Origin of the sequence: Pantoea sp. EKM103V (genome assembly GCF_011800365.1) — a bacterium.
Taxonomy (GTDB): domain Bacteria; phylum Pseudomonadota; class Gammaproteobacteria; order Enterobacterales; family Enterobacteriaceae; genus Pantoea; species Pantoea anthophila.
The window spans coordinates 956,420-1,011,910 of the sequence record NZ_JAALFQ010000001.1 but is presented as its reverse complement, the minus strand read 5'-3'; the positions used below and the strand labels follow the sequence as shown (position 1 = coordinate 1,011,910).

General features: G+C 57.7%; 58 protein-coding genes (2 of these 58 only partly in view). 36 read left to right on the top strand and 22 right to left on the bottom strand.

From position 1 onward, the window contains the following. From rsxC to HFD97_RS04920, 6 genes are all read left to right on the top strand, one after another. Positions 1-1,895, top strand: the 3' portion of a protein-coding gene (gene rsxC, locus HFD97_RS04945; protein ID WP_167434906.1) for an electron transport complex subunit RsxC. 469 nt of this gene lie to the left of the window's left edge; only the last 1,895 of its 2,364 coding nucleotides appear in the window; its start codon lies beyond the left edge, outside the window; its stop codon occupies positions 1,893-1,895. Continuing rightward, positions 1,896-2,954, top strand: a complete 1,059-nt coding sequence (gene rsxD / locus HFD97_RS04940) for an electron transport complex subunit RsxD (RefSeq protein ID WP_058956537.1) — start codon at positions 1,896-1,898, stop codon at positions 2,952-2,954. A 3-nt stretch (positions 2,955-2,957) separates the two neighbouring features. Further along, positions 2,958-3,590, top strand: a complete 633-nt coding sequence (gene rsxG, locus HFD97_RS04935) for an electron transport complex subunit RsxG (RefSeq protein WP_058956538.1) — start codon at positions 2,958-2,960, stop codon at positions 3,588-3,590. Beyond that, on the top strand, positions 3,583-4,287 hold the full coding sequence (locus HFD97_RS04930) for an electron transport complex subunit E (RefSeq protein WP_009090356.1): 705 nt from the start codon (positions 3,583-3,585) through the stop codon (positions 4,285-4,287). Before rsxG ends, HFD97_RS04930 begins: the two co-directional genes overlap by 8 nt. Next, positions 4,284-4,916 (top strand): endonuclease III, encoded by a 633-nt coding sequence (gene nth, locus HFD97_RS04925; RefSeq protein ID WP_009090357.1) that lies wholly within the window; start codon positions 4,284-4,286, stop codon positions 4,914-4,916. Before HFD97_RS04930 ends, nth begins: the two co-directional genes overlap by 4 nt. A gap of 161 nt (positions 4,917-5,077) precedes the next feature. Continuing rightward, a complete protein-coding gene (locus tag HFD97_RS04920; RefSeq protein WP_167430877.1) occupies positions 5,078-5,809 on the top strand; it encodes an HPP family protein in 732 nt (243 codons plus the stop codon). A gap of 55 nt (positions 5,810-5,864) precedes the next feature. Here the strand turns inward: HFD97_RS04920 and HFD97_RS04915 are convergent, their stop codons facing one another. Continuing rightward, a complete protein-coding gene (locus HFD97_RS04915; protein ID WP_167430878.1) occupies positions 5,865-6,560 on the bottom strand; it encodes a CTP synthase in 696 nt (231 codons plus the stop codon). A 578-nt stretch (positions 6,561-7,138) separates the two neighbouring features. On the opposite strand from HFD97_RS04915, the gene dtpA reads away from it, so the two are divergent. Together dtpA and gstA are read left to right on the top strand one after the other, a co-directional pair. Beyond that, entirely contained in the window at positions 7,139-8,635 is a 1,497-nt protein-coding gene (dtpA, locus tag HFD97_RS04910) for a dipeptide/tripeptide permease DtpA (protein WP_167430879.1), read from the top strand. 147 nt (positions 8,636-8,782) lie between these two features. After that, complete coding sequence (gstA, locus tag HFD97_RS04905) at positions 8,783-9,388, top strand: glutathione transferase GstA (RefSeq protein WP_009090361.1); 606 nt, start codon at positions 8,783-8,785, stop codon at positions 9,386-9,388. A gap of 32 nt (positions 9,389-9,420) precedes the next feature. On the opposite strand, the gene pdxY is transcribed toward gstA, so the two are convergent. From pdxY to HFD97_RS04885, 4 genes are all read right to left on the bottom strand, one after another. Then, positions 9,421-10,281, bottom strand: coding sequence for a pyridoxal kinase PdxY (gene pdxY, locus HFD97_RS04900; RefSeq protein WP_009090363.1), 861 nt, complete (start codon positions 10,279-10,281; stop codon positions 9,421-9,423). A gap of 56 nt (positions 10,282-10,337) precedes the next feature. Further along, positions 10,338-11,612, bottom strand: a complete 1,275-nt coding sequence (gene tyrS, locus HFD97_RS04895) for a tyrosine--tRNA ligase (protein ID WP_167430880.1) — start codon at positions 11,610-11,612, stop codon at positions 10,338-10,340. Positions 11,613-11,752: 140 nt separating this feature from the next. After that, positions 11,753-12,409: a pyridoxamine 5'-phosphate oxidase gene (pdxH, locus tag HFD97_RS04890; RefSeq protein WP_009090367.1), complete on the bottom strand. Its 657-nt coding sequence runs from the start codon at positions 12,407-12,409 to the stop codon at positions 11,753-11,755. A 25-nt stretch (positions 12,410-12,434) separates the two neighbouring features. Further along, a complete protein-coding gene (locus tag HFD97_RS04885; protein ID WP_009090369.1) occupies positions 12,435-12,749 on the bottom strand; it encodes an MliC family protein in 315 nt (104 codons plus the stop codon). A gap of 189 nt (positions 12,750-12,938) precedes the next feature. Between HFD97_RS04885 and HFD97_RS04880 the strand changes: the two genes are divergently transcribed. The 5 genes from HFD97_RS04880 to ycgZ all read left to right on the top strand — a co-directional run bounded on the left by HFD97_RS04880 (position 12,939) and on the right by ycgZ (position 15,122). Further along, positions 12,939-13,142, top strand: coding sequence for a hypothetical protein (locus HFD97_RS04880; RefSeq protein WP_009090370.1), 204 nt, complete (start codon positions 12,939-12,941; stop codon positions 13,140-13,142). Positions 13,143-13,526: 384 nt separating this feature from the next. Further along, positions 13,527-13,760 carry a YgdI/YgdR family lipoprotein gene (locus tag HFD97_RS04875; protein WP_009090372.1) on the top strand — a complete coding sequence of 78 codons (234 nt, stop codon included), beginning with the start codon at positions 13,527-13,529 and terminating at the stop codon, positions 13,758-13,760. Between the two features lie 15 nt (positions 13,761-13,775). After that, complete coding sequence (locus tag HFD97_RS04870; protein WP_009090374.1) at positions 13,776-14,006, top strand: YgdI/YgdR family lipoprotein; 231 nt, start codon at positions 13,776-13,778, stop codon at positions 14,004-14,006. Between the two features lie 378 nt (positions 14,007-14,384). Beyond that, positions 14,385-14,657 carry a hypothetical protein gene (locus HFD97_RS04865; protein ID WP_009090376.1) on the top strand — a complete coding sequence of 91 codons (273 nt, stop codon included), beginning with the start codon at positions 14,385-14,387 and terminating at the stop codon, positions 14,655-14,657. A gap of 225 nt (positions 14,658-14,882) precedes the next feature. Then, positions 14,883-15,122, top strand: coding sequence for a regulatory protein YcgZ (gene ycgZ, locus HFD97_RS04860; protein ID WP_009090377.1), 240 nt, complete (start codon positions 14,883-14,885; stop codon positions 15,120-15,122). Between the two features lie 74 nt (positions 15,123-15,196). Here ycgZ and HFD97_RS04855 read toward each other — a convergent pair whose 3' ends face one another. Beyond that, positions 15,197-15,811 (bottom strand): TetR/AcrR family transcriptional regulator, encoded by a 615-nt coding sequence (locus HFD97_RS04855; RefSeq protein ID WP_140925478.1) that lies wholly within the window; start codon positions 15,809-15,811, stop codon positions 15,197-15,199. A 197-nt stretch (positions 15,812-16,008) separates the two neighbouring features. Beyond that, positions 16,009-17,250, bottom strand: coding sequence for an MFS transporter (locus tag HFD97_RS04850; protein WP_167430881.1), 1,242 nt, complete (start codon positions 17,248-17,250; stop codon positions 16,009-16,011). Between the two features lie 347 nt (positions 17,251-17,597). Between HFD97_RS04850 and HFD97_RS04845 the strand changes: the two genes are divergently transcribed. Further along, positions 17,598-18,479 carry a LysR family transcriptional regulator gene (locus tag HFD97_RS04845; RefSeq protein ID WP_167430882.1) on the top strand — a complete coding sequence of 294 codons (882 nt, stop codon included), beginning with the start codon at positions 17,598-17,600 and terminating at the stop codon, positions 18,477-18,479. A 120-nt stretch (positions 18,480-18,599) separates the two neighbouring features. On the opposite strand, the gene umuC is transcribed toward HFD97_RS04845, so the two are convergent. From umuC to HFD97_RS04830, 3 genes are all read right to left on the bottom strand, one after another. Continuing rightward, positions 18,600-19,868, bottom strand: coding sequence for a translesion error-prone DNA polymerase V subunit UmuC (gene umuC / locus HFD97_RS04840; RefSeq protein ID WP_046101759.1), 1,269 nt, complete (start codon positions 19,866-19,868; stop codon positions 18,600-18,602). A gap of 2 nt (positions 19,869-19,870) precedes the next feature. Next, positions 19,871-20,290, bottom strand: coding sequence for a translesion error-prone DNA polymerase V autoproteolytic subunit (gene umuD / locus HFD97_RS04835; RefSeq protein ID WP_167430883.1), 420 nt, complete (start codon positions 20,288-20,290; stop codon positions 19,871-19,873). Positions 20,291-20,940: 650 nt separating this feature from the next. After that, positions 20,941-21,165: a hypothetical protein gene (locus tag HFD97_RS04830; RefSeq protein WP_009090413.1), complete on the bottom strand. Its 225-nt coding sequence runs from the start codon at positions 21,163-21,165 to the stop codon at positions 20,941-20,943. 562 nt (positions 21,166-21,727) lie between these two features. On the opposite strand from HFD97_RS04830, the gene HFD97_RS04825 reads away from it, so the two are divergent. The 3 genes from HFD97_RS04825 to HFD97_RS04815 all read left to right on the top strand — a co-directional run bounded on the left by HFD97_RS04825 (position 21,728) and on the right by HFD97_RS04815 (position 24,035). Next, a complete protein-coding gene (locus HFD97_RS04825; protein WP_244319719.1) occupies positions 21,728-21,973 on the top strand; it encodes a biofilm development regulator YmgB/AriR family protein in 246 nt (81 codons plus the stop codon). A 278-nt stretch (positions 21,974-22,251) separates the two neighbouring features. Then, positions 22,252-23,100: a manganese catalase family protein gene (locus HFD97_RS04820; RefSeq protein WP_009090415.1), complete on the top strand. Its 849-nt coding sequence runs from the start codon at positions 22,252-22,254 to the stop codon at positions 23,098-23,100. Between the two features lie 71 nt (positions 23,101-23,171). Further along, a complete protein-coding gene (locus tag HFD97_RS04815; protein WP_167430885.1) occupies positions 23,172-24,035 on the top strand; it encodes an SDR family oxidoreductase in 864 nt (287 codons plus the stop codon). Here HFD97_RS04815 and HFD97_RS04810 read toward each other — a convergent pair. Further along, a complete protein-coding gene (locus HFD97_RS04810; protein ID WP_167430886.1) occupies positions 24,032-25,036 on the bottom strand; it encodes a UV damage endonuclease UvsE in 1,005 nt (334 codons plus the stop codon). The genes HFD97_RS04815 and HFD97_RS04810 overlap by 4 nt on opposite strands. 102 nt (positions 25,037-25,138) lie before the next feature. Here HFD97_RS04810 and HFD97_RS04805 point away from each other — a divergent pair, with 102 nt between their 5' ends. Continuing rightward, a complete protein-coding gene (locus HFD97_RS04805) occupies positions 25,139-25,504 on the top strand; it encodes an MmcQ/YjbR family DNA-binding protein (protein WP_046101754.1) in 366 nt (121 codons plus the stop codon). Between the two features lie 79 nt (positions 25,505-25,583). Here the strand turns inward: HFD97_RS04805 and zinT are convergent, their stop codons facing one another. Continuing rightward, positions 25,584-26,234, bottom strand: coding sequence for a metal-binding protein ZinT (zinT, locus tag HFD97_RS04800; RefSeq protein ID WP_369974594.1), 651 nt, complete (start codon positions 26,232-26,234; stop codon positions 25,584-25,586). A 386-nt stretch (positions 26,235-26,620) separates the two neighbouring features. Between zinT and katE the strand changes: the two genes are divergently transcribed. Beyond that, positions 26,621-28,885, top strand: coding sequence for a catalase HPII (gene katE / locus HFD97_RS04795; protein ID WP_140028490.1), 2,265 nt, complete (start codon positions 26,621-26,623; stop codon positions 28,883-28,885). Positions 28,886-28,970: 85 nt separating this feature from the next. Here the strand turns inward: katE and HFD97_RS04790 are convergent, their stop codons facing one another. Beyond that, the gene (locus tag HFD97_RS04790) at positions 28,971-30,629 is read right to left on the bottom strand and encodes a methyl-accepting chemotaxis protein (protein WP_009090421.1); all 1,659 of its coding nucleotides are present in this window, start codon (positions 30,627-30,629) and stop codon (positions 28,971-28,973) included. A 214-nt stretch (positions 30,630-30,843) separates the two neighbouring features. On the opposite strand from HFD97_RS04790, the gene HFD97_RS04785 reads away from it, so the two are divergent. Beyond that, positions 30,844-32,100 carry a mechanosensitive ion channel family protein gene (locus HFD97_RS04785; RefSeq protein WP_009090423.1) on the top strand — a complete coding sequence of 419 codons (1,257 nt, stop codon included), beginning with the start codon at positions 30,844-30,846 and terminating at the stop codon, positions 32,098-32,100. Positions 32,101-32,136: 36 nt separating this feature from the next. Here HFD97_RS04785 and HFD97_RS04780 read toward each other — a convergent pair whose 3' ends face one another. Continuing rightward, entirely contained in the window at positions 32,137-32,430 is a 294-nt protein-coding gene (locus tag HFD97_RS04780; RefSeq protein ID WP_046101752.1) for a hypothetical protein, read from the bottom strand. Between the two features lie 413 nt (positions 32,431-32,843). Between HFD97_RS04780 and treZ the strand changes: the two genes are divergently transcribed. The 4 genes from treZ (at position 32,844) to HFD97_RS04760 (ending at position 40,164) form a co-directional block, all read left to right on the top strand. Further along, positions 32,844-34,628, top strand: a complete 1,785-nt coding sequence (gene treZ, locus HFD97_RS04775; protein WP_167430887.1) for a malto-oligosyltrehalose trehalohydrolase — start codon at positions 32,844-32,846, stop codon at positions 34,626-34,628. Beyond that, positions 34,625-37,153 carry a malto-oligosyltrehalose synthase gene (gene treY / locus HFD97_RS04770; protein ID WP_167430888.1) on the top strand — a complete coding sequence of 843 codons (2,529 nt, stop codon included), beginning with the start codon at positions 34,625-34,627 and terminating at the stop codon, positions 37,151-37,153. The genes treZ and treY overlap by 4 nt, the downstream gene beginning before the upstream one ends. Positions 37,154-37,203: 50 nt before the next feature. Next, entirely contained in the window at positions 37,204-39,279 is a 2,076-nt protein-coding gene (glgX, locus tag HFD97_RS04765) for a glycogen debranching protein GlgX (protein WP_058956644.1), read from the top strand. A gap of 120 nt (positions 39,280-39,399) precedes the next feature. Further along, on the top strand, positions 39,400-40,164 hold the full coding sequence (locus HFD97_RS04760) for an SDR family NAD(P)-dependent oxidoreductase (protein WP_009090434.1): 765 nt from the start codon (positions 39,400-39,402) through the stop codon (positions 40,162-40,164). 97 nt (positions 40,165-40,261) lie between these two features. On the opposite strand, the gene HFD97_RS04755 is transcribed toward HFD97_RS04760, so the two are convergent. After that, positions 40,262-40,534, bottom strand: a complete 273-nt coding sequence (locus HFD97_RS04755; RefSeq protein WP_167430889.1) for a hypothetical protein — start codon at positions 40,532-40,534, stop codon at positions 40,262-40,264. A 381-nt stretch (positions 40,535-40,915) separates the two neighbouring features. Between HFD97_RS04755 and HFD97_RS04750 the strand changes: the two genes are divergently transcribed. The 3 genes from HFD97_RS04750 to HFD97_RS04740 are packed head-to-tail and all read left to right on the top strand — an operon-like array spanning position 40,916 to position 42,777. Then, the gene (locus tag HFD97_RS04750; protein WP_167428252.1) at positions 40,916-41,074 is read left to right on the top strand and encodes a hypothetical protein; all 159 of its coding nucleotides are present in this window, start codon (positions 40,916-40,918) and stop codon (positions 41,072-41,074) included. 3 nt (positions 41,075-41,077) lie between these two features. After that, positions 41,078-41,617, top strand: a complete 540-nt coding sequence (locus HFD97_RS04745) for a TetR/AcrR family transcriptional regulator (RefSeq protein ID WP_140925215.1) — start codon at positions 41,078-41,080, stop codon at positions 41,615-41,617. Beyond that, on the top strand, positions 41,617-42,777 hold the full coding sequence (locus tag HFD97_RS04740; protein WP_111207406.1) for an MFS transporter: 1,161 nt from the start codon (positions 41,617-41,619) through the stop codon (positions 42,775-42,777). The genes HFD97_RS04745 and HFD97_RS04740 overlap by 1 nt, the downstream gene beginning before the upstream one ends. Positions 42,778-42,873: 96 nt before the next feature. Here the strand turns inward: HFD97_RS04740 and HFD97_RS04735 are convergent, their stop codons facing one another. Continuing rightward, on the bottom strand, positions 42,874-43,110 hold the full coding sequence (locus HFD97_RS04735; RefSeq protein WP_009090441.1) for a hypothetical protein: 237 nt from the start codon (positions 43,108-43,110) through the stop codon (positions 42,874-42,876). A 296-nt stretch (positions 43,111-43,406) separates the two neighbouring features. Here HFD97_RS04735 and HFD97_RS04730 point away from each other — a divergent pair, with 296 nt between their 5' ends. The 3 genes from HFD97_RS04730 to HFD97_RS04720 all read left to right on the top strand — a co-directional run bounded on the left by HFD97_RS04730 (position 43,407) and on the right by HFD97_RS04720 (position 45,701). Next, positions 43,407-43,928: a GNAT family N-acetyltransferase gene (locus tag HFD97_RS04730; RefSeq protein WP_009090443.1), complete on the top strand. Its 522-nt coding sequence runs from the start codon at positions 43,407-43,409 to the stop codon at positions 43,926-43,928. Positions 43,929-44,028: 100 nt separating this feature from the next. Next, positions 44,029-45,240 (top strand): diguanylate phosphodiesterase, encoded by a 1,212-nt coding sequence (locus HFD97_RS04725; RefSeq protein ID WP_167430890.1) that lies wholly within the window; start codon positions 44,029-44,031, stop codon positions 45,238-45,240. A 227-nt stretch (positions 45,241-45,467) separates the two neighbouring features. Beyond that, a complete protein-coding gene (locus tag HFD97_RS04720; protein ID WP_009090450.1) occupies positions 45,468-45,701 on the top strand; it encodes a DUF4060 family protein in 234 nt (77 codons plus the stop codon). A gap of 46 nt (positions 45,702-45,747) precedes the next feature. Here HFD97_RS04720 and anmK read toward each other — a convergent pair whose 3' ends face one another. After that, positions 45,748-46,869 (bottom strand): anhydro-N-acetylmuramic acid kinase, encoded by a 1,122-nt coding sequence (gene anmK, locus HFD97_RS04715; protein ID WP_046101745.1) that lies wholly within the window; start codon positions 46,867-46,869, stop codon positions 45,748-45,750. Positions 46,870-47,151: 282 nt separating this feature from the next. Between anmK and slyB the strand changes: the two genes are divergently transcribed. After that, positions 47,152-47,619 carry an outer membrane lipoprotein SlyB gene (gene slyB / locus HFD97_RS04710; RefSeq protein WP_009090452.1) on the top strand — a complete coding sequence of 156 codons (468 nt, stop codon included), beginning with the start codon at positions 47,152-47,154 and terminating at the stop codon, positions 47,617-47,619. A gap of 36 nt (positions 47,620-47,655) precedes the next feature. Here slyB and slyA read toward each other — a convergent pair whose 3' ends face one another. Next, positions 47,656-48,093 (bottom strand): transcriptional regulator SlyA, encoded by a 438-nt coding sequence (gene slyA / locus HFD97_RS04705; protein ID WP_009090453.1) that lies wholly within the window; start codon positions 48,091-48,093, stop codon positions 47,656-47,658. 150 nt (positions 48,094-48,243) lie between these two features. Between slyA and HFD97_RS04700 the strand changes: the two genes are divergently transcribed. From HFD97_RS04700 to HFD97_RS04690, 3 genes are read left to right on the top strand one after another with little or no spacing between them, the layout of a single operon-like run. Continuing rightward, a complete protein-coding gene (locus HFD97_RS04700; protein WP_009090455.1) occupies positions 48,244-48,480 on the top strand; it encodes a DUF1656 domain-containing protein in 237 nt (78 codons plus the stop codon). Positions 48,481-48,485: 5 nt separating this feature from the next. Continuing rightward, complete coding sequence (locus tag HFD97_RS04695) at positions 48,486-49,343, top strand: HlyD family secretion protein (RefSeq protein WP_167430891.1); 858 nt, start codon at positions 48,486-48,488, stop codon at positions 49,341-49,343. Beyond that, entirely contained in the window at positions 49,340-51,340 is a 2,001-nt protein-coding gene (locus HFD97_RS04690) for an FUSC family protein (RefSeq protein ID WP_167430892.1), read from the top strand. Before HFD97_RS04695 ends, HFD97_RS04690 begins: the two co-directional genes overlap by 4 nt. Here HFD97_RS04690 and HFD97_RS04685 read toward each other — a convergent pair whose 3' ends face one another. The 4 genes from HFD97_RS04685 to HFD97_RS04670 all read right to left on the bottom strand — a co-directional run bounded on the left by HFD97_RS04685 (position 51,341) and on the right by HFD97_RS04670 (position 53,746). Continuing rightward, entirely contained in the window at positions 51,341-51,808 is a 468-nt protein-coding gene (locus HFD97_RS04685) for a hypothetical protein (protein WP_009090461.1), read from the bottom strand. A 130-nt stretch (positions 51,809-51,938) separates the two neighbouring features. Then, the gene (gene sodC, locus HFD97_RS04680; protein WP_167430893.1) at positions 51,939-52,457 is read right to left on the bottom strand and encodes a superoxide dismutase family protein; all 519 of its coding nucleotides are present in this window, start codon (positions 52,455-52,457) and stop codon (positions 51,939-51,941) included. An 84-nt stretch (positions 52,458-52,541) separates the two neighbouring features. Then, positions 52,542-53,438, bottom strand: a complete 897-nt coding sequence (locus HFD97_RS04675; protein ID WP_167430894.1) for an aldo/keto reductase family oxidoreductase — start codon at positions 53,436-53,438, stop codon at positions 52,542-52,544. A gap of 68 nt (positions 53,439-53,506) precedes the next feature. Next, positions 53,507-53,746 (bottom strand): DUF1289 domain-containing protein, encoded by a 240-nt coding sequence (locus HFD97_RS04670; RefSeq protein ID WP_009090473.1) that lies wholly within the window; start codon positions 53,744-53,746, stop codon positions 53,507-53,509. A 174-nt stretch (positions 53,747-53,920) separates the two neighbouring features. Between HFD97_RS04670 and HFD97_RS04665 the strand changes: the two genes are divergently transcribed. Both HFD97_RS04665 and HFD97_RS04660 read left to right on the top strand, forming a co-directional pair. After that, a complete protein-coding gene (locus tag HFD97_RS04665) occupies positions 53,921-54,517 on the top strand; it encodes a TetR/AcrR family transcriptional regulator (protein ID WP_033736271.1) in 597 nt (198 codons plus the stop codon). Positions 54,518-54,567: 50 nt separating this feature from the next. After that, a protein-coding gene (locus HFD97_RS04660) for an alkene reductase (RefSeq protein WP_009090476.1) crosses the window boundary here: on the top strand, positions 54,568-55,491 show its 5' portion. It continues 174 nt past the right edge of the window; only the first 924 of its 1,098 coding nucleotides appear in the window; the start codon lies at positions 54,568-54,570; its stop codon lies beyond the right edge, outside the window.

Below are 55,491 nucleotides of genomic sequence, written 5' to 3'. Positions count from 1 at the left end.
AACTGAAAGGTGGCCTGCGCGGGGTAAAAACCCTGATTATCAATGCGGCAGAGTGCGAGCCTTACATCACCGCGGACGATCGCCTGATGCAGGATTATGCCGCCGAGGTGCTGGAAGGCAGCCGCATTCTCGGCTGGGTGCTGCAGGCTGAGCGGGTGCTGATCGGCATCGAAGATAACAAACCCGAAGCGATTGCCGCCCTGAAGCAGGCGCTGGGCAGTGAGCGTGATCTGCAAATCCGGGTGATCCCGACCAAATACCCCTCGGGCGGTGCCAAGCAGCTGACCCGCATCCTGACCGGCAAGGAAGTGCCACACGGCGGGCGCTCAACCGATATCGGCGTGCTGATGCAGAACGTTGGCACCGCGTGGGCGGTGAAGCGCGCCATTATCAACGGCGAACCGATTACCGAACGCGTGGTCACCCTGACCGGTGAGGCGATTGCTCAGCCGCGTAACGTCTGGAGCCGTCTGGGTACGCCTATCAGTCATCTGCTGCATCAGGTGGGATTCACCCCTGCGCCGCGCCAGATGGTGATCATGGGCGGTCCGCTGATGGGCTTTACCCTGCCGTCGCTGGATGTGCCGGTAGTGAAGATTACTAACTGTATTCTGGCGCCTTCTGCCAGTGAGATGGGCAACAACGACGAAGAGCAGTCCTGCATTCGCTGTTCAGCCTGTGCCGATGCCTGTCCGGCGAAGCTGCTGCCACAGCAGCTCTACTGGTTCAGCCAGGGCGGCGATCACGATAAAGCGCGCGCTCACCATATCGATGACTGCATTGAGTGCGGTGCCTGCGCCTATGTCTGCCCGAGTAACATCCCGCTGGTGCAATATTACCGGCAGGAAAAAGCGGAACTGCGCGCCATCGATCTGGAAGCCAAACGCACGCTGGAAGCGAAAGCACGCTTTGAAGCGCGTCAGGCGCGACTGGAGCGTGAAAAGCAGGCCCGCGAAGCACGCCACGAAGAGGCCAAGCAGCGTGTGGCTCGTACGGATAACGGCGAACTGGCCGCCGCAAAAGCGCGCGTGAACGCGCGTCCGGCTGCCCAGCCGGATGAAGCGACGCTTGAGGCGCAGCGTGAAGCCCGCCATGCGCAGGCGCGTCTGCGTCAGGCCGAGGCGCAGGCTGAAACCCAGCCGGTCACGCGTCAGACCACCGATCCACGTAAAGCGGCGGTAGAAGCGGCGATTGCCCGCGCTAAAGCGAAGAAAGCGGCACAGCCGGAGGCTGAAACAGTGCAACCGGCTGCTGAAGTCACGCCAGACGTACCGGCCGAAACCGATCCGCGCAAGGCCGCCGTGCAGGCTGCCATCGCCCGCGCCAAAGCGAAGAAAGCCGCGCAGGCGGACAATGCGGAAGCGTCCACGCAGGCTGTCACCGACAGCGCCGCAGACGCACCGGCTGAAACCGACCCGCGCAAGGCCGCCGTGCAGGCCGCCATTGCCCGCGCCAAAGCGAAGAAAGCCGCGCAGGCGGACAATGCTGAAGCGTCCACGCAGGCTGTCACTGACGGCACCGCAGACGCACCGGCTGAAACCGATCCGCGTAAAGCCGCCGTGCAGGCCGCCATTGCCCGGGCCAAAGCGAAGAAAGCCGCGCAGGCGCAGCACGCTGAACCCGCTACGCCCGCCACCGACAGCGCCCCTGAGCCCTCACAGGCGGAACAGGAGGCGGACGCCGCGTCACGCGACGCCGCAGCGCTGGCGACCGCCGCGCATTTTGCGGTGGAGAAAGCGGAGCAGGCTCAGGAGCAGGCAAACAATGCGAATGCCGAACCTGAACAGGCACCTGAACTGAATCAACCCGATGATGCGCGCAAAGCCGCTATTGCTGCCGCCATCGCCCGTGCCAAAGCGCGTAAAGCGCAGTCGTCTACGACGCTTGAGGATTAAATGGCTTTTCGTATCGCAAGTTCTCCTTACACCCACAATCGCCGCAGCACCGGCAATATCATGCTGCTGGTGGTGCTGGCTGCGCTGCCCGGTTTTGCCGCACAGTGTTATTTCTTTGGCTACGGCACCCTGTTACAGGTTTTACTGGCGACGCTCACCGCCTGGCTGACCGAAGCGGCGATTCTGCGGCTGCGCAAAGCGCCGGTTGCCAGCACGCTGGCAGATAACTCAGCGCTGCTGACCGCCGTGCTGATCGGCATCAGCCTGCCGCCGCTGGCACCCTGGTGGCTGGTGGTCGTCGGTACGCTTTTTGCCGTGGTCATTGCGAAACAGCTGTATGGCGGGCTGGGTCAGAACCCCTTTAATCCGGCAATGGTTGGCTATGTGGTGCTGCTGATCTCCTTCCCGGTGCAGATGACCAGCTGGCTGCCGCCCGATACCCTTCAGGCGATCAAACCCAGCCTGCTCGACAGCCTGAGCATGGTTTTCCGCGGGCATACTCTGGCGGGCGATACCATGCAGCAGCTGCAGATGGGTGTGGATGGCATCAGCCAGGCGACCCCGCTGGATACCTTTAAAACCGGCTTACGCGCGGGTCACAGCGCTGAACATCTGCTGGCCCAGCCGATTTACAGCGGCGTGCTGGCGGGTCTCGGCTGGCAGTGGGTCAACGTCGGCTATCTGGCGGGCGGCCTGTTCCTGCTGTGGAAAAATGCTATCCGCTGGCATATTCCTGCGGCGATGCTGCTGTCACTGGCCGTCTGCGCCACGCTGGGCTGGTTCTTTTCACCGGACTCGCTCAACAGCCCGCTGATCCACCTGTTCTCCGGTGCCACCATGCTGGGCGCGTTCTTTATTGCGACCGATCCGGTAACAGCCTCAACCACTAACCGGGGCCGCCTGATTTATGGTGCGCTGATTGGCCTGCTGGTCTGGCTGATCCGCAGCTTCGGCGGCTATCCCGATGGCGTCGCCTTTGCCGTGCTGCTGGCGAATATCTGCGTGCCGCTTATCGACTACTACACCCAGCCGCGCGTTTACGGCCATCAGAAGGATTAAGCGATGCTGGAGACGATTCGTAAAAATGGGGTAACGCTGGCGATGTTTGCCGCCATCACCACCGCGGCGACCGCCGTGGTGAACACCGTGACCAAACCCACGGTCGAACATCAGACGCAGTTACAGCAGAAAAACCTGCTGGATCAGGTGGTTCCGACCACGCTTTATGACAATAACATTCAGCAGGATTGTTACGTTGTCACCGATCCGGCACTGGGTAACAGCGCGCCCCATCACCTCTATCTGGCGCGCAAAGGCGATCGGCCGGTGGCTGCCGCACTGGAGACCACCGCGCCTGACGGCTATTCTGGTGCCATACAGATGCTGGTCGGTGCCGATTTCCAGGGTAAAGTACTGGGCGTGCGGGTGATTGAACATCATGAAACGCCCGGCCTGGGCGACAAGATCGAACTGCGGATTTCTGACTGGATCAACAGCTTTAACGGCAAAGTGGTTCAGGGACCCGGCGATAAGGCCTTTGCTGTGAAAAAAGATGGCGGCGAGTTCGATCAGTTTACCGGCGCCACCATTACCCCACGCGCGGTGGTCAATGCCACAAAACGCACCGCGCTGTTAATGAAAACGCTGCCGGAGAAACTTTCTTCGTTACCGCAATGTGGAGACGCAAATGAGTGAAGCTAAAAGTCTGCTGGTTGGCGGATTGTGGAAGAACAACTCGGCGCTGGTGCAGCTGCTGGGCCTCTGTCCGCTGCTGGCGGTCACCGCAACGGCCACCAATGCGCTCGGTCTGGGGCTGGCGACCACGCTGGTGCTGACCCTGACCAACAGTTTTATTTCCGCCTCGCGCCGCTGGGTCCCCTCGGAAATCCGTATCCCGATCTACGTAATGATCATCGCTTCGGTGGTGAGCTGCGTGCAGATGCTGATTAACGCCTATGCCTATGGACTCTATCAGTCGCTGGGGATCTTTATCCCGCTGATCGTGACCAACTGCATCGTGGTGGGCCGTGCCGAAGCCGTGGCCTCTAAAAGCAGCATTCCGCTGGCGGCGCTCGATGGTTTCGCCATCGGCATGGGCGCGACCTGCGCCATGGTGGTGCTGGGCTCGCTGCGCGAAATTATCGGCAGCGGCACCCTGTTTAACGGCGCCGATCAGCTGCTGGGGCCGTGGGCAAAATCGCTGCGCATTGAAGTGGTCCATTTTGATTCACCGATGCTGCTGGCCATGCTGCCGCCTGGCGCGTTTATTGGCCTCGGCATGATGCTGGCTGGCAAATACCTGATCGATCAGAAGATGAAGCAGCGCGCGGCACTGCGTGCTGAAGCCGCGGCCAGCGCCGCACCGCAGGGCGCAGCCGGGAAAGCCGTGTGAATCAGACGAAACGCACCGAGATCCTGCGGCGTCTGCAGGAACATAATCCGCATCCGACCACCGAGCTTCACTTCAGCTCGCCGTTTGAACTGCTGATTGCGGTCCTGCTTTCCGCGCAGGCGACCGATGTCAGCGTCAATAAAGCCACCGCGAAACTCTATCCGGTGGCCAACACCCCTGCCGCCATGCTGGCGCTGGGAGTGGATGGCGTGAAGTCCTATATCAAAACCATCGGCCTGTTTAACAGCAAAGCGGAAAACGTCATCAAGACCTGCCGCATTCTGCTGGAACAGCACAACGGCGAGGTGCCGGAAGATCGCGCGGCGCTGGAAGCCCTGCCAGGCGTCGGCCGCAAAACCGCCAATGTGGTGCTCAACACCGCCTTCGGCTGGCCAACCATCGCTGTCGACACGCATATCTTTCGCGTCAGCAACCGCACCCGGTTTGCTCCCGGTAAAAACGTGGAGGAGGTCGAACAGAAGCTGCTGAAAGTGGTTCCGGCGGCGTATAAGGTCGATTGTCATCACTGGCTGATTCTGCACGGCCGTTACACCTGCGTGGCGCGCAAACCGCGCTGTGGCTCCTGCCTGATTGAGGATCTCTGCGAGTATCCTGAAAAAACGGACTGACCCGCTGCGGCGGGTTTTTTTATGGCCTGATTGCCCTCAGCTTCTCTCTCTGCCACCGCCCTCCCTGCCGTTCTGAATAACGTCACAGTTTGTCGGGTTGTTACCTCGCTGTTGATGATGGAAAATCGCCGCTCCTGACGATAAGAAAATGTTATGACCCGGTGAGTAAAGCAACGAATGAACGGCCTCCTGCTGCGAGGCATCCTCTGCGCCAGTTCCTGGCGCGACTCTGGCCGCACCCGCTGGCGGTCACGCAAAAGCATATCCTGTTCGCCGCGCTGGGCGCCGGCTGCGGATTGATGCTGACCAGCCTGCTGAGCCACTGGATGCTGGGTGAGCTGAACCTCTGGTTTGTCGCGCCGGTCGGCGCCTCGGCCGTGTTACTGTTTGGCGTGCCCGCCAGTCCGCTGGCGCAGCCGTGGGCCATCGTCGGCGGCAACAGCCTGTCAGCGCTGGCGGGCGTGACCGTCAGCCTGCTGATCCCCGATCCGGCAATCGCCTGCGGCGTGGCAGCCTGTGTGGCGATCCTGCTGATGTTTCAGCTGCGCTGCCTGCATCCGCCCGGCGGCGCGGTGGCGCTGACCGCCATTCTGGGCGGACCTGCGGTGCAGCAGCTGGGCTATCAGTTTGTTCTGACGCCGGTTCTGCTCAACTCCCTGACGCTGGCGCTGCTGGCACTGCTGTTTAATAATCTGGCCGGTCGCCGCTATCCGCATCCGCTGGCTCCCGCAGAGAGTAAACCTGAGCCGGTGGCGATGCCGGTGCCGCTGACCCGCGCCGATCTGCATCAGGCGATGCAGGGCGGTGAACTGCTGGATATCGATGAAGATGATTTGCAGGCCCTGCTACTGCGCGCTGAACAGATCGCGCAGCGCCGCCAGCTGAATCGCTGACGGTTATCATCGCACCCGCCCGGTTATCCGTTACAGTGTCACCTGGTGAGGCCTGTCAGCGCTGCGCCAGCGCGGCCTGCATCCACGCGACCACCAGTGGAGCGTCCTTCTCCTGCAGGGCGGCGCGCTCTGACTGAAACAGCGTTGCGACAAAGAAGGGATGGTCGGGCAGCTCAACGCCGCGCACCTCACCCGCCTCATCCCAGGCGGTAATGCGCAGCGTGTTCTCGCCCAGTGCGGTACTGAATGCCGGGTTGACGCCAAAGTTGCAGCGGTAGCCTTCATCGCTACTGAGCGCCCCATAGGCCTGGGCGATACGGGAGTTCGCTTCAAATCTTACTGTGCCGCGCTTCTCCACCAGCGAACAACTCAGTGGCGTAATCACCTGTCGCCCGCCCGTCTCCGTTTCGGCGTGACGCGCATCCTGCCACTCCAGCACATTGCGCGCGTATTCGATGACCGCATACTGAAATCCGCCGCAGGAACCGAGGAAAGGTTTGCCGCTTTCCCGCGCCCAGCGAATGGTGTCGAAGACACCCACGTCATTATGATAAGGACTGCCCGGCACGACCCAGATAGCATCACTCTGCGCCAGATGCGCCTCGCTAAGCTGTTCAGTGGGGATCCATTCTGCTTCCGCAGTGATGTTCAGCCGACGGGCGGCACGTTCAATCGCAAGGGGAATAGCCTGATGGGCAACCGCACTGGCGCGGTAATCACCGACCAGTGATAAACGCAGGGAGGAGGACATAGCGAGTTCCTGTAAGGGGAAATTGAGAGGCTACAGGAATGTGAATATTCTGTCGAGCGCGCTCAGCAGTACGGTTTTTCCTACCCGCCAGCCCCGCGCAATCGATTTCTTGTTTTACTTTCTGAAATAAATCGCCGTTTTGTGTTCCGGATCGTCACCCGGACGCTTTTTCATCAATGCGGCAGGCTTAACGTTTTAATTTTCGGCAGATCGCCTGGGAAATAGCCATCTTCTGCCGGTTAGTGCTGTTGAATTATCATCCGGCAAACGTTTAATCTGCATAAGGCGCTATTAGCAGTTAATATTAATTTCATCCAGTAAGCCGCCCTCATTTGGCATTTTTATACTGAAGTGATATTTCAGATCAATATTAAAATCTGCCTCATCGTTTATTGTAAGATTTTTAACCTGACATTATCAGGTTACACGGGGTGTCAGAAAACTCTTGCCCTGCTGCCCGTAATCAGCCAAATTAGTCGCCGCTCCTCCCTTCTGATAACAATTTTGCGCATGGAACACTCACATGACGCAGACTTAATTCCTGTCCCGAAACAGGATGTGACAAAACTGAGGTACAAGTGTCAACTGCAAACAAACACACTGATGAGGCTGTCAGCCTCAATGCGTTTAAACAGCCAAAGGCGTTCTACTTAATCTTTTCGATTGAGTTATGGGAACGTTTTGGCTTCTATGGCCTGCAGGCCATTATGGCGGTTTACCTGGTGAAGCAGCTGGGATTGTCTGAATCAGACTCTATTACCCTGTTCTCTTCATTCAGTGCGCTGGTTTATGGTCTGGTCGCCATCGGCGGCTGGCTCGGTGATAAGGTGCTGGGTACCAAACGCGTTATCGTACTGGGTGTGCTGGTGCTGGCGCTGGGTTATGCGCTGGTTGCCTTCTCCGGCCATAATGTCAGTATCGTCTATCTCGGTATGGCCACCATCGCCGTGGGCAGCGGCCTGTTTAAAGCGAATCCCTCTTCGCTGCTTTCGACCTGCTACGAGAAAGATGACCCGCGTCTCGACGGTGCGTTCACCATGTTTTACATGTCGATTAACATCGGTTCGCTGTTCTCGATGATGCTGACACCGTGGTTAGCCGCAAAATATGGCTACAGCGTCGCCTTCTCCCTCTGCGTCATCGGTCTGGTCATCACCCTGTTAAACTTCCTGTTCTGCAAACGCATGGTCAAAGATTACGGTTCTAAACCGGACTTTGCGCCGCTGCAGGTCGGTAAACTGCTGATGACCCTCGTGGGCGTCGTGGTGCTGGTCGCACTGGCAAACTGGATGCTGCATCACCAGGCGATTGCACGTGTGGTGCTGGCGGTGATTGCACTGGGCATCGTGCTGGTGTTTGCCAAAGAAGCCTTTGCGCTGCAGGGCGCAGCGCGTCGTAAGATGATCGTGGCCTTCCTGCTGATGGTTGAAGCGATTCTGTTCTTCGTGCTCTACATGCAGATGCCGACCTCTCTGAACTTCTTCGCTATCCGTAACGTTGAGCACACTATCTTCGGCATTACCTTTGCCCCGGAGCAGTTCCAGGCGCTGAACCCGTTCTGGATCATGCTGGCCAGCCCGCTGCTGGCGTCGCTCTACAACAAGCTGGGCGATAAGCTGCCGATGCCGCACAAATTTGCCTTTGGTATGGTGCTCTGCTCCGCCGCGTTCCTGGTGCTGCCGCTGGGCGCGAAGTTTGCCAGCGATGCCGGTATCGTTTCTGTGAACTGGCTGATCCTGAGCTATGCGCTGCAGAGTATCGGTGAGCTGATGATCTCCGGTCTCGGCCTGGCGATGGTCGCGCAGCTGGTGCCTCAGCGTCTGATGGGCTTTATCATGGGCTCCTGGTTCCTGACCACCGCCGGTGCGGCGGTGATTGCCGGTAAAGTCGCTAACCTGATGGCTGTGCCTGAAAACGTGACCGATCCGCTGATTTCACTGGCAACCTACAGCCGTGTGTTCCAGGAGATTGGTATCACTACGGCAGTGATCGCCGTGCTGATGCTGATTACTGCGCCGCTGCTGAACCGCATGACGCAGGACTCTGAAGCAAAAGCCCGGGATGTGCAGGCCTGACAGCCACCCTGTCATCTCTCAGCCGGGCTCTGCCCGGCTTTTTTATGGCTGACGTCTCCCCCTGATTATTCCCTGATCCCTGTCACTGGCAATTCTGCTCTGAGCATTTACTATGCAGTAACCCCATTGCCACAAGGAGACCGGGTTATGAAACTGTTTTGCAAAGCGGGTGCCTGTTCGCTCTCACCTCACATTGTCATGCGCGAATGCGGGCTCGACTTCACCCAGGTCAGCGTTGATCTGGCTACAAAGCTCACCGAACGCGGCGACGACTTTCGCCAGATCAATCCCAAAGGTCAGGTGCCCGCCCTGCAGCTCAGCGATGGCACCGTGCTGACGGAAGGTGTCGCCATTGTGCAGTACCTGGCGGATCTCAAACCCGATCGCCACCTGCTGGCACCGGTTGGCAGCCTGACGCGCTACCAGACCGTTGCGTGGCTCAGCTACGTTGGCAGCGAGCTACATAAAAGTTTCGGGCCGCTGTTCCGGCCGGGTTACTCTGACGAGGTAAAAGCGCAGACCCGCAGCCAGCTGGAAGCAAAATTTCGTTTTGTCGATGAATCACTGCGTGACAGACAGTGGCTGATGGGGCTGCACTTCAGCGTGGCCGATGCGTATCTCTTCGTGGTGACGCGCTGGGCAAACGCGCTGGGACTGGATCTGTCTGAGTATACGGCGCTGAAGGCGTGGTTTGAGCGGGTTGCAGAGCGGCCTGCGGTGCAGGCGGCACTCAGGGCCGAAGGATTAGCCTGAGTGAACAGGGCCGGATAACCGGCCCTGATGCGTTACAGCTTTTCAGCAGCAAAGTGCTGGGTAGGATGGGCGATGGCATCCTGTGCCGCCACCAGCTGCAGCTCATACTCACCCATCTGATGGGTTTTCAGCATCACCTCATAAACGGCAGCGGTGACGTGCTCCAGCGCATCCTGCAGCGATTTACCGTGCAGCAGATTAACCAGCAGCAGTCCGCTGGTCAGATCCCCCACGCCGACCGGCTGACGAACGCCAAAGTCCACAAGCGGACGGCTGATGTGCCAGGCATCCTCTGCCGTCACCAGCAGCATTTCAAATCGATCGCTGCGACGTCCCGCACGCGCCAGATGTTTCACCAGCACCACGCGCGGCCCCTGAGCGATCAGCGCCCGTGCTGCGTCCACCGCCGCGTCCACATCGGTGACGGTGCGTTCGCTCAGCATCTCCAGCTCCAGCAGGTTCGGTGCGATAATGTCGCTGGCCGGCATCGCCATTTTGCAGTGAAACTCGGCCACGCCCGGGGCGACGATACAGCCTTTCTCCGGATGGCCCATCACCGGATCGCAGAAGTACCAGGCGTTCGGGTTGGCCGCTTTGACCTGACGGACAATCTCCAGAATCTGCTCGCCCTGCTCCGCCGAGCCCAGATAGCCGCTCAGCACCGCGTCACAGGTCTTCAGACGGTCGATGTCCGCAATGCCTTTCACGATGTCGGTTAAGTGCGTAGCTGGCATCACCGTGCCGGTCCAGTGGCCATATTGCGTATGGTTGGAAAACTGCACGGTATTCAGCGGCCAGACGTTTGCACCCAGGCGGCGCATCGGAAACTCAGCCGCCGCATTCCCGGCGTGACCAAAAACAACGTGCGACTGAATCGCTAAAATATTTTTCACTTGTTTGCCCTGTCCTGCCTTGCCATAAAAAAGGGCCGGAGACCGGCCCTGAAATCTTACTGCCAGTTAATCAGGCAGTAATGTTTCTTACCGCGACGCAGCAGCGTGAAGCGGTTAAACAGTTTGTCACTGTCGCTGAAGCGGTATTCCGCGTCAGACTGCTTTTCACCGTTCAGAGAGACGGCGTTGGAGCCAATCATGGTACGAGCCTGACCGCGTGACGGCACCAGCTCCGCTTTCACCAGCGCCTGCTGCAGATCGTCTTCAGCGCTCAGGGTGATGGTTGGCATGCCATCCTGCGCCAGCTGCTCGAAATCTGCTTCGGTCATATCGCTCACGGCGCCGGAGAAAAGGCTGGCCGTGATGCGTTTCGCCGCCGACAGACCCGCTTCGCCATGCACCAGACGCGTAACCTGCTCAGCCAGCACATACTGCGCACGTGGCGCGGTGCCGCTGTTTTTGTCCTCTTCTTCCAGCGCGTTGATCTCTTCAATGCTCATGAAGGTGAAGAACTTCAGGAAGCGATAGACATCTGCGTCCGCGGTGTTGATCCAGAACTGATAGAACTTGTACGGACTGGTCTTCTTCGCATCCAGCCAGACTGCGCCGCCTTCGGTTTTACCGAACTTGGTGCCGTCAGACTTGGTGATCAGCGGCACGGTCAGGCCAAACACCTGGTTCTGATGCAGACGACGGGTCAGGTCGATACCGGAGGTGATGTTACCCCACTGATCCGATCCGCCAATCTGCAGCGAGACGCCGTGGCGCTCATTCAGGCAGGCAAAGTCATAGCCCTGCAGCAGATTGTAAGAGAACTCGGTAAAGGAGATGCCCTGATCGTCACGGTTCAGACGCTGCTTCACCGCTTCTTTGTTGATCATCTGATTGACGGAGAAGTGCTTGCCGATATCACGCAGGAAGGTCAGCACGTTCATGCTGCCAAACCAGTCGTAGTTATTGGCGGCGATTGCGCTGTTGCTGCCGCAATCGAAGTCGAGGAAGGGAGCCACCTGCTGGCGGATCTTTTCAACCCATTCACCGACGGTTTCGCTGGTATTAAGTTTACGCTCTGCGGCTTTGAAGCTCGGGTCGCCAATCAGGCCGGTTGCGCCACCGACCAGTGCCACCGGCTTGTGGCCGGCATACTGAAAACGCTTCAGGCAGAGCAGCGGTACCAGATGGCCCAAATGCAAGCTGTCGGCTGTGGGGTCAAAGCCGCAATAGAGCGAAATTGGCCCCTGCGCCAGTTTCTCTGTCAGCGCCTCTTCATCCGTCACCTGGGCGATAAGGCCCCTCTCCTGCAATTGTTGTATCAGGTTACTGCTGGTCATTACTGACTCCAAATTGATCAGACTGCACCTAGGCTGGTACACAGCTTTCCGCCGGGATGCGGAATCGAAAAAAATCAGGGCTATAGCATAAAGCGCTGACGCTCTCTGTGCCAGCGCTGATAGGGGGGAATCGTACAGATTCAGGGTGCCAGACGGTCGATTTTCCAGCCATCGTGATCGCGCTGGTAGATGAAACGATCGTGCAGGCGATGTTCGCCCCCCTGCCAGAACTCCAGCGTATGAAATTTCACCCGATAGCCGCCCCAGAAACTGGGCAGCGGCACGTCGCCCTGCTGGAACTTCTGCTTCAGCTCAAGGAACTTCCCTTCCAGAATGCCGCGCGCCGAAATACGGCTCGACTGCTTCGACACCCAGGCCCCGATCTGACTGTCACGCGGACGGCTGTGGAAATATTTCAGCACCTCCAGCGGCGAAAGTTTTTCCACTTCCCCCAGCACCATCACCTGACGCTCCAGGTAGTGCCACGGGAAGTGCAGGCAGATGCGCGGATTGTTTGCCAGCTGTAACGCCTTGCGGCTGCCGAGGTTGGTATAGAACACCATGCCCTGCGCATCGAAGTGCTTCAGCAGCACGATACGCTGCCACGGCTGGCCCTGTTCATCCACGGTTGCGACCGTCATGGCCGTCGGATCGGGCAGTTTTGCCTCGCAGGCCTGGCTCAGCCACTGTTCAAACAGAACGACGGGATCGTCCGGCAGATCCTTCCGGCGTAATCCGCCGCGGGTATACTCACGCCGCAGATGGGCAATGGTGTGTAGCGTTTCGCTGTCGCTCATAATGCTCGCCTTTTCAGATAAAGAGTCAGCTGGCAGGTTGCAGCTCACAATCGTTCACGACAATTTTATCGTTCCGTTCAATAAATGCGCCGTTGCCTTTAGACCAGAAAACATAGGTGCCATCGCTGTAACGGGCACCGGACGCCGATACGGTCTGCTTCAGCGTCAGCGGCTGGCCGTCCATAATGAAACTGACCTGCTGCTGACCCTCATCCAGCGTCACGGTCAGCGGCAGCGTCCCACAGCGATAGTGCAGCGTCTGCGGCGCTGGCGGCTGTTTATGCAACAGGCTGCAACCCGACAGCAGCAGCACAGCGGCAACGATTAATCCTTTCGACATAAGCGGGTCCCCTTCACAAGTGAAGCTGGCATTATAAGAAGGATTTGGCGTGAAGTAAGTGGGAATCCGCGCCAATCGGATGAATGGCGTCGGGCAGAGAGAATTATTGTCGCTTTTCAGGCGGTTGTCTGAATGCAGAGGTCGCGTTATCAGGCTACGCTCTATGCATCTTAAGCGAGGGAAACCAACATGAAATTTGATAACGAAGATGCATTCAAGCTGGCCGTGGCGTTTATGAATCACAAAGAGAATGCCACCATTGCCAGCAGCTACTTTAAGACCTTTATCGACACCTACCAGAAGTTTGACCGCTGGCTGAGCGCCTCCGATCCGGTCAGCGCCATGAAGGCGGAAAAAGCGGCCGCCAAAGCGGGCGAAGACTCTGTCCTCTGATAGCCTCTCTCTGGCCCGGGATCGCACCGGCTTCGGGCCACTCATCCTCCTCTGCAGGAGAGCTCTCCCCGGCGCCCGCGTTCCGCGCTGCGATCTATTCTCCTGCTGACGGTTCGGACGTTAACAAAATAGCGGCCCTTATCTCCGATCTTATTTTCGCCTTTGGCTTTGTGCTTATTGTGACGGGAGGCCAGCAGCGCAAAACGTCCGTGCCGACAATACAAAGTTGCAATAAATGCTATTTCCCGGACTCAGCGTCGGAAATAATCACAGCGACCACTGTTTTTGCTTAAAAAAAACGCAACGGAGCGGGTCAGGGCCAGCAAAATTTATAAAGGCGTCTATGCTGTAAACGTCTGGATATGAATTCATGGAGAACAAAAAATGAAAATGAAATCCCTGTCAGCTATCGCATTGCTGGCTCTCTCTTTAGGCACACTGGCAGGCTGCTCTTCAAATCAATCGATTAAGACCACTGATGGCCGCACCATCGTGACCGATGGTAAACCGCAGATTGATTCAGATACCGGTCTGGTTTCTTATCGCGATGCTCAGACAGGAAAAACTGAGCAAATCAATCGCAATGAGATCAGTAATATGAGTGAACTCGATAACTAATATAAGGTGAATAAGATGAAAAAAGCGCTGATTTTACCGCTCGCCGCATTGATTGGTATGACTGTATTAACTGGCTGCACCCGCACCAGCTATGCGATTCAGACTAACGATGGACGCACCATTATTAGTGATGGCAAACCGTCAGAATCTGATGCAGGCCTGCTGGCTTACACCGATGCAAACGGCGTGAAGCAACAGATTAATAAAGCCGACGTTAAAGCGGTTTCCGAAGTACCGAATAAATAACGCTCTCTGTGGAATAAAGCCGCCTTCGGGCGGCTTTATTCTGTCTGTCAGTCTTCCGCCTCTTTTTATAAACCCCCTCTCCTTTCTCTGTTGCTGAAACAGGCGCGCTTTAATGTGACCCTGTGCCTGGCCAGAGTCGCTGGCTTATCTGAATTTCAGGCATCTCCCTCTCTGTTTAATCGTCAAAATCGCTCAGTTATTTTATGAACAGACGTGTCTGGAATTTTTTATGCTGGAATATTAACAGGTTAGCGCTTCGCTTTGAGGTGCTGTTTATTTTGGGAAAAGACCGATCGTTTTGACCTGCTATTTCTGCTCTTTTAGTCAGAGACGCCTTTAACTAAACTGGCGCATGGCTCATTAATCAGGAGATGACATATGGTGTATTATGACAAAAACGTCGGTCATATGATTCTTGGTGAAGCGGCAATTAATCTGGCTTTTACAGAGCAGGAAATCACGCTCGTTTCACTGATTCGCCAGCTGGGTGAAATGGCCGAGCATGAGCGCAGTGATGAACGCGTCGCCCAGATTGCCGATGCGCGAAACTGGCTCAAAAGTTTCACCGAAGCCGCATCGCGCGACCGCGCCGAACTTAACTGGCTGGTTGAGACCGGACAGGCACCGGTTTTCCTGAAAGATTACCGCTAGCTATGCTGCAGGCCAGGCTGTCGGGTGCATTCAGTCTGCGCCCGCCTGCTGCTTTTGCACCCTGCGCCGGCTCCGCTCATCCTGTTTTTTACTCTGCCACTGTCAGCGCAGCCGTGCTGAATAAAAAGCAGGCGATTTCTGGCGAAATAGCTGTACAACACAGACAATATTGTATAACTTTGTACCTATTCGTTAGATGCTGAACTATCCGCCAGGAATCGACCCATGTACCCGAACCAGAGACTGCCACAAACGGCAGACGACATTGCCCGTTATTTTAATGCGGCAAGCCTGCCTTCACAGCAAGAGACGCTGGGACAGGTGGTGGTGGAAATTCTGAATGCCGGTCAGAACGTGAATCGCAAATCGATCTGCACCAAACTGCTGCGCCGCCTTGAAACAGCCTCTTCACAGGAAGAAGAGCGCCACTATCACGCGCTCATCAGCCTGCTGTTTGGCCGTTAATCGTCGGGGGCGTTTCAGCCCCCCGCGTGCCGGAGATGCTCCGGAGGGTGTCGCGTCACACAGCGGGCTCGCTGTTACCCCAGCACCTTCAATGCCAGTGCCAGCGTCTGCTGCTCATTGACCATATCGCCCACCTTGCCTGTCACCCGCATACCAAACGCAATGCAGAGAATCAGACCCGCTGCCGCTTCACTGTCCAGCGTGTTATCGATGGAGCCATCCCGTTGCCCCAGCTCCAGCAGTGAAACCAGGAAGCGCTGATTACGCTGCACAACTTCATTGATGCGCTGCGCCAGCGCCTCATCCATTGTCTGCAACGCAATGGCACTGGCGACAACCAGACAGCCGCGCCGTCCCTCCGTCGCCCGCGCCGAATCCAGATAGAACTGTAACAGCTCGGTGATCTTCTCCCGCCCGCTCACGCAGGGGGCCAGACGACGGCGCAGATCGGCATTGCGCAGCAGCAGATAGCGCTCGAAGACCAGCAGAAACAGAGAGCGTTTATCTTTAAACGCCTTATAGATACTGCCTGCAGAGAGGTTCATCGCCTCACTCAGATCGCCGATAGAGGCTGCATGGTACCCCTTTTGCCGGAAAACGATCATCGCGTGATCCAGAGCCTGTTCGATATCGAACTCTCTGGGCCGTCCCCGCTCTCTGCTTTTTTGCGCTGTCGCTGTCGTGATCATCATTACCGGCCTGAAGAGGTGCATTTCGGTCAAATCAACCGGGGATTCTAGCGCAGGCGCAGGCAACAAGTACAGATGGTCAGCACGACAGCGCATTATACGCCTCCAATGAAAAGCGCTAATGCTGCAGAAAATGAGGTGCATCAGCCGGTAATGGTCGTCACGGCAGCCATCAGGCTACGCCTGATGGCTGAAGATTAATCGCGTTTTTCCATCTTTATCCAGAACACCGTGATGCTCAGCAGTAAACAGATAAACGCACCGACGCTGAACAGCAGATCAACGGCCAGATTCAGGCTGGCGTGATCCACCACCGCACCTAACAGCACGGGCACCCAGTTGGCGATATAGGCAATGACGTAAAACAGTGAAATCAGTTTTGCGTGACTGGACGCTGGGGAGATCATATTGACCAGCGTCGCGCTTCCCACAAAAATCGCACCATAAGAATATCCGGCCACGAGCAGTCCGGCACATGCCCCTGTTAAAGAGTGAGTGCTGATAGCCCAGGTAAAAAACATGATAGAAATGACCTGCGTAAGACAGCCTGCCGCGAGAGAGGTGCGAGCGCTAATCCGGCGGCTTAAAATCTGGCTGATACCGGCGACCACCAAATAGACCGCTATTACATAGCCATACACACCCTGACGATGAATGTCGAGGAGATGCTCAGCGACCGCCGGTCCAATCGATAAAATGCTGGCGGCAAATGCCCAGCTCATAAACAACGCACCTGCACACAGAAAAAACCGTATACCCGCCGCTTTCAGTCCGGCTTTTAGTGCTGCATCCGCTGAGATGGCGGACGAGGATGAGACAACCCTGGGCTGGTCATGGTGATGCGCTGGCCAGCTCAGGCGCAATCCAGTAAGGGCGATCGCGGCCGTCATCATAATCAGTACAAACGGCAGCGTCTGGCTGTAGAAATCTGTCTGAATCGCCACGCCGCTGAAAACGGGCCCCAGCGCCAGACCGGTTGTGAAAGAGAGCGTTGCGATCAGAGCTGCAGCTTTACCACCATCTTTCGGGCCAAAACGCAGAAGAGCAATATTGGCTGCGCCGGTTAATGCTCCGGTTCCGAGGCCCGCCAGCAGACGTGCCATAAACAGACAGGCAAACGAGTCGGCCAGGGAAAACAGCAAGGCACCCGCAAAGACGGCCAGCAGCGCAGGCATCATCAGACTGCGCAGGTCAGCCACTTTACCGGCAAGATTTCCCACACTGAATAACGCAATTAAAACCCCTCCCGCATACGCGCCATAGATTATCGTCAGGCTGACAGCGGACAAACCCAACTGCTGCTGATAGAGAGGATAAAGCGGCGTTGGTGCACTGCTGTTTAATAAGGCAGCGACCAGCGCCAGTGCAATAAAGCATAAGGCTCGCATCTTTACAGTGGCGTGATGAGAACTATTCGCCATGAGGTTAACTTCTGACATGTTTAATATCCTGAGCGCATGCTTCATAAGCATGACCGGGTCATATTGACGTTCGGGCGTAATGAGAGGCGGGCATCATAGGGCCTGGCAGAGAACCGGTACATCCCCATAACTGCATCACAGGGCTTCAATAATGCTGCTTGTCACATCGGTCCAGGCATGCTCAGGCTTTAAGACTACGCAGCATGGGATAAACCTGTAGCCTGATGCCGTCGGGATACGAATGATGTCACAAACGTCACGCCGTACCGGCAGATTATTCTGCCGTTAAAAGATTGATATTGAATCCGTGAACATTGACACTTGCCGCGGTAAGAACGTGTCCATGTTAAGGAAGAAGGTAAGAGATGAACTGGGATGATGTCCGTTTTTTCCTCGCGCTGGCGAGACAAAAAACGTTGCGGGGTGCTTCAAAATCATTGAACGTCGACCAGGCGACAGTAGGACGACGTATTGCCGCATTTGAAAGCGCACTCGGTTCGCGGTTGTTTATACGCACGCCCCGGGCCTTTACGCTGAGTGAGTTTGGCGATCAGGTGATGACAGAAGCCACGGCTATGGAAAGTGCCATGCAGGCGATGAGTCGTAAAGCCGCCTGCGGCGATAACACCCTTGCAGGTAACGTGCGCATCGCCAGCACAGACACGCTTGCCACTGTATTTGTCATGCCTGCCATTCAACGTCTGCGCGAACAATATCCGGATATCACCGTAACCCTGCTGACCGGAATCGGTTTCTCCGATATCTCATACCGCGGCGCGGATATCGCCATTCGTGGTGCCCGTCCCGATTCAGAAGAGTTAATCGTTAAACGCCTGGCGAACATTGAGATGGGACTCTATGCCAGCCAGCGTTATCTGGATCGGTTCGGAGCACCGAATCGGGAACACGGATTAAGCGGTCATCAGCTGGTCATGTTTCCGGCAGACATGGTGCCACGTCATCGGCAAAACCTGTGTGGCTTTACAGTTAACAGTCATCAGGTCGTTTTGGAGTGCAACACGCAGTTGCTGATGCAGTCCGCTATTAAACGCGGGATTGGTATCGGTCTGCTTTCGACATTTTTAGCTAACAGCGATCCGGAATTAATCCCGGTTTTGCCTGAAAAACGCGACCCGGTTGATATCTGGCTGGTGCTCCATCCCGATTTGCAAAAAGTCGCACGCATCAGGGCTGTGATTACGGCGCTGGAGGACTGCTTTGCCGAAGAAATCAGGGCCAGAGACTAAGGGCATCAGATAAATATCAGGTACATACTACCAGGCACCTGAAATAAATCGGGTCGCGGGGTTATCCGACATTTTTGCCTGGCATTACGACGCGGACCGCATAACTAAACAGGAGAGTCTCTATTTAAGCGCCGCCACAGGCAGATCCGTTACCCGTGTGGTATAGGCAGGCGACAACATATCGCGCTTCATCGCCCAGGCTTTATTTACGCCCTGACCTGCAAACCACAGCTTCCCGCTACCGCGCGTGTTAATCCTGTCGATGAGCTGCATCAGCTCTTCACTATTTCGGCGTGGCTGATGTTCATCGAAGAGATCAAGCTGAGCCACTCCCTGACTGAAAAAATCCGTCAGCACAATCCCTGCCTTCATATAGCGATGGCCCTCAATCCAGATATTATCCAGACACGCCATCGCGACACGAATAATGTCGCGGGTGTCGTGAGTCGGGATTAGAAGCTGGGCGGTCGATTGGTTGCCATAAAAAGGCTCATCAGCGGCATGCGGGCTGGTGCGTACGAAGACCCCGACCTGACGACAATATTGCTTCTCGCGACGCAGCTTTTCTGCCGCACGCTCAGCATAGGCACAGACAGCTTCCCGCATCTGATGGTAATCGGAGATGCGGTAGCCGAATGAGCGTGAACACATAATCTGCTGCTTATCAGGCTCGTCCGGTTCCAGATCCAGACAGGATTCGCCGCGTAGCTCTCTGACGGTACGCTCCATTACCACACTGAATTGCCTGCGGATCAAATCGGTACTTTGATCCGCCAGATCTTTTGCCGTCATCACGCCCATCGCGTTGAGCCGTTTACTGATACGGTGCCCGACACCCCAGACGTCGGCGACATTAATCAGCGCCAGCAGCTTTCTCTGTCGTTCGGGGTTTGACAGATCAACAATCCCGCCGGTTTTTGTCCACTTTTTAGCCGCAAAATTTGCCAGTTTGGCCAGCGTCTTCGTCGGTGCTATGCCGACACCCACGGTCAGATGGGTCTCTTTACGTATCCGTTCTCTGACCTGTTGACCAAACGTCTCCAGCGCCACAGCGTTCTGCACGCCGGTGAGATCCATAAAGGCTTCATCAATCGAGTAGATCTCCACCGATGGGGCCATCTCTTCCAGTATGGTCATCACCCGATGGCTCATGTCAGCATAGAGCGCGTAATTTGAGCTGAAGACCTGTACCGCGTGACGCGTCAGCTCTTCACGCATTTTAAAATAGGGAGCGCCCATTTTAATGCCGAGTTTCTTTGCCTCAGCACTGCGTGCAATCACACAACCGTCGTTATTCGACAGCACGACAACCGGCTTGCCTTTCAGATCGGGCCGGAAAACTGTTTCACATGACGCGTAAAAGCAGTTCACATCCACCAGCGCAAACATGCTCAGTGCGTCGATTTAATCACAAAGGTGACGACGCCAAACACTTCCAGCACATTTTCAGTCTGGATGGCGATGGGCTTAAATTTGGTGTTCATCGGCATCAGTTGCAGGCAGGGATGAAGCTGCAGGCGTTTCACGGTAAATTCCCCGTCGACGGCGGCTACCACGATGTCCCCGTGCCCGGCGGTGAGAGAGCTGTCGACCACCAGCATGTCACCATCATTGATGCCCGCCTCTATCATCGATTCGCCGCTGACCCGGACAAAATAGGTGGCGCTGGGGTGCTGTACCATCAGGGTATTCAGATCGATACGCTGTTCAACATAGTCCTGCGCCGGGGAGGGAAATCCGCACGGGACACGTTCGATATAGAGCGGCAAGGCCATTGCGGCGCGTATGTCCGCAGGTTTGATAAATTCCATCATTGTTCTCCTCTTCCGGATTACTGTATATAAATACAGTAATATCGAATCCCCCTTTTAATCAAGCGAAACGAGGTGTTTTTAAGTAAAGCGCCTGACAACCACACACTTTTTTTAATCTTTCTTTCTGGCTGCCGCGATATTAAGCGAAATCAGATGATTTTCTCCGCAGCGATAAAATAACGCTGAGAGCGACTTACATTCATTCTTCTTATAAATTCACCCGCTGACTTTTTAACTTAAGCACAATCGGATCACGCCCGGCGGCCATTTAAACAGGCAACGCAGCCTGATTATTCCGCTTTTTTAAACGGCAACGCGCGACAGCCTTAATGCGGTGACGCTGGCTGAAGGACATTTATCGCAGGCAGAAAAAGAGAATGTTCAGCCGCGTGCGCTGAATCATTCCGGGAATGAAAAGAGGTCAGATAAGAGAGTGATCGTGCGCAAAAACAAGAAGAGCGGAGCGGTCGGGAGAAAGGAAATAAGCAGCGCACAGGCTCTGCCACGCTATTCAGTCTGAGCCGGGGGCGATGAGATAACCCCCTTTCCGGCAGTGCCCGACAGTGACCGTTCGCAGGCTGTGCGGGTCGCTGCCACCGCCCTGTTCTCTTCCGTCTCAGCGGCGGCGGTGGCCTCGCCGTCAGCGTTTAAACCGCGCTGTCGCTCTCCAGCGCATCCTGAATCGCGTCGGCCAGATTGCCAATTTCATTGGCCACTGCCTGCAGGTCCCAGGAGGCTTTAGAGCCGGTAGCCGAGGTCGAGGCGCTGACGGACTCTTTTGCCACTGACAGGGCAGCCGCCACGGCGACCGAACGTTTGTGTTGCTCCTGAGTGATGCCCGCAGGCGGTATCGCGAAATAGTCGTGAACCATGATCGTTTCCTTGTGATGAATTAGGGGTCAACCTTAGTCTTCTGCCTCCGGCGTGTGAAGTGAATTATGCGTCCTGACCGGCCGGACGGTCAGGATTCCAGCAGCCGCGTTGCACGCTGATCCTGTGCACCGCAGAAACCTGTACAGGCTGTACAGGTTTCTGGAGAAAAACGGCGTAAAAAAGGCAGCTGTAACGTTTTTACCGGGTGGCCGCAAAATAAATGGGTGCCTTGCCCTTCCCGTTACGCTGGCCGGGATGATAAAATAACCCACTGTATTTACTCACATAAAAGAAAAAAACCTGCCATTTCTCCGGAAAACTCAACCCACCAACACCTCCGACCAGTACACTTTTATCAGATTTCATTGTACAAGTTTCTCATTCTTGTATAACTTTACTGCGTGACGATAAATCACTTGTAACGAAGGGTGCTTTGCACCGCATCTGAAGGTGTTGTGGATTTCCACCTTCAGATGCAATTTTTTTTGCGTCTGCCGGTCACCGGATCTGAATCGACGCATCAACCCCCAATTTCTTATGAGGCCTGACATGCAACCTACGATGAATACAGAGTCTCAGATTTCTGATTACTTCATGAACTCTGGCAAGACACTGACGACTGAAAAACAGGTTATCGCGGCTGTCCATGCTGAACTCGCCCGTGCTAAAGCCCACGTTTCCGATAAAGATATCGTGCTGGGCCTGATTAACCGCCTGGAGAGTGAGCGTGACGTGGTTAAACAGGACGTTTACCGTCAGGCTCTCGAACATGTTCTGCAGCGTGCGCCGGCAGCCAGCGCCAGCTAAAAAACCTGTGTCTGTTACGATGGAACGCGAATTAGCATGGATGCGTTTCCTGTCCGGAATCTGCCCCTGATAAGGGGCTTTTTTTTGTCCTGCAAACCCCCTTTCCGTCCCGTCTTTTCCTCCCTGTTTTACAGCCAGATATCGTGCCAGATTTAACTATTTTTGCCGCTTATTTCACCACCAATTGCGGTTAATTGCTCTCGGTTCGCTTTATTTATCCGATATCTGTGTCCAGGCTTTTTCTGCATCTCCTGCAAACACAGACGAGGAAAATAATCATGTTTCATCATTCATCAAAACTTCAATTTCCGGTTCGTGTAGAGAAACCCGATCCAGAGTTTGCCATGCTGTTACAGCAGGCGATCGGCGGCGTCGAAGGTGAAATTCGTGTAGCGATGCAATACTTTTTCCAGGCAATGGGCGCACGCGGTGATGTGCGGATTCGCGATCTGCTGATCTCAACCGCCACCGAAGAGCTGAGCCATATCGAAATGCTGGGCTACGCCGTGGCGCTTAATCTGGAAGGTGCCCCCCTCTCTTACCAAGAGGCCTCCGCGAAAGATCCGGTGGTCAATGCGATTCTGGGTGGCATGAACCCGCGCCATATTCTCTCTTCCGGCCTGGCCGCAATGCCGGTGAACGCCAACGGGATGCCGTTCGACATGAGCCACATCTACGCCTCCGGTAACGTTGCGGCGGATATGCTGGCCAACGTCACCGCAGAGGCCACCGGTCGCGTGCTGGCTACCCGTCTCTACAACATGACCGAAGATAAAGGCATGAAGGATTTCCTCTCGTTCCTGATCGCCAGGGACACCATGCACCAGCAGCAGTGGCTGGCGGTGATTGAGGAGATGGGCGGACTGAACGCCTCGCTGCCGATCCCGAACAGCTTCCCGCAGGAAAATGAGGCGCAGGAACACTCCTACTACTGCCTGAACACCTCACTGGATAAACCGCTGCCGGAAGGCCGCTGGAGCAGCGGTCCGGCTTACGATGGTCAGGGTCAGTTCAGCGCGAAACAGCAGCCCGATATTCTGGGTGACGAACCGCTGCTCGGTAACGCCCGCCCGGGTTCCGGTGCCCAGGCCGAGCAGATTGACGGTATCACGCCGCCGAAACCTTAATCACTCATGCTGCACGCCTGTCGGGGAGTGACGCCCTGACAGGTTTCGCCCTTTTTACTGGAGGAATACCCATGTCATCCACTCAGCGTCCACAGCCGCCTTTCGCCGAACAGCAGCAGACGTGGCCAGGCAGCACTGCCGCGATGCAGCCGCAGCCCGATCATGGCGAAGAGAGCTATCAGGGATCAGGCCGCCTGACGGGTAAAAAAGCCATTATTACCGGTGGCGACTCCGGCATTGGCCGGGCTGTCGCCATTGCGTTTGCCCGCGAAGGTGCCGATGTGCTGATCTCCTATCTCGATGAACATGAAGATGCGCAGGATACGGCCCGGCTGGTGGAGGCCGCTGGTCGCAAAGCCGTGCTGGTGCCCGGCGATATTACCGAGGCGTCTCACTGTAACGCGCTGGTCGATCGGGCCGTAGAGGCGTTCGGGGAGGTTAACATTCTGGTCAACAACGCCGCCTTTCAGATGACGCGTATGTCGCTGGATGAGATCAGCGATGAAGAGTTTGACCGCACCATGAAAACCAACCTCTACGCGATGTTTTACCTGACCAAAGCCGCCACCCGGCATATGCCGGCGGGCGGGTCGATTATCAACACCGCCTCAATCAATGCCGATCAGCCAAAACCGAAGCTGCTCGCCTATTCGGCCACGAAAGCCGCCATCGTCAACTTCTCCGGTGGACTGGCCGCTCTGCTGGCTGAAAAAGGTATCCGCGCCAATGCGGTCGCGCCCGGCCCTATCTGGACGCCGCTGATCCCCTCAACCATGCCGGTTGAACAGGTGAAAAACTTTGGCAGTGAGGTGCCGCTGCAGCGGGCCGGTCAGCCTGCTGAGCTGGCACCTACCTATGTGATGCTGGCCAGTGACGAAGGCAGCTACATTTCAGGGACAACCATCGCCGTCACCGGCGGCGTGGCGATTATTTAACAGGACGATTCCCTGGCACACTCTGCCAGGGGATCGGCTATCCGCTGCTGCGCTATCGCCCAGGCGTAGAGCGGTTCCCGCGCCAGATTCTTCATTTTCACTTCGCACATAATGTCGAAATCCTGAAACGACAGCGCCCATCCATTCAGCGTCGGGTTAAAGAAGTAGTCAGAGTGCGCCCGCAGTTTGCTTTTGCTCACCCCCAGCGCCGCCTGATCGGGCCAGCCCTGCGGCGGAATGATCCCCTCCTGCGAAATCGAGTAGTGCAGCACCGGACGCACGCCGCGCCAGGAGTCGATGACGCGGGCAACACGAGGATCGTCTGGCTGAATAAATTCACTCTCTTTTACCCAGTGATGGTGAATATCCAGCACCACCGGACAGAGCGGTGCCGCCTGCAGCACGTCATCCAGCGAACAGGAGATCTCATCATTCTCCACCGTCAGCATCCGTTGCGCTTCCGGGCTGAGCTGCTCAAAGGCGCGTTTAAATCCGTCGAACCCCGCCTTGCCGTTCATATGGATGTTGATTTTGAAATCCTGAAACTGTTTGCCGTAGCCCATCAGCGTAGCGCAGAGCGTGTGATACTCCACATCCTCCAGCGCACGCGTCACCACATCGGGATTATCGGAGGCCAGCACGGTGTATTGGCCCGGATGGAAGGAGAGCCGGATATCGTTTGCCCGCGCCAGTTCACCACAGCGGGCAAACAGCGGATGGAGTTCGGGCAGAAACGCCGCAAACAGCGGTGTGGCTTCGGGCACGGTGTAAAGCGGCAGCAGATCGCTGCCGATACGCATCATCCGGAGAGGCGCGGGTAAGGTAGCCAGTTGCTCCAGCGTCTGATAAAGATGATTCAGATTGGTCACGCTGATCTCATGGAGCAGCTGATAACGTTCATCATGCGATAAACTCAGAAACCGTTTACGGGTGGTGGCGCGAAACGGGAAAAATTGTTTGCCATCACTGTTGAGATACTTACATGCAAAGCCTAATTTCATGACTGCTCCTGATTGATGCTTATCAGAAGTGTAACAGGCCTCTGGCGACCAGCCAGTCGCGGGGGCGCAGAGGCAGGCTATAGAGTGACAGGGAGAAACGCTATGCAGGGCCATGAAATCCAGCGCATCGCCATCGACGCAGCGGAGCGGCTGCCCGCCGCAGAATGCAGCTATCCGTTCGGGCCAAAACATCAGGTATATAAGGTGTGTGGAAAAGTGTTTTTGCTGCTGACCGAACTGCGCGGGGTGCCCATCATCACGCTGAAATGTGAGCCGCAGCAGGCGGAGCTGCACCGGGTCATCTACCCCTCTGTTACCCCCGGCTATCACATGAATAAGCGTCACTGGATCACGGTCTCGCCCGGTGACGGCCTCTCGCCCGGCCTGATTCAGCAACTGGTGGAGGAGGCTTATCGCCGGGTCGTGAGGAATATCCCCGCTTCGCGCCGCCCGGTCTGGGTGGGCTGACAGCGCAGCCACGGTTCAGGAGAAGGACGGCGGACAGGAGCCCGACCCGCCGTCACCCGTGAGCCATCTTACCCCGCGCTTAGTGGTGCAGCATCTCCTCCACCACCTCAGCATTCATCATCTGGTAGGGATAATAGGTCGGCCAGTTCTCCATCTCCGCCAGCAGCGCCTGGTGAGAGTCGTTGCCCGTGAAGATATGGAAATGGGCAGACTTACGCGGTCCGATCGTGTGGTCGCTGAACTGCACATATTTTGGCGCGCGGCTGTTCGCGTCTTCACAGGTAAAGAGGTAGCGCACCCCTTTTTTGCCGGAGCTGTAGGTCAGGATTTTATAGCCGTCATAGCGGTAGTGACAGGCGCTGACCTGGTCGCCCACGTGGAACTCCATCACGCCATTTTCAATACCGATGGTATCGACGCGGGTGGCATACCCTTTGCGATAATATTCTTTATATTCTGCGGCCGTTTTATGGGGATCCTGCTGCGCTTTCTTCTGCCAGACCGGGTCCAGCTCGCCACTCTGCAGCAGCGGATAGACCGACTGCCAAAGCCCGTCCCAGTCAGAAAGCGAACGATCTTTCACATCGCTGTCAGCAAAGACCCCTTCTGCGGCTTTCTGCTCCTGCGCTGACAGCGGTTTGCCATGTGCGTGACTGCCGTGTGCCTGCACCTGCTGCGTGATTAACAGCGCCGCCACGATCCCTATCCATTTACCTGCATGATTCACCACAACCTGACCCTCAGTAAAAGTTACAAAATGAAATGTTATGATATAACATTTCCATATTCAACCCATTTGCCGCTTTATCAACATTAAATCTGTTTATGGTTATCTTTCCGGTTCAGCGCCTCAGCGGGGAGAGATGGCAGGTCAGGCTGGCGGAGGGAAAACAGAGCGGATGGCCTGGCGGGCGGGCACTGACCCGCCGATAAGCCAGACGGCACAGGGGGTGAATAAGCGAAGCGACAAGGCGTACCCGCAGATAAGCGTACGTTTTCAGCCGGACGAAAAAGAGGCAGCCATCCGGATTAAATGCCCCGTTTACCCTCAGCATTGTTCAGGTTGTTCTATATTTAGTGTCGTCGAAAATAAAACAACAGCCGGAGCATGGATTAATGTCGAAAGAAACTGAGAAGAAACCCCTGAGCCACCGTGCGCCCACTACCGGACCAGAGTCGTCAGAGCCGGGTCTGGGTTCGCTGGCACCGAAAGATGGTTCGCATCAGCCACCCGCCGAACCCACTCCGCCAGGCAAGCAGCCTACCGCCCCAGGCAGCCTGAAAGCGCCACAGACCCACAACGCCAAACTCGACCAGCTTGAAGCCAGCCGTAAAAACGGCACGAACCAGCCGCTGACCACCAATCAGGGCACCCGCATCGCCAACGACCAGAACTCCCTGCGAGCCGGTACACGCGGTCCGACCCTGCTGGAAGACTTCATCATGCGTGAGAAGATCACGCACTTTGACCATGAGCGTATTCCTGAGCGTATCGTGCATGCACGCGGCTCAGCGGCACACGGCTACTTTCAGCCTTACCGCTCACTGAAAGATCTGACCAAAGCTCAGTTCCTCAGCGATCCGAATCAGACCACCCCGGTTTTCGTGCGTTTCTCCACCGTACAGGGTGGTGCTGGCTCTGCCGATACCGTGCGTGATATCCGCGGTTTCGCCGCCAAGTTCTATACCGAAGAGGGCGTGTTTGACCTGGTCGGTAACAACACCCCGGTGTTCTTTATTCAGGATGCGCATAAATTCCCTGACTTTGTGCACGCCGTTAAGCCGGAGCCGCACAATGAAATCCCGCAGGGCCAGAGCGCCCATGACACCTTCTGGGATTATGTCTCCCTGCAGCCGGAAACCATGCACAACGTCATCTGGGCGATGTCCGATCGCGGCATTCCGCGCAGCTATCGCACCATGGAAGGCTTCGGGATCCACACCTTCCGCCTGATTAACGCCGAAGGCAAAGCGACCTTTGTCCGCTTCCACTGGAAGCCGGTGGCCGGTAAAGCCTCACTGCTGTGGGATGAGTCGCAGAAACTGACCGGCCGCGATCCGGACTTCCACCGCCGCGATCTGTGGGAAGCCATTGAAGCGGGCGATTTCCCGGAATATGAACTGGGCCTGCAGCTGATCCCGGAAGAGGATGAGTTCAAATTTGACTTCGACATTCTCGATGCCACCAAACTGATCCCGGAAGCGCTGGTGCCGGTTGAAATTGTCGGCAAAATGGTGCTGAACCGTAACCCGGACAACTTCTTTGCCGAAACCGAGCAGGTGGCATTCCATCCGGGTCATATCGTGCCGGGGCTCGATTTCTCCAACGATCCGCTGCTGCAGGGTCGCCTGTTCTCCTATACCGACACGCAGATCAGTCGTCTGGGCGGCCCGAACTTCCACGAGATCCCGATTAACCGTCCGACCTGCCCTTACCATAACTTCCAGCGTCAGGGGATGCATCGTCAGGACATCGACACCAACCCGGCTAACTACGAGCCGAACTCGATCAACGACAACTGGCCGCGTGAAACCCCACCGGCGGCGAAAGGCGGCGGTTTCGAGAGCTATCAGGAGCGGATCGAAGGCCACAAGGTGCGCGAGCGCAGCCCCTCCTTCGGCGAATACTATGCCCAGCCGCGCCTGTTCTGGCAGAGCCAGACCGAGGTTGAGCAGCAGCACATCATCGGTGCCTATTCGTTTGAGCTGAGCAAAGTAGGACGTGCCTATATTCGTGAGCGCGTGGTGGATCATCTGGCGCGCATCGATACCAAACTGGCGCAGGGTGTGGCCGACAATCTGGGCATCGCCCTGACCGACGAGCAGCGCAATATCCAGCCGCCGGCACCGGTCAACGGCCTGACCAAAGATGACAGCCTGAGCCTCTATGCCGTGCCGGATGGCGAGATCAAAGGCCGACAGGTTGCACTGCTGCTGAGCGACGGCGTGAAAGCGGACGGTGTGCTGGCGATCCTGCAGGCGCTGAAAGCGGAAGGCGTGCACGCCAAACTTCTGGCGCCGCACATGGGCCAGGTGCGTGCCGACGATGGTTCCGTACTGCCGATCGACGCCACCTTCGCCGGTCTGCCTTCGCTGACCTTTGATGCGGTGATCGTACCGGATGGCAACATCGATGCGCTGCTGTTAAGTGGCGATGCCCGCTACTTCCTGCTGGAAGCCTACAAGCACCTCAAGGTCATTGGCCTGGTGGGCGACGCGCGCCGCTTCAAAGCGCAGTTCGGTCTGGGTGATGGCGATCAGGAAGAAGGCATTGTGCAGGGAGACTCGGCGGAAAGCGCCCTGACCTCTGAATTTACGCAGGCGATGAAAGCGCACCGCGTCTGGTCCCGCAGCCAGAAGGCGCAGTCTGTTCCGGCCTGATGCGTTAAGTGAATAAAAAAACCGCCCCCCGGGCGGTTTTTTTTATGGCGGAGAAAGCGGAACCCTGACGTAAAAGGCGTTCCCGTCAGAAGCTCTGCCAGTTGTCGTTGTCTGCCACGGCAACAGGCTGACGCTGTGGCGCGGCGATCGCCTTCGCGACCGGTGCGGCTGAAAACGCGGCGTGCAGCGTGCCGGTTTTGAAAACCGCGACCGTTTTACGCAGGTAACTTGCCTGCTCCTCCAGCGAGGCGGCGGCACTGGCAGACTCCTCCACCAGCGCGGCGTTCTGCTGCGTAACGCCATCCATCTCTGAGACGGCGATGCAGACCTGCTCAATGCCACGGGTCTGTTCGGTCGAGGAGGCGGCGATCTCTTCGATCAGCTGCGTGACCCGGCTTACTGATGTCACGATGCTCTCCATCGCGCTGCCCGCCTGCGCGGCGTAACCGGCACCGGTTCTGATCCGCTCAGCAGAGCGGTCAATCAGGCCGCGGATCTCCTGCGCGGCCGTGGCGCTGCGGCCAGCTAGGGATCGCACTTCACCCGCCACCACCGCAAATCCCCGACCCTGCTCCCCGGCGCGCGCCGCCTCAACGGCCGCATTCAGCGCCAGAATGTTGGTCTGAAACGCGATGCTGTCGATAATAGCGATAATCCCGGCGATCTGACCGGAGCTTTCGCTGATCTGATCCATGTTGGCGATGACCCGGGCCACCGTCTCGCCGCCCTGCACCGCCGTGGTTGACGCCTCTTTTGACACCGTGGTCGCCTGGCGGGCGTTGTCGGCGTTGAGTTTCACCGTCGAGGTGAGCTGCTCCATGCTGGCCGCGGTCTGCTCCAGCGCGGCGGCCTGCTGTTCGGTGCGGGAGGAGAGATCGCTGCTGCCCGCGGAGATCTCCGCCGCACCGGTGAAGATTGAGCGGGTAGCGTCATCAACCGAGGTGATGGTCACCACCAGCGCATCGCGCATCTGCTGCAGCTCCTGAACCAGCAGCCCCATCTCATTGCGCCCTTCCTGCTGAATCGCGGAGGTTAAATCACCGCCCGAGATGGCACGCATGTAACCGGTCAGCCTGCCGAGCGGGCCAACCAGCAGTTTTTGCAGCCCGACCCAGACCGCTGCGGCCACCACAACGGTAATCAGGCCGATGGTCAGCAGCGTCCAGAGTGCATCCGTCAGGCTGCGCTGATTATGCTCTGAGGTCGCTTTCATCAGCTGGATGTTCAGCGCACGCCAGGCCTGATAGGCGCTGTCGAGCTGATCCTGGGCGGCCTGCGCCTCCAGGTTGCCGTAAGCCGGATAGTTGCCCTGCTTCAGAAAGGTGATGGAGGCGAGCATGGTTTCACGCATCTGCTGATAGGCCGCCTTCACCTGCGTCGCCTGCGCGTCGCTCTGTTTCTCCTGCTGCGTCAGCCCCTGCCAGGCGGTGAAGTCGGCGTCGGCCGCCGCCGCAGACTGCCCCGCCTGCTCCAGCAGCGTCGCCATCGCCGCCAGCGATTTCGGGTCCTGCTGATTCTTCAGGAAACGGATCGCCACACGGTTGATGGTGACGCGGGTTTTGATCAGGGTTTTCACGGCATCGCTCAGGTGCTGCTGCTGCAGCGTCAGCTGCTCAGCGGCCACGAAGTTTTTATCGGCTTTTGCCATGCCGTTGTAGAACAGGAAACCGGTCAGGGTGAGTAAAATGATGAAGACGGCCAGCACCGCCAGAATACCGTGCGTTATTTTAAGATTTTTTATCATGTGAGCAGGCTCATATCAGAGGAGATAGTAGCGTTATCGGCCAGCGCCGCGTTTATCTGAGTGCCTGATGGAAAAGCTTTTTCACTGCGTGATGCCAGGCACACTCAGCCGGACAAAAAAAGCGCCGCGAAGGCCTCTGAGCGCATTCGCCGCTTAACATCCGCCCCTCTGCTGTGGTTGAATTCGCCCCTTACATTTTTTGCACGTGGTTATCATGCATTACATACAGAGTCTGATGCGTTTTATTGAGGGAAACAGCGTGTTGTCGGCCAGCTTCAGCCTGCTGCTGCTGATTATGGCCGGGATGGTCACTCACCTGATCTGCAAATTCTTCATCGTCAAAGTGGTCAGGAAAGTCTTCTTCAGCAGCCACAAACAGGGCGTGCCGCTGGACAAAGATGTGCGCCTCTCGCAGAAGCTCTCCAATTTTGTGCCGGTCATTGTGGTCTACAATTTCCTGCAGTTCATGCCCGGCCTGCCGGAGCATCTGAAGATCGCCGTACAGACCATCTGCGGCATCCTGTTCTTTATCTATCTGTCGATCTTCTTCAACGAAGTGCTGGAGATCGTTAACAGCTCCTATTCGCGCAAATCGAAGCGCAAGAATCACTCGATCAAAGGCTACATCCAGATTGGTAAAATCCTGGTGCACATTATCGCCGCGATCATGATTCTGGCGATTATGTCCAACAAGTCACCGGCGATCATCATCTCCTCGCTGGGTGCGGTGGCCGCCGTGCTGATGCTGATCTTCCAGCATACGCTGCTGTCGCTGGTGGCCAATATTCAGCTCTCCTCCAACGACGTGCTGCAGCTGGGCGACTGGATTGAGATGCCGGATAACAATATCAGTGGTGAGGTGATCGATATTGCGCTGCACACCATCACCATCCGCAACTGGGACAACACCATTTCGCGCATCCCGACCAAGAACTTCCTGACCGAGACCTACACGAACTGGCAGGCGATGTTCTCCTCCGGTGCGCGCCGTATCATGCGCAGCTTTTATCTGGATCAGAAGTCGATCACCTTTGTGAATCAGGAGATGTTGCAGTCGATGAGCCAGATCCGCATCGCCAGCGAAGCGATTACCGGGCTGCTGGACGGGCGCGACATCAGCGCTGTGGGCGACCGCTGGTTTATGGAGAACGGCATTACCAATCTGATGGTGTTTCGTAAGTTCCTGACCGCCTGGCTCGCCCAGCGTCACGATATTCAGAAAGAGATGTATATCGTGGTGCGGCCCCTGAAACCGTCACCGGATGGGTTACCGGTGGAGATCTACTGCTTCACCTCCTCCATTCTGTGGGTGGATTATGAGAATACCCAGGCGGAAATTTTTGAGTTTATCTATTCGATGGCCCGTCTGTTTGAACTGCAGATCTATCAGCATCCGGCGGGGTCCGATTTCGCCCGGCTGGCTCAGCCGCACCCCGGAAGCCGGGACGCGCAGCAGAGCAGCGAACAGTAACCCCCCCACGCGCGGCGGCCCCTGCTGCCGCGCAGTTCAGCTTTTACTCAGCGCATAGTTCAACACTCTGTCATTTTTCATCTGCACGGTCAGCGTCTGCCCCTCGGTGGTATTCAGGGTGCGCGCCTCACTGTAGGTCCATTTCAGCAGCCGCTGCCCGTCCGGGTAGGGTGTTTCACTGTCGGGCTGGCCGAACAGGGCGATCAGCTGGGCTTTGGTGGTCTGACCGGCATGAATCTGCTGCAGATGCGTATTGTCCAGCCGGTGTCCGACCCGGTTAGAGCAGGCAGAAAGCAGCAGCAACACGGCTAACAGGGCGTTTTTCCTCACATCCTCTCCTTAAACATTCAGCGTCACGGGCGAGCCTGTCCGGACGTGCCTGAGCTTATAGCGAATCCGCCCCCTGCGTCAGCCTTTTCTGCGCCGCCCCCGCTTTCACTCATCCCGGATCACGCTGATTCAGCGTCATAAACGCAAATTTTGTTCACCAGCCCCTCCGCCGCCCGGCGAGGGCAACATCTTAGTCTATGATTATTCACTGTAGCCGCGTGGAAGCGGTCTCACCGCCCTTTTCCACCGCATCACACTGAATACCAGTCCAGCTTCCTGGCTGAAGAGACGCGCCGGCCCACCCGGCATCCTGGTCTCGCTGGCAGGTTTATGATTTTTGACATTTGCATGATCAACATCCTTTTCGCGCGATGGACGCCATTGCGCATTTCCAGGCTAAATGAGGCAACTGAATGGAATCCAAATCTTTTTCCAAAAGCTGGGGCGCTGAACGGGTTGCCCGTGATGAGGTGCGTTTTCGCCTCTGGGCAACCGGCCAGCAACGTGTGACGCTGCGCCTCTCCGGTAAAGACATAGAGATGACTCCGCAGGCTGACGGCTGGTTTGAGACGCAGGTCGCCGGTGTGGCCGCCGGCGCGGAGTATGACTTTGTGCTGGCAGATGGCACAGCCGTGCCCGATCCCGCCGCCCGCGCCCAGAAAGCGGAGGTCAACGGTCCCTCTCTGGTGATCGATCCTGATGCTTATCAGTGGCAGAACACCGCGTGGCGCGGCCGTCCGTGGCCGGAGTCGGTGGTGTATGAACTGCACATCGGCACCTTTACCCCCGAAGGCACTTTCCGGGCCGCGATTGAGAAGCTTCCGGTGCTGGCGGAAACCGGCATTACCATGATCGAGGTGCTCCCGGTGTCGCAGTTTGGCGGCAACCGCGGCTGGGGCTACGACGGCGTGCTGCTCTATGCACCGCACGCCGCCTACGGCACACCCGATGATTTCAAAGCCTTTATCGACGCAGCGCACGGCCACGGTCTGTCTGTGGTGCTCGATATTGTGCTGAACCACTTCGGCCCGGAGGGCAACTATCTGCCCCTGCTCTCGCCTGACTTCTTCCATCAGGAGCGCAAGACGCCGTGGGGGGCAGGCATCGCCTATGACGTTGATGCGGTTCGTCGCTACATTGTGGAGGCGCCGCTCTACTGGCTGCAGGAGTTTAATCTCGACGGCCTGCGTTTTGACGCCATCGATCAGATTGACGATCCCAGCGAAAAGCATGTGCTGATTGAGATTGCCGAGCGTATCCGCTCGACGATTACCGATCGCCCTATCCATCTCACCACCGAAGACTGCCGCAATGTCACCTTCCTTCATCCGCGTGATGAAAAAGGCGAGGCTCCGCTGTTCACGGGGGAGTGGAACGATGACTTCCACAACGCCGTGCATGTGCTGGCGACCGGGGAAGATCACGCTTACTACCAGGACTTTGCCGATCATCCGGCGCAGCAGGTGGCGCGGGCGCTGGCAGAAGGCTTTGTCTATCAGGGCGAAGTGTCGAAGCAGTCAGGTGAACCGCGTGGGGTGAAAAGCAGCAGCCAGCCGCCGGTGGCCTTTGTCGACTTTATCCAGAACCACGATCAGACGGGCAACCGGGCGCAGGGCGAAAGGCTCATCAGCCTGGCTGGCGCCGCGCGCACTCAGGTGCTGCTGGCCACCCTGCTGGTCTCGCCGCATATCCCGCTGCTGTTCATGGGCGAAGAGTATGGCGAAACCCAGCCGTTCCTGTTCTTCACCGATTTCCACGGCGATCTGGCTAAAGCGGTGCGCGAAGGCCGCGCCAGAGAATTTGAAGGCCATGCCGGTCACGGTGAAACCGTGCCGGACCCTAATGATGTGACCACCTTTGAACAGTCGAAACTTAACTGGCAGAAGAGGGAGACGCCGGAAGGCCAGCAGTGGCTGGCACTGACGCGCCAGCTGCTCAGCCTGCGTCAGCAGCATATCGTGCCGCTGCTGCAGAGCGCCGGGGGGGACGCCGGCCAGGTGATCACGACGTCAGAGGGCTTCCTCGCGGTGCGCTGGGACTTCCCGGCGGGCACGCTCTCCCTGGCGCTGAACGTCAGCAACCGCACGCAGCCGATCCCCGATCTGCCGGGTAAGACCCTGTTTGCCTGGCCGCAGGCCGCAACTGAACTTGCGCCTGACTCTATCGTGGTGCGTCTGGCTAAGGGAGAAACCGCATGACTATTCCAACCGCAACCTATCGCATCCAGTTCCGCAACGGCATGACCTTTGACCGCGCCGCGGCGCTGGTGCCCTATCTGAAACAGCTTGGGATCAGCCATCTCTACGCCTCGCCGATCTTCAGCGCGACCGCGGAGTCCACCCACGGCTATGACGTCACCGACGTCAACGAGATTGAGCCCGCCATTGGCGGACGCGAAGGATTTGATCGGATGGTCGCCGCGCTGCAGGCCGCCGGGCTGGGCCTGATCCTCGACATTGTGCCGAACCATATGGCCGCGTCGCTGGAGAACCCGTGGTGGCGCGACGTGATCGAACATGGTGAACAGAGTCGCTACGCCACCTATTTTGATATCGACTGGTCACGTCGCCTGACACTGCCGTTCCTCGGTGACACCTTTGAGGCGGTGCTGGCGAATGGCGAGATCAGCGTGCAGCGCGACCCGCAGAGCGGCAAGCCGGCGCTGGCCTACTTTGACAATTTCTACCCGCTGGACCCACAGACCTGGCAGGATCGGGAAGAGGCGGTGCTCGCCCTGCGCGATGCCGCAGAGATCGCAGCCCTGCATGACCAGCAGCCGTGGCGACTGATGTCCTGGCGCGACGCGCCGCGCGACCTCTCCTACCGGCGTTTCTTTGAGGTGACCGGTCTGGTGGGCGTGCGCGTGGAGGACAAAACGGTCTTTGACGCTGCGCATCAGCTGATTCTTGAACTGGTTCACAGCGGCGCGGTGCAGGGCTTGCGGGTGGATCACGTCGATGGCCTGGCCGATCCGCGCGGCTATCTGGAGCAGCTGCGCCAGGCGGCGGGTCCCGACTGCTACCTCACCGTGGAGAAGATCCTGGGAGAGGATGAACAGTTGCCGGATGAGTGGCCGGTTTCCGGCACCACCGGTTATGAGTTTATGGCGGCGCTCGCCAACCTGCTGGTCGACAGCGATCGCCTGAGTGGCCTGCGCAAAGCCTATCAGGCGGTGATTGGCAAAACCGTGGACATGAAAGCGGAGCTGCGCGCCGCCAAGCTATTGATGGCGAACCGTAATTTTGCCGGTGAATTTAACCGGTTACTCCAGCTGGCGCTGACGATTGCCGACGCAGAGGGCACGCCACAGCCGGAGCCTGAGCTGAAAAATGCGCTGCGCGAGCTGCTGGTGGCGTTCCCGGTCTATCGCACTTACGGCACCCCGGAGGGCCTGACCCCTGCCGACCAGCAGCTGCTGCAGCAGGTGGTCAGTCAGGTGAAAGCCAGCGCCACGGCACCAGACAGCGCGGCGCTCGACTTTCTGACCCGGATTCTGCGGGCAGAGGTCGCCTCTGCGGCCCGCGAGGATGCCACGCAGTTCCGCACCCGCTTCCAGCAGCTGACCGGCCCGCTGATGGCGAAGTCTGTTGAAGATACGCTGTTCTTCCGTCAGCACATGGCGCTGGCGCTGAATGAGGTCGGCGCTGAACCGCTGGCGCGTCACTTCTCGCTGGCGCAGTTCCACGCCGAAATGCAGGCGCGGCGCGAACATCAGCCCGATGCACTGTCGGGTACCTCAACGCACGACACCAAACGCGGTGAAGATGCGCGTGCGCGGCTCTATACCCTGACCGAAGCGCCGCAGCGCTGGGCGGATTGCGTGAGCCGCTGGCGGGAGATGAATCAGGATCAGGTGGTGCGGCTGAAAGATGGCCCGGCACCGGAGCCGGCGGTCGAATGGATGCTCTATGAAGCGCTGGCCGGAGTCTGGCCGACCACCCTGCAACCGGACGACGCAGAAGGTCTGGCAGCGCTGGAGGCCCGCTTTGTGGTTTACGTGGAAAAAGCGCTGCGTGAAGCCAAGCTGCGCACCGACTGGGCCGACAACAATGACGCCTATGAAGAGGCGGTGCTGGGCTATGCCCGTCACCTGCTCTCGCCCGCCAGTCACGCCTTCCTTAATGACTTCTGCGAGGCGCTGCAGCCCTTTATCCGCGCGGGCCTGGTCAACAGTCTGACCCAGACCGTGGTGAAACTCACCGCGCCGGGCGTGCCCGATATTTATCAGGGCAGCGAGGCGCTGGACTTCAGCCTGGTCGACCCCGATAACCGCCGCGAGCCCGACTTTGACGCGCTGGCCGCCATGCTCAGTGCGCCGCAGCACGACGGCAGTGAGACCCACTGGCGGCGTGGCCAGGTTAATCAGCAGGCGATTGTGAAGCTGCTGGCGCTGCGCCAGCAGCAACCTGACCTGTTCCGCCACGGCGACTATCTGGCGCTGGAAGCCGGGGGTGGGCAGCCGGACAAGGTGCTGGCCTTTGCCCGCACCCATGGGGAGCAGGCGGTGATTGTCATTGTGTCGCGCCGGGTCTTTGACGCCCTGCCGGAAAACCTGGATCAGCCGCCTGCGGCGCGCTGGGCAGAGATCAGCCTCGCCCTGCCGGACGGGCTGCGTCAGCGCCATTATGAGGATGTGCTGAGCGGTAACACGCTCGATGCGGGCGATGCGCTGGCGCTGGGCGACCTGGCGTCGCAGTGGTGCGCCGTGCTGGTGGCACGCTGAAACCTTTTTTCTGTTACGCGTCAATCTGTTCACTGAATAACGAGGCATCAATGTCAAACAGTCAGCGTTTTGAAATTACGGCGGGTTACAGTCATTTGCTGGGGGCAAACTTTGATGGTCAGGGCGTAAACTTCGCCCTGTTCAGTGCCCACGCCGAGCGGGTGGAACTCTGTCTGTACGATCCCAGCGGTAAAACGGAAATCGCCCGTCTGGAGCTGCCGGAATATACCCATGAAATCTGGCACGGCTATGTGCCGGGTCTGAAGCCGGGTGCGCTGTATGGCTATCGCGTCTATGGTCCCTACGACCCGGAGAATGGTCATCGCTTTAACCCGAACAAGCTGCTGCTCGATCCCTACGCCCGCGAACTGGCGGGCGACATCGCCTGGAACGAGGCGCACTTCGCCTACGATCTCTATCACGACGATAAAGATCTCACCTTTGACAGCCGCGACAGCGCGCCGTTTACACCGAAGTGCCGGGTGGTCGATCCCAACGAGTTTGACTGGCAGGACAGGAACCGTCCGAACGTGCCATGGCCGAAAACGGTGATCTATGAAACCCACGTTAAAGGCTTTACCCAGCTCAACACGGCGCTGCCGCCCGAACTGCGCGGCACCTTTGACGGCATGGGCCATAAAGCGACCGTCGACTACATCAAAAGCTTAGGCATTACTTCGGTCGAGCTGCTACCGGTGCACTGGTTCCCGGACGATCAGCATCTGCTGGATAAAGGGCTGAAAAACTTCTGGGGCTACAACACGCTGGGCTTCTTTGCGCCCGCGACCCGCTACTTCGGTCCGCGCGGCATTCAGGGCTTCCGCGACATGGTTCGCGCCTTTCATGATGCCGGCATTGAGGTGATCCTCGACGTGGTTTACAACCACACCGCCGAGGGGAATGAGCTGGGGCCGACGCTGTCGTTTAAAGGCATCGATAACTTCTCCTACTACCGGACCCTGCCGGACCAGCACCGCTACTACATCAACGACACCGGAACCGGCAACACCGTCAACACCTCGCATCCGCGCGTGCTGCAGATGGTGCTCGATTCGCTGCGCTACTGGTCTGAGTCGATGCATATCGACGGTTTCCGTTTTGACCTCGGCACCATTCTTGGACGCGAACCGGATGGCTTTGACCCGCGCGGCGGCTTCTTCGATGCCGTAATGCAGGACCCGATCCTGTCACAGAAAAAGCTGATTGGTGAACCCTGGGATATCGGACCGGGTGGCTATCAGGTGGGCAGCTTCCCGCCCGGCTGGGCAGAGTGGAACGATCAGTATCGCGACACGGTGCGCGACTACTGGAAGGGCAACAACGTTTCGACCGACTTTGCTGCCCGTCTGCTCGGATCCGGCGATCTTTACGATCAGCACGGCCGTCGCCCGTGGGCCAGCGTCAACTTCGTGACGGCGCACGATGGCTTCACGCTCAACGACCTGGTCTCCTACAACGACAAGCACAACGATGAGAATGGCGAAGATAACAACGACGGTCACAATGACAACCGCTCGTACAACTATGGCGCGGAAGGCCCGACGGACGACGAAGGCATCAACGCCGTACGCGAGCGCCAGAAGCGCAACTTCCTCGCTACCCTGATCTTCTCACACGGCACGCCGATGCTGCTGGCAGGCGATGAGTTTGGCCGCAGCCAGATGGGCAACAACAACGGCTACTGCCAGGACAGTGAAATCTCCTGGGTTCACTGGGATAACCTGCCGGAATCCGCCGAAGCGCTGCGTGCGTTCACCCGCCAGATCCTGAGCCTGCGTGCTCAGCAGCCTCTGCTGCGTCGGGAGAACTGGCGCGACGGCATGGATATCAAATGGTTTAACGCCGGCGGCGGGTTCCAGCAGAGTGAGCAGTGGGATGAAGGCTCCACGCTGGGCGTCTATATCGGGCGGCCCGACCTGCAGACCGAAGAGGGCATCTGGCACGATGTGCTGATGCTGCTTAACCCGTTTGAGGGCAACGTGCCCTTCCGCATCCCGCAGTTTGGTGAAGGGGGCTGGGTGCTGGAGCTGACCACCAGCGATGTGGCGAAACGCGGTCTGGTCATCACCAAAGAGAAGGATTTTGAGCTGGAAGGACGCAGCTTCGCACTGTTCAGACGTCCCTGATAAGGGATGACAGTAAGGCTTCAGGCGCAGCGCCTCTGACGCTGCGCTTGAATTTCTGGCAATCACTGCCAGGCTTAACCGGTTGTTAAATGTGAAAATTGATGCTGATAAGGAGGCATAATGTCCAGATTTACGCAGAAAGTTGTGGTTGTGACAGGTGCCGGGTCCGGCATTGGTGAGGCGAGCGCAAAACGCTTTGCAGAAGAAGGCGCGTCAGTGGTGCTGGTGGGACGCACCGCGCAGAAACTCGAAGAGACGCTGGCCGGACTGACGCCGGGTGACCACCTGGTAGCGGCCTGCGACGTCTCAGACGCTGCCCAGGTTAAACAACTGTCAGAAACCGTGCTGAACAAATATGGCCGGGTTGACGTGCTGGTGAATAATGCTGGTGTGATTGTACAGGGCCGCATCCATGAAGTGGACCTTGAGGACTGGAAAACGCTGATGAAAACCGACCTGGACGGGGTTTTCCATGGCGTTCACTACTTCATGCCTGCCCTGCTGAAGAGCAAAGGTAACGTGGTTAACATCTCCTCGGTCTCCGGCTTAGGCGGTGACTGGGGCATGAGCATCTACAATGCCGCCAAAGGGGCGATCACCAACTTTACCCGCGCTCTGGCGATGGACTACGGCGCGGACGGCGTCCGCATCAATGCGATCTGCCCGGGCTTTACCTTTACCGATCTGACGGAAGATACCAAACAGGATCCGGCGCTGCTTGAGCGCTTTTACGATCGTATTCCACTGCGTCGCGCGGGTGAGGCGGATGATATCGCCAGGGCTATTGTCTTTATTGCCAGCGATGAGGCGAGCTATATTACCGGCGTCAATCTGCCGGTCGATGGCGGGCTGACCGCATCAAACGGACAGCCTAAACAGGCATAATCCTCAGGGCAGCGTCTTAACGCTGCCCTTTTTTAATTCAGACTATCCCGCTTCTATTCCCGCCCTTATCTGCTTTCCCGGAAAAAGAGCCCGGCGCTTAATGTTTTGGCGTATGACGGGTTGGCGTGGCAGCGCGTGCCGGTTTAATTACCGTACTGCTGCCCGGACAAATAAAAGTACTCAGGCAGGCATTACAGAGAATGGCATTGGCATGATGTATTTTCGCCACGGTCAGCGCCTGCTGACGGGTATAAAGCGAACCAATAAACACGCGCTTATCGTTCTTTGACAGATTAACGCAACCTTCTTTGTGTAAAATCCATCCACCCATGGGACGCGGGCACAGATAATAATAGCTGGCTTTGAGCATGGTAGTCATCCTGATAGTTGCTGTATGTGTCTTAAAAAAACGAACCAAAATTCGTAAGAGATTTTATTTGTAATCTGAAGCTTTATTAAACTAACTGAGAATTATCCCTAAAACCACTTTATTACAGAGGGCGGACTGACTTTGAGAATATGCCCTTTTTACCCGCTTCACTCGCTTCAGCTATTTATCGCCGCCGATCCCCGCCTGCCGCTTCAGCGCGTCATAAGCATTTACCGTGCTAATGCATGCCAGAACAGCGCAAAATTGAAATTAACCTTATAAAACAATTATTTAAGATGAGCTCCTTCAGAAATAAAAGCTTCTGCCGTCCGGGTCATATCAGACGCAGCGCTGGAATCACTTACCCCCGCAGGGGTAATTATGAGTATTAATGAACTGAAGCTGAAAAAGCGTGAAAGCGACAGAGGGCGCGCCTTTAAGCGGAACGCTAAATCCCCCGGCTTCGCGGATTTATCAATACCGGTGGACGCATCCAGCCGTGCCCGGTTTGCAAAAGTAAAACGAACGGTTTACTTTTAAGGGATGAAAAAACGCGATGACATCATTCAGGCTGCCGAGCGGCTGTTTTACACCCACGGGTTCCACGCCACCAGTACCGACCAGCTCTGTCGGGAAGCGGGCGTCTCCACCCGAACCTTCTATCATCACTTTCCCTCACGCGAGGCGATGACCGCTGCGGTGATGGCGGCGCGTGAGCAGCGCTTTATGGCTGAGCTGCTGCCGGCCCACCAGCCGGAGGCGATCGCGCAGCTGTTTAGCGTGCTGGCCAGCTGGACAGAGGCAAACGGTGCGCACGGCTGCTTCTTCCTTAAAGCCTGGGGAGAATATGCCGGACGGGATCAGGCGCTGGCAGAGCAGGCGCTGGCATTCCGCGCCGCCATGCGCCGCTACATCACCGACTGTGTAACCTGCCTGCACGGTGCCGAAGATCGATCATTGAGCGATGCCATCTGGATGCTTTTTGAAGGGGCGATTACCACCGCGCTGATTACCGGCCCCGCCGCCGCGCAGCATGCGGCGCAGATCGCCAGCCAGCTGCTGCTCCAGAAAGGGGCTTCCTGATGAGGTCGCCTGCTGCCCTGGCTCTGACCGGCTTCAGCCTGATCGCGGTAACCTATGGCATGGCCCGCTTCTCATGGGGGCTGATGCTGCCCGCCATATCGGCAGCGATCCCGTTAAGCCCACAGCAGACGGGTCTGCTCTCCGCCTGCAGCTTTGTCTCTTACTGTCTGACCATTCTCAGCGCCGCGGCGCTGGCCCGGCGCTACGGTGCGCGGCTGACGGCGCTACTCGCCTCACTCTGTGCGACGGCAGGTCTGCTGCTGCTTGCCCTCGCCACCTCGCCGCTGCTGCTGGCGGCCGGACTCTTTATCGCCGGATTCAGTTCCGGCCTGGCGTCTCCCGCCCTGGCGGCGGCAGTCAGTGCCTGTGTGCCCGCGGCGCGCCAGCCGCGCATCAACACCCTGATCAATGCCGGTACCAGCGCGGGGATTATCCTCTCCGTTATCATTCTCGGCACGCTGCCGGGCGGCTGGCGCGCCGCCTGCGGGCTCTTCGCCCTGCTCGCTCTGGCCTGTGCGCTGCCGGTGATGCGTCACTTATCCTCTCACACCGCTGCTCACAGGCCGCAGAAGCGTCACGGGCAGCCGCGCCTGTACTGCCGCGCGCTGCGGCGGCTGATGGGCATTGCGCTTGTTTCAGGTCTGATCAGTGCGGCCTGGTGGAGTTTTGGATCGGTGCTGCTGCGTCAGCACGTCGGCATGGATGCGGAGAGCGCCCGTTTGCTCTGGCTGATTGCCGGAGGAGCGGGCATTGCCGGTGTGCTTACCGGCCCGCTGGCTGCCCGTATCGGACTGAATGGGGTCTACCGGCTCGCGCTGTGCGGAATGGCCGTGCCGCTGCTGGTGCTGGCTTTGAGCCGGGGCGACTCTGCGGGCTTAATGGTGGCGGTGGCCTGTTGTGGCGCAGGTTATGTCACGCTGTCAGGGGTGTTGCTGGTCTGGGGCGCGCAGGCCACCGCTGACGATCCGGCAACCGGCGTCGGGATGCTGTTCTTTATGCTGGCGGCAGGTCAGGTGGTGGGATCGCTGCTGTTTGGCCAGCTCTATGCCGCGCTGGGCGCCGTTACGGCTTTGACGCTGTTTGCTGCCAGTGCCCTGCTGCTGCTGTTTGTTGCCCCGCGCCGTGTGAAAGCGCCACAGCGCGATCGGCGGCAGCCGTGAACAGAGCGAAAAGAGGGATAACGCACATTTTTTGGCGAATAAATATAACCTCCGCACGCGGAGTATATTAAGCGTGGCGGGCGATAGCGGAATTAATCAGTTCAGCGCCCGGATATTATTAATGCGCGGATTAATCGTCTGCTCAGTTAAATCGTCATCGGCACCAAGATAATAAGGCACGACGCAATGCCTGCCATCTTTGGTAAAAATAATCTGGTTATCGTGCAGAAATAGCGCAGTGAAATGACCGAGCACCACACCATTTAATTCAAAGCAGTGATTTCTCGCGGCGCGCAGCCCCTGCTTACTTTTCAGAAAATCAACAAATCGCATCACGCGCACCCCCGGATATTAAATCAGCTCAACCGAAACCGCAGAGATAATAGCCCTAACCCTGGAATGAATCATCCGGCTGGCGCGGTTTTCAGAAAAGGCTTAATACCCCCGGATATCGCCTCTTTCATGCTGCCTGGCATTCTGCCCTCCGATTTGCCAGGATTAATCCTGGTAAGCGAGCCGACAGGAGAGAATGCGCACCCGCAAGATTTTCATTGCGTCCCCTGACGACCCGCTATACCGTTGTTTTTTTCACCGGGTAAAGCCGTTAAAGATAATACCGGAGCGTGACAATGGAAATTTTTGCAGCAGAGGATGTTCATATCCCGGCGATTCAGCAGATTTACGCCTGGCATGTCCTTAATGGCACCGGCTCGTTTGAGACGGTTCCGCCTGACGTCGCCGAAATCGCCGGGCGGATGCATAAGATTCAGCAGGCGGGCCTGCCGTGGTTTATCGCCGTCAGCGACGGTGAGGTGCGCGGTTTCTGCTATCTGGCCCCCTATCGTCCGCGCCATGCGTACCGGCACACGCTGGAAGATTCGATCTATATCGATCCGGGATTTCAGCAGCGTGGCGTCGGGTCACGCCTGTTACATCACGCGATTGCCTGGGCAGAGCAGGCGGGGTTTCGTCAGCTGATCGCTAATGTAGGCGACAGCGGGAACCAGGGCTCCATTGCGCTGCATCGCGCAGCGGGCTTTGAGATGACCGGCATCCTGCGTTCGGTCGGGTTCAAACAGGGCCGCTGGCTGGATACGGTTTTTATGCAGCGTGCGCTGGGAAAAGGTGATTCAGCGCTTCCTGTCGACTAAAATAGTTCCAGAGTAAGAAAGGCGCACTCCCCCTCGTTCTCCCCAGGAGAACCTTCTGGTAAGGTGTGTTAACAAAAAATAAAAAATCCCGGAAATTTTTATGTTGTCGACAATCATCTACAGAAGCCACATCACTGAAAATGTGTCACTGGGGCTTCTGCATGATTTGGCATTAAAAGCGAACAAAATCAACAAATCATCCAGCGTCACCGGGATTCTGTTGTTTAATGGAACACACTTTTTTCAGCTGCTGGAAGGTCCGGAAGCGGCCGTAAAAGCGGTCTATAACCGGATTTGCCAGGATACGCGCCATCATAATCTGGTTGAACTGTTGCGCGACTACGCCCCGGCGCGACGGTTTGGTCACGTCGGTATGGAACTGTTCGATCTCCGTCTGCACGATAAAGAGACGGTACTGGAAGCGGTGCTGGAAAAATGCACCACCCGCTACCAGATGACCTATTCTGACCGCGCCCTGCAGTTCCTGCGCACCTTTGTCGAAGCGCGGGAAAAAGAGAACTATTTTGAGATCCCTTCCGCCAGCGGCTGGACCTTTATCCGCGACGAGTCAGAGCAGCGTGAAGGCGATGCCGCACTGATGGCGACGGATGAGGTCAGCTTCGCGTTTCAGCCGATCGTCGATCCCTTTGCCTGTGAAATCGTTTCACTGGAGGCACTGCTGCGCGGCCCGCAGGGTGAACCGCCACTGGATTATTTTGCCGGACTGTCACGTGAACAGCTCTATCAGACCGATCTGCAGTCGAAAAAAATCGCGTTTGCTCAGGCAAAACAGCTGGGGATTGAGGGGATGACCCTGTCGATCAACCTGCTGCCAATGACGCTGGTGGAAGTGCCCGATGCGGTTCCGTTTTTGCTGGAGGCTATCGCGGCCCAGGGGCTGGTGCCGGAGCAGATCATGGTGGAGTTCACCGAGAATGAAATTATCTCGCAGCCGGATGCCTTTGAAGCGGCCCTTCGCCAGCTGAAGGCGGCGGGCATCAGCCTCGCGCTGGACGATTTTGGCGCCGGCTTCGCCGGGCTGTCGCTGCTGACCCGCATTCAGCCCGACAAGATCAAGATTGACCGGGCGATTATCTCAGGCGTGCATAAAAGCGGACCGAAGCAGGCGATCATTCATGCCATTCTGAAATGCTGCTCGTCACTGGAGATCGGCGTGATCGCGGAGGGCATCGAACAGCCCGAAGAGTGGATGTGGCTCGAAGCGGCAGGCGTGACCCAGTTTCAGGGCTTCCTCTTCTCAAAACCTGAGCTGAACCGCATTGCGGCCGTCGCCTGGCCAGAGCTGCTTTAACCCCCTGCGATTTGGATGATTTTGCGCTTCCCTGCCTTGCCGGATCCCCTGGCGACTGCTAAATAATAAACAGCGCCGGGCGATCATTTTTCTGTCATCTTCGCCCGGCAGAGTCAGTTATTGCCCAGTCTGTGATTACCGATTTAGCAGTCAGATGTTCAGTGTTTAGGCCAGCGCAACGCGCCATGCGTGCGACGTGACTCCAGGGACAGCATTTGAGGAACTGAATGAAGCAAATCATCCGCGGTGATAAAGAACCCTCCCATATCCTGGCAGCAACCCGTGCGCTCGAAGCGCACTACGCTCGCTACGGAGAAGGCAACAAGTACCATCCCATCATCTACTCCATCGCCTACCGCAGCCGTTTTTATCAGGTCGAAGTCATTACCCGACGCGAAACCATGGTGGCAACTGTGATTACCGGCGTCCGTAACCTCACTCATCTCCCCGGTGCCGCCTGACGGTCACCCCTTACCCAGCGGGGGCTGACCGCCCCCGGTTCGCAGGTTAACGCCGGTAGAGCGCATTGGCCGGATAGATGGCGCCAATCACGCTCTTCTCCCGCGCGCCCGTTACCGCAGGCAGATTGCCCGGCAGCCCGGAGAGCGTGCGAAACGCCAGCCAGGCAAACGCCAGCGCCTCCATATCGTCACCGCTGATACCCGCCGCATCGGTGGTAGTCACTTCGGTGCCGGGAAGATGAGCAGCCAGGCGCGCCATCAGCAGCGGATTGCGGCTGCCGCCGCCGCACACCAGCAGACGGTCACAGCCATCGTTGAGCAATATCTGCTGGGTGATGGTTATGGCGGTCAGCTCCACCAGCGTCGCCTGCACATCCTGCGGAGCCAGCCCCGGGAAATAGCGCAGATGCTGCTCCAGCCAGCCCAGATTAAAGTGCTCGCGCCCGGTGCTTTTCGGTGGCGGCAGCGCAAACCAGGGCTCCCTTAAGAGCGCCTCCAGCAGCGCCGGAACCCGCGTACCGCTTCGCGCCCACTGCGCATCTTTGTCATACGGCAGACCCTGATTCCGCCAGATCCAGGCATCCAGCAGCATATTACCGGGACCGGTATCGAAACCCCGCACCGGCTGCCCCGGTATCAGCAGCGAAAGGTTGGCGATGCCGCCAATATTCAGCACCATGCGGCGTTCCGTGGCATCCATCAGCAGGGCCTGATGAAAAGCCGGCACCAGCGGTGCGCCCTGCCCACCCAGCGCCATGTCACGGCGACGGAAGTCGCCCACCACCGTGACGCCGGTCGCCGCCACAATCTGGTTGTTGTCGCCAATCTGCAGGGTGTTGGGCGCGTCGCTCTGCGGCTCATGCCAGACGGTCTGACCGTGACAGCCAATTGCCGTGATATCGCTGGCCTCAAGGGATTCGCGCTTCATCAGCGTGACGACCGCCTCGGCAAATAGCTGGCCGAGACGGGTGTCCAGCTGCCCCAGCTGCGACAGCGTCAGGGATTGTCCCTGACAAATTGCGAGGATCGCCTGGCGCAGCCCGGCGGGGATAGGATGCGAATAGCTCGCCTGCTGAGCCACCATATTTTCGTCAATGGCCGCCAGCACCACATCCACTCCATCCAGGCTGGTGCCTGACATTACTCCGATATAGCGTCCTGATTTCATAGCCATTCCTTACATCCGGCGGGAGGTGCAATTTATCTGCGGCTAGCCTGACAAATTACACCTGCTAATTCTATGATTAATTTGTTTTTATCCAAATGTGCTGACCGGTAACGCTGCGGGACTATTTTTGATCCACGATTGAATTATTGTTGATCTTACATAGTCTATGCTTCGTTCAACCGTGTTTTATTCGGACAGGGATTAATTTGCCAGGTTTGTGTCTTATACTGTGAGCAGGATACAGCGGTAAACGTGGCGCCTTCTCGACTAAAGGAGTTTCAGATGATTAAGCGTGTAATTGTGGTCGCTCTGACCGGTGTCATGCTGGCAGGTTGTAGCAATACCAGTACGCTGTCGGGTGATACCTACAGTGCCAGTGAAGCCAAGCAGGTGCAGAGCGTCTCTTACGGTACGTTAGTTTCCGTTCGCCCGGTGAAAATCCAGGGTGGCGATGAGAGTAACGTTATCGGTGCCATCGGCGGTGCCGTGCTGGGTGGCTTCCTGGGTAACACGATTGGCGGCGGCGCAGGTCGTAGCCTGGCGACAGCCGGTGGTGCGGTGCTGGGCGGCGTTGCGGGCCAGGGCGTTCAGGGCGCAATCAATAAAACCGATGGCGTTGAGCTGGAAATCCGCAAGGATGACGGCAACACCATCATGGTGGTTCAGAAACAGGCCGCCTCACGCTACTCCGTTGGCCAGCGTGTCGTGATGGCCTCTAACGGCAGCCAGGTCACCGTTTCACCTCGCTGAGATAGCAAAAAAAACCGACGCCTGGGCGTCGGTTTTTTATTTCTCTTTGTTCTGCAGTTCGAGAATGTTTTTCTCAAGCCGGGCGATAAGCGTCACCATCTGGCTGATCTCTTCCCGACTGATGCCGGACAAAATGTCGTCCCGCGTCTCATCAATCACGCTCTCCACCTGCTCAATGATGGGCTCCGCCTGCTGCGTGAGTTTGATGCGCTTGGCGCGACGATCGCTGGCACAGGTCGAGCGGGTAATTAACCCTTTTTCTTCCAGCTGATCCAGCGTGCGGACCAGGGAGGGCTGTTCAATGCCAATCGCCTTGGCTAACTGGATCTGCGACTGTTCGGGCGGCAGTTGATGAATATTGTGCAGCGTCACCCAGTGAGTCTGAGTCAGCTCAAGCGGCTTCAGCCGCTGATCAATCAACGCGCGCCAGATGCGCACCAGGCGAGATAAATCCGTTCCGAGGGGCGTATCCATTTCATCTCCTTATAATTAGCTTGCTAGCTATCAAGCCAGATTCTACACTATTCTGCGAGTTTACAGGACAAATTACAAATCCCGGGCCAGGCCAGGAAATCGCGGCAACGCTCTCCCCCTGCCGTTTGGGTTAACGAGGGATGTTATCACGTGCTCACCTCCGCTTTTTCAGGCGCGAAACCGCTGACCGATCTGGTCGTGGGCGCCTCACTGTTTTTTCCGCCGATATTCAAGGCGGTGCTCCTTGGCTTCTTTTTCTGGCTGCTGATCCACCCCCTGGTGCGCGGCTGGATCTACTCCGGCGACGTCTGGCATCCCACCCTGTTTGATCTCTCCCTGTTTGTGCTGTGCGTTACCGCCGCACTCTGGCTCATCGGTCACGGATAATCGATATGAAATTTAACGCGGTAAAATATTTTTCCACCCTCATTGTCTTCGCCCTGGCGCTGCTGGCGGGGGGCTGGCTCTGGAACTACTACATGCAGTCCCCCTGGACCCGCGACGGTAAGGTGCGGGCAGAGCTGGTGGATATTACGCCTCAGGTGTCGGGCCGGATTGCTCAGCTCAGCGTCACCGATAATCAGTTTGTCCATCAGGGCCAGCAGCTGCTGACGCTCGACCCGGTGCCGTGGCAGATTGCGCTCGACAACGCCGCCGCCCAGCTGAGCAAAGCGCAGGCGGATCTGGCGAAAGCGCAGCATGAATTTAACCGGCGCGCTCATCTGCCGCGTAACATTATCTCTGCAGAAGATCTCGATGCGGCAAGCCTCAGCGCCGGAGCCGCGGCTGCCAGTGCCAAAGCGGCGCAGGCGGAATGGGAGCGGGCACGCTGGAACCTGCAGCAGACGACGCTGACCGCCCCGACAGATGGCTGGATCACCAATCTGACGCTGCGGCCGGGCAACTATGCCGCGGCGGGAACGCCCCTGTTTGCGCTGGTGGACAGTCACTCTTACTACGTGATGGGCTATTTTGAAGAGACCAAGCTGCGCCATATTCATCCGGGCGCCGCGGCACAGGTGGTGCTCTACAGCAATGGCGCACAGCTGCAGGGCCAGGTGGAGAGCATAGGTCGCGCCATTTACGACCAGAGCATTGAGACGGACAGCGGTCTGGTGCCCGATATCAAACCCAATGTGCCCTGGGTACGCCTGGCGCAGCGGGTACCGGTGCGCATTCGTCTCGACCCGCTTCCGGCACACACTGAGCTGATTGCCGGTACCAGCTGCACCATATCCATCCAGCCATGAATATGCAGTGGCTGGCCTGGGATCAGCTGCCCTGGATTAAGGCGACGGGCGGACAGTGGCGCTACGCGTTGCGCAACGCGATATCGATGTGTCTGGCGCTGAGTATCGCCTACGGTCTGGATCTCGATGAACCTTACTGGGCGATGACCTCTGCCGCCGTCATCAGCTTTCCCACGGTCGGCGGGGCAATCAGTAAAAGCCTCGGCCGCATCGCCGGCAGCCTGGTCGGGGCGAGCGCCGCCCTGCTGATTGCCGGTCACACGCTGAATGAACCGTGGCTGTTCACCTTTGCCATTGCCGGCTGGCTGGCGCTCTGCACCGGCATTGCCAGCCACTATCAGAATAATGTCGCCTACGCCTTCTCTCTTGCCGGTTATACCGCCGCCATCATCGCCTTCAGCAGCGTCAATATTACGGACATTACCGCATTGTGGACCATTGCCCAGGCGCGTGTCTGCGAAGTGATCTCCGGCATCCTCTGTGCCGGATTGATGATGATGGTGCTGCCGAGTACTTCCGATGGTGAGACGTTGATTACCTCGCTGAAACAGATGCACGCCCGGCTGCTGGAACATGCGGTCCTGCTGCTGCAGCCTTCCGCCAGTGAGGGGATCCGCACCGCGCATGAGACGGTTATCAGCCAGATCCTGACCATGAATCTGCTGCGCATTCAGGCGTTCTGGAGTCACTATCGCTTTCGCCGCCAGAACAACGTCCTGAACTACGTGCTGCACCAGCAACTGCGTCTCACCAGCGTGCTCTCCAGTCTGCGCCGCATGCTGCTGAACTGGCCCGATGCTCCTGCCGCGCTGTTTGAGGCGCTGCAACAGCTGCTGGCGGAGCTGGCGAAACCGGACTGCGACAAATACCGGCTGGCACAGATCCTGCGCAGCGTGACACCGGCGGCGTCGGGCGACTATCGCCAGCGCGCGTTCTCTCACCGGCTGCGCTACTTCTGCTGGATGTACCTCAACGTGCTGCGCTGGATCAGGCTGCTGGATCGTGCCGATGCGGATACCCGCTTTCAGCCTCCGCCGGTTCCGGCGCTGGCGCGCGACAGTGACAGCGCCGAAGCGGGCTGGAGCGCCCTGCGCACCTTCTGCGTTATCGTGCTGGGCTGCGCCTTCTGGATCAACACGCAGTGGTCTTCAGGCGCTTCAGCCCTGACTCTGACCGCGATCGCCTGTGTGCTCTACGCCTCTGCGCCCTCACCCGGCGGCAGCGTGACGCTGCTGCTGAAAACGCTGCTGTGGCTGTTTGCCTTCAGTTTTGTGATGAAGTTCGGCCTGATGGTGCAGATCAGCCTGCTGTGGCCCTTTTTACTGGTTCTGTTTCCGCTGCTGGTGACGCTGCAACTCTTTAAGTTACAGCAGAAACAGCGTGCCGGGATGTGGGGACAGTTCATCGTCTTTATGGGCTCGTTTATCGCGGTCACTAACCCGCCCGTCTGGGACTATCAGGCGTTCTTCAACGATAATATTGCCAAAGTATGCGGGGTACTGCTCGCCTGGCTGGCTTTCCAGATCCTGCGCCCCAGCTCCGATGCCCGGCGCAGCCGGCGGCATATCCGGGCACTGCGGCTGGCGTTCCTCGATCAGCTGCGGCGACAGCCCCGGCTCAGCGAAAGTCGTTTTGAATCGCAGATCTACCATCGCATCAGCCAGCTCAGTCACAGCCGGGATGAACAGGCGCGGGTCTGGCTGCTGCGCTGGGGGGTAGTGCTGCTAAACTGCTCGCATATTGTCTGGCAGCTGCGTGACTGGGATGCCGGTCCGGCGTCGCTGCTGCGGTTTCGCGATGAGAGCCTGCAGAATTTACAGCAGATTATCAGCAGCCGTGGCGTGCAGCACAGCTCGCTTGATCGGATGCTGCTGGAACTGGAGGAGACGATCGCCTCGCTGCTGGCGCAGGGCAGCAACGAGGCCGGTGAACTGGCGGGGATTATCTGGCGCCTGCGCTGTTCGCTGGCACAGCTGAAACAGGCGGTACCGGCCTGACTACTGACAATACTGCTGCTGCTGGCGGTTAAAATCGTCCTGCAGCTGTTGCAGCGTCTTGTGCCCCTCAAAACGGGTCTTATCCATCTCGGTCATCGGTTCGATCACCAGCGCTTTCTCATCCGGTGAGAAGATAAAGCGGCGCGTCAGTTCGCTGCCGGTGAAGCTCTGACCATGAATGCCGCCGCACACCATGGTCATGGTGCGGCGATAAATCGTGGTTTCTGTGAAATTGGTTTCCGTGGCGCTGCGGAAGACCTGATCGCACCCCTTAGCTTCCAGCCTGCGCACCGTGCTGCGGCTCAGCCATTCGCGACCTTTGGCAATCTTTTCGCAGGTGACACGCATCGGGCTGGTATCGATGGTGCGCTGAAGCTCCCGCCCGGTTTCAGTAACCAGTTGCGTATCATTGGGTTTATCGCATCCCACCAGCAGCAGACTCAGCAGTAATGCGCCCTTGAATTTCATGTTCCTGCTCCTTTCCCCATCACGCTTTCGTACCTGAATCAATATCATAGGGGGGAAATGCAGGGGATGGTACAACAATTAATAAACCGGCAGGAGAAAAGCGGGCGGCTGGCATGGGCCGCCCGGAAATTCAGATAACACCGCAGGCGTAACGTGCCCCGCCACCGCCCAGCGGTTTGGGATGGTCGGCATGATTGTCACCGCCGACATGGACCATCAGCGCTTTGCCTTTGATCTCACTCAGCGACTTCAGTCGTGGTGCCAGTACCGGATAGGTTGCATTACCCTGGTCATCAACATAGACCGCAGGCAGGTCGCCCAGATGCCCTTCCGCATACGGCCCCAGATGTTTGCCGGTGTTAGCCGGATCGAGATGCCCGCCGGCCGCCCCGGCGGCCACCACTTTGCCCTCAGACTCGCCCGGCTCACAGCTGCCTTTGGCATGGACATGAAATCCATGAATGCCCGGCGTCAGCCCTTTCAGATCCGGTGTGAACTTCAGACCATACTCTGTCTCATCAATCTTTACGGTGCCCAGCGATTTACCCACGCCCTCAGCGGTGACCTGATGAACCGTCACCTGTTCACTGGCGGCATGGGCTGACCCACAGGCGATCAGCGCGAATAGCGCGACTGCTTTCATTTTCATGATGACTCCGTTTGCATACCAGGGTGTGCAATAAGTCTGGTCGCTGTTGCGCTATTCTGCTGAAAATTGACGCAGTTTTACGCTTCAGGGCACATCGTAGCCCAGCGCGGCCTTACGAATGCGGAACCACTGCTGACGTGACAGCGTCACGCTCAGCGCACCGACCGCGTCGCTGACCCGCGCCGTTTTGCCCGACCCGATGATCGGCAGCGGACGCGACGGCAGCATCAGAATCCAGGCATAGACCACCTGATCCAGGCTGCTCGCCCCGGTTTCCTGACGCACCCGCTCCAGTTCATCGCGCAGTGGCTGGAAGTGGGGATCGTTAAACAGGCGACCGCCACCCAGACAGGACCAGGCCATTGGCCGGATACGCAGTTGCTGACACTGATCCAGCGATCCATCCAGCAGTCCGCTCTGCTGCACAGGGGAGATCTCCAGCTGGTTAGTGACCAGCGAGAACGGCAGGCGGGACTGCAGCAGGGAGAACTGGGCCGGGGAAAAGTTGGAGACGCCAAAGTGCAGTACCTTGCCGCTCTGGTGCAGAGCCATAAAGGCATCGGCGACCTGATCCGCGTCCATCAGCGGATCGGGACGATGGATCAGCAGCAGGTCGAGACGATCGGTGTGCAGGTGACGCAGCGAGTTTTCTGCACTCTGGACGATATGCTGTTTATCGGTGATGTAGTGACCAATCTGGTTTTCCGGGCGGGCACGGGTAGCGATGCCGCATTTGGTCACAATCTGCAGCCGATCGCGCAGGCCAGGAGCCAGCTTCAGCGCCTCACCAAACGCTGCTTCACACTGATAGTCACCATAGATATCGGCGTGATCAACGGTGGTAATACCGAGGCTGAGGTGATGCTCAATAAATGCGAGCCGCTCCTGAGGCGACATGCCCCACTCCATCAGACGCCAGTACCCCATAACCAGCGGTGAAAAATCGGGCCCCTGCAGAGCAATGGCTTGCGGTTGTGACATGACGATCTCCCTGTTGCACGTTGGCTGACATTAGCGTGTCAGAGAGTATAACGGAAAGCGCCAGGCCGTCAGAATAACTCCGGCTGCTGCGGTGCGGGTGGCTCCTCGCCCTTTTGCTGGCGCAGCAGACGCTGACGCCGCATCTGGCACAGGCGAATCACCTCGCGCTTCTGGGCATCACTGAAGCGCAGCCAGTTGAACCGCTCATCACGGCTGCGTAAACATCCCAGACAGTAGCCGCGCGCATCGCTCTCGCAGATGCCGCGACAGGGGCTGGGAACCGGGAAAAACTCAAGCTGCTCGGCCACTACGTCTCCGGAGTCACAGAATAACCAGTCAGAGTAACAGCGTAGCCTGGTTGCACAGGAAATGAGCCTCAGCCGGTCACAATAATGTCGCTGTCGCGCGAACGGGTGAACACTCTGTGCCATCGTGTGGGCCGATCGTTGCAACCGACCGACTGGTCTACTACTCTCAGTGCCATGAATAAGACGCCACAACGCAACGAAACCCGCGAGCACCTGCTTCAGACAGGTGAGCAACTCTGTCTGCAACGCGGGTTCACCGGAATGGGCTTAAGCGAACTGCTGTCACAGGCGGCCGTACCGAAAGGCTCCTTCTACTATTACTTCCGTTCCAAGGAGGCGTTTGGCGTGGCGTTACTGGAACGCTACTTTGCACGCTTCCTGCAGGATGTGGAATTACAGCTCAGCCGGACGGATGGCACCCCGCGCGAACGCCTGCTCAACCACTTCCGTTTAGCGGTCGATCTGTTCGTTCAGCAGGGCCACATTGTGGGTTGCCTGGGCGTGAAAGTCTCTGCGGAAGTCTGCGATCTCTCTGAGCCGATGCGCGATGCCCTGCAGCAGGGTGCGGCGAAAATCACCGCGCTCTATGCGCGGACGCTGACTGAGGCGGTGCAGCAGGAGTCGCTGAACCTGCCGCAGCCGCCTGCACAGATGGCGGAGTTGCTGTCGCTGCTCTGGCTGGGTGCCAGCCTGCAGAGCAAAATTTCCCGCGAGGCGCAGCCCCTGCGCCTCGCACTGAGTACCATCGAACAGTGGCTAGAACGCCACTGATTTTTAAAAAACGTGTTTGTAGACGACTGGTCTACTAATCAGGAGCTATTATGGCGAGTACCCAGCTGTTTCGTCCGCTGAAAGTTGGCGCAATTACCGTCCCAAACCGCGTCTTTATGGCACCGCTGACCCGTCTGCGCAGCATTGAGCCAGGCGATATCCCGACGCCGATGATGGCGGAATATTACCGTCAGCGCGCCAGCGCCGGTCTGATCATCACCGAAGCCACGCAGGTCTCTTTCCAGGCCAAAGGCTATGCCGGTGCGCCGGGTTTACATACGCAGCCGCAGATTGCGGCGTGGAAACGCATTAACGAAGGCGTACATCAGGCGGGCGGCCACACCGCCGTGCAGCTGTGGCACACCGGTCGTATTTCCCACAACAGCGTTCAGCCGGAAGGTAAAGCCCCGGTCGCCCCGTCGGCGATTGCGGCGGGTACCCGAACCTCACTGCGTGCTGAAGATGGCAGCGTCTACCGCGAAGAGACCTCAGAGCCACGCGAACTGACGATTCCTGAGATCCAGCAGATCGTAGCTGATTTCGGTCAGGCGGCTGCGAATGCGCGTGAAGCGGATTTTGACCTGCTTGAGCTGCACTCGGCACACGGTTACCTGATTCATCAGTTCCTGGCCCCGGATTCCAACCAGCGTACCGACGAATATGGCGGCAGCATCGAAAAACGCGGTCGTTTCGCGCTGGAAGTGGTGGATGCGGTCATTGCAAACTGGTCAGCCGATCGTATCGGTATCCGCGTTTCGCCGATCGGCAGCTTCCAGAATCTGGATAACGGCCCGGATGAAGAAGAAGCGGCGCTGTGGTACATCGGTGAGCTGGCGAAACGCAACATCGCCTACCTGCACCTTTCAGAACCAGACTGGGCCGGCGGCAAGCCTTACACGGATGCCTTCCGTCAGAAAGTACGTGACCTGTTCCCGGGTGCCATTATCGGTGCCGGTGCCTACACGGTCGAGAAA

What these genes read in the sequence shown, in the direction of transcription:
- rsxD (WP_058956537.1), top strand. Translation starts at nt 1,896, where the DNA reads ATGGCTTTTCGTATCGCAAGTTCTCCTTACACCCACAATCGCCGCAGC.
- rsxG (WP_058956538.1), top strand. Translation starts at nt 2,958, where the DNA reads ATGCTGGAGACGATTCGTAAAAATGGGGTAACGCTGGCGATGTTTGCC.
- HFD97_RS04930 (WP_009090356.1), top strand. Translation starts at nt 3,583, where the DNA reads ATGAGTGAAGCTAAAAGTCTGCTGGTTGGCGGATTGTGGAAGAACAAC.
- HFD97_RS04915 (WP_167430878.1), bottom strand. Translation starts at nt 6,560, where the DNA reads ATGTCCTCCTCCCTGCGTTTATCACTGGTCGGTGATTACCGCGCCAGT.
- gstA (WP_009090361.1), top strand. Translation starts at nt 8,783, where the DNA reads ATGAAACTGTTTTGCAAAGCGGGTGCCTGTTCGCTCTCACCTCACATT.
- tyrS (WP_167430880.1), bottom strand. Translation starts at nt 11,612, where the DNA reads ATGACCAGCAGTAACCTGATACAACAATTGCAGGAGAGGGGCCTTATC.
- pdxH (WP_009090367.1), bottom strand. Translation starts at nt 12,409, where the DNA reads ATGAGCGACAGCGAAACGCTACACACCATTGCCCATCTGCGGCGTGAG.
- HFD97_RS04885 (WP_009090369.1), bottom strand. Translation starts at nt 12,749, where the DNA reads ATGTCGAAAGGATTAATCGTTGCCGCTGTGCTGCTGCTGTCGGGTTGC.
- HFD97_RS04880 (WP_009090370.1), top strand. Translation starts at nt 12,939, where the DNA reads ATGAAATTTGATAACGAAGATGCATTCAAGCTGGCCGTGGCGTTTATG.
- HFD97_RS04875 (WP_009090372.1), top strand. Translation starts at nt 13,527, where the DNA reads ATGAAAATGAAATCCCTGTCAGCTATCGCATTGCTGGCTCTCTCTTTA.
- HFD97_RS04870 (WP_009090374.1), top strand. Translation starts at nt 13,776, where the DNA reads ATGAAAAAAGCGCTGATTTTACCGCTCGCCGCATTGATTGGTATGACT.
- HFD97_RS04865 (WP_009090376.1), top strand. Translation starts at nt 14,385, where the DNA reads ATGGTGTATTATGACAAAAACGTCGGTCATATGATTCTTGGTGAAGCG.
- ycgZ (WP_009090377.1), top strand. Translation starts at nt 14,883, where the DNA reads ATGTACCCGAACCAGAGACTGCCACAAACGGCAGACGACATTGCCCGT.
- HFD97_RS04855 (WP_140925478.1), bottom strand. Translation starts at nt 15,811, where the DNA reads ATGATCACGACAGCGACAGCGCAAAAAAGCAGAGAGCGGGGACGGCCC.
- HFD97_RS04850 (WP_167430881.1), bottom strand. Translation starts at nt 17,250, where the DNA reads ATGTCAGAAGTTAACCTCATGGCGAATAGTTCTCATCACGCCACTGTA.
- HFD97_RS04845 (WP_167430882.1), top strand. Translation starts at nt 17,598, where the DNA reads ATGAACTGGGATGATGTCCGTTTTTTCCTCGCGCTGGCGAGACAAAAA.
- umuC (WP_046101759.1), bottom strand. Translation starts at nt 19,868, where the DNA reads ATGTTTGCGCTGGTGGATGTGAACTGCTTTTACGCGTCATGTGAAACA.
- umuD (WP_167430883.1), bottom strand. Translation starts at nt 20,290, where the DNA reads ATGGAATTTATCAAACCTGCGGACATACGCGCCGCAATGGCCTTGCCG.
- HFD97_RS04830 (WP_009090413.1), bottom strand. Translation starts at nt 21,165, where the DNA reads ATGGTTCACGACTATTTCGCGATACCGCCTGCGGGCATCACTCAGGAG.
- HFD97_RS04825 (WP_244319719.1), top strand. Translation starts at nt 21,728, where the DNA reads ATGAATACAGAGTCTCAGATTTCTGATTACTTCATGAACTCTGGCAAG.
- HFD97_RS04820 (WP_009090415.1), top strand. Translation starts at nt 22,252, where the DNA reads ATGTTTCATCATTCATCAAAACTTCAATTTCCGGTTCGTGTAGAGAAA.
- HFD97_RS04815 (WP_167430885.1), top strand. Translation starts at nt 23,172, where the DNA reads ATGTCATCCACTCAGCGTCCACAGCCGCCTTTCGCCGAACAGCAGCAG.
- HFD97_RS04810 (WP_167430886.1), bottom strand. Translation starts at nt 25,036, where the DNA reads ATGAAATTAGGCTTTGCATGTAAGTATCTCAACAGTGATGGCAAACAA.
- HFD97_RS04805 (WP_046101754.1), top strand. Translation starts at nt 25,139, where the DNA reads ATGCAGGGCCATGAAATCCAGCGCATCGCCATCGACGCAGCGGAGCGG.
- katE (WP_140028490.1), top strand. Translation starts at nt 26,621, where the DNA reads ATGTCGAAAGAAACTGAGAAGAAACCCCTGAGCCACCGTGCGCCCACT.
- HFD97_RS04790 (WP_009090421.1), bottom strand. Translation starts at nt 30,629, where the DNA reads ATGATAAAAAATCTTAAAATAACGCACGGTATTCTGGCGGTGCTGGCC.
- HFD97_RS04785 (WP_009090423.1), top strand. Translation starts at nt 30,844, where the DNA reads ATGCATTACATACAGAGTCTGATGCGTTTTATTGAGGGAAACAGCGTG.
- treZ (WP_167430887.1), top strand. Translation starts at nt 32,844, where the DNA reads ATGGAATCCAAATCTTTTTCCAAAAGCTGGGGCGCTGAACGGGTTGCC.
- treY (WP_167430888.1), top strand. Translation starts at nt 34,625, where the DNA reads ATGACTATTCCAACCGCAACCTATCGCATCCAGTTCCGCAACGGCATG.
- glgX (WP_058956644.1), top strand. Translation starts at nt 37,204, where the DNA reads ATGTCAAACAGTCAGCGTTTTGAAATTACGGCGGGTTACAGTCATTTG.
- HFD97_RS04760 (WP_009090434.1), top strand. Translation starts at nt 39,400, where the DNA reads ATGTCCAGATTTACGCAGAAAGTTGTGGTTGTGACAGGTGCCGGGTCC.
- HFD97_RS04755 (WP_167430889.1), bottom strand. Translation starts at nt 40,534, where the DNA reads ATGCTCAAAGCCAGCTATTATTATCTGTGCCCGCGTCCCATGGGTGGA.
- HFD97_RS04750 (WP_167428252.1), top strand. Translation starts at nt 40,916, where the DNA reads ATGAGTATTAATGAACTGAAGCTGAAAAAGCGTGAAAGCGACAGAGGG.
- HFD97_RS04745 (WP_140925215.1), top strand. Translation starts at nt 41,078, where the DNA reads ATGAAAAAACGCGATGACATCATTCAGGCTGCCGAGCGGCTGTTTTAC.
- HFD97_RS04740 (WP_111207406.1), top strand. Translation starts at nt 41,617, where the DNA reads ATGAGGTCGCCTGCTGCCCTGGCTCTGACCGGCTTCAGCCTGATCGCG.
- HFD97_RS04735 (WP_009090441.1), bottom strand. Translation starts at nt 43,110, where the DNA reads ATGCGATTTGTTGATTTTCTGAAAAGTAAGCAGGGGCTGCGCGCCGCG.
- HFD97_RS04730 (WP_009090443.1), top strand. Translation starts at nt 43,407, where the DNA reads ATGGAAATTTTTGCAGCAGAGGATGTTCATATCCCGGCGATTCAGCAG.
- HFD97_RS04725 (WP_167430890.1), top strand. Translation starts at nt 44,029, where the DNA reads ATGTTGTCGACAATCATCTACAGAAGCCACATCACTGAAAATGTGTCA.
- HFD97_RS04720 (WP_009090450.1), top strand. Translation starts at nt 45,468, where the DNA reads ATGAAGCAAATCATCCGCGGTGATAAAGAACCCTCCCATATCCTGGCA.
- anmK (WP_046101745.1), bottom strand. Translation starts at nt 46,869, where the DNA reads ATGAAATCAGGACGCTATATCGGAGTAATGTCAGGCACCAGCCTGGAT.
- slyB (WP_009090452.1), top strand. Translation starts at nt 47,152, where the DNA reads ATGATTAAGCGTGTAATTGTGGTCGCTCTGACCGGTGTCATGCTGGCA.
- slyA (WP_009090453.1), bottom strand. Translation starts at nt 48,093, where the DNA reads ATGGATACGCCCCTCGGAACGGATTTATCTCGCCTGGTGCGCATCTGG.
- HFD97_RS04695 (WP_167430891.1), top strand. Translation starts at nt 48,486, where the DNA reads ATGAAATTTAACGCGGTAAAATATTTTTCCACCCTCATTGTCTTCGCC.
- HFD97_RS04690 (WP_167430892.1), top strand. Translation starts at nt 49,340, where the DNA reads ATGAATATGCAGTGGCTGGCCTGGGATCAGCTGCCCTGGATTAAGGCG.
- HFD97_RS04685 (WP_009090461.1), bottom strand. Translation starts at nt 51,808, where the DNA reads ATGAAATTCAAGGGCGCATTACTGCTGAGTCTGCTGCTGGTGGGATGC.
- sodC (WP_167430893.1), bottom strand. Translation starts at nt 52,457, where the DNA reads ATGAAAATGAAAGCAGTCGCGCTATTCGCGCTGATCGCCTGTGGGTCA.
- HFD97_RS04675 (WP_167430894.1), bottom strand. Translation starts at nt 53,438, where the DNA reads ATGTCACAACCGCAAGCCATTGCTCTGCAGGGGCCCGATTTTTCACCG.
- HFD97_RS04665 (WP_033736271.1), top strand. Translation starts at nt 53,921, where the DNA reads ATGAATAAGACGCCACAACGCAACGAAACCCGCGAGCACCTGCTTCAG.